This window comes from Corynebacterium sp. NML140438, from assembly GCF_001875725.1.
Taxonomy (GTDB): Bacteria; Actinomycetota; Actinomycetes; order Mycobacteriales; family Mycobacteriaceae; genus Corynebacterium.
Genome location: NZ_MLCQ01000022.1, coordinates 1 through 54666 on the forward strand (window position 1 = coordinate 1; position 54666 = coordinate 54666).

The 54666-nt window shown below is 61.6% G+C and carries 59 protein-coding genes, 2 tRNA genes and 1 pseudogene (1 of these 62 only partly in view); 37 read left to right on the top strand and 25 right to left on the bottom strand.

What is annotated here, in order from left to right; genetic code table 11:
* A pseudogene (locus BJP08_RS11420) lies at positions 1-146 on the top strand (IS481 family transposase); the annotation flags it as partial.
* A 98-nt stretch (positions 147-244) separates the two neighbouring features.
* Here the strand turns inward: BJP08_RS11420 and BJP08_RS06845 are convergent.
* From BJP08_RS06845 to BJP08_RS06865, 5 genes are all read right to left on the bottom strand, one after another.
* A tRNA-Arg gene (locus BJP08_RS06845) sits at positions 245-317 on the bottom strand.
* A gap of 80 nt (positions 318-397) precedes the next feature.
* The gene (locus BJP08_RS06850) at positions 398-679 is read right to left on the bottom strand and encodes a mycoredoxin (protein ID WP_071568899.1); all 282 of its coding nucleotides are present in this window, start codon (positions 677-679) and stop codon (positions 398-400) included.
* Positions 676-1167, bottom strand: a complete 492-nt coding sequence (locus tag BJP08_RS06855) for a dihydrofolate reductase (protein ID WP_071568900.1) — start codon at positions 1165-1167, stop codon at positions 676-678. Before BJP08_RS06855 ends, BJP08_RS06850 begins: the two co-directional genes overlap by 4 nt.
* Positions 1167-1967, bottom strand: a complete 801-nt coding sequence (locus tag BJP08_RS06860) for a thymidylate synthase (RefSeq protein ID WP_071568901.1) — start codon at positions 1965-1967, stop codon at positions 1167-1169. The genes BJP08_RS06855 and BJP08_RS06860 overlap by 1 nt, the downstream gene beginning before the upstream one ends.
* A complete protein-coding gene (locus BJP08_RS06865) occupies positions 1964-2740 on the bottom strand; it encodes a 3'(2'),5'-bisphosphate nucleotidase CysQ (protein WP_070362842.1) in 777 nt (258 codons plus the stop codon). The genes BJP08_RS06860 and BJP08_RS06865 overlap by 4 nt, the downstream gene beginning before the upstream one ends.
* A gap of 77 nt (positions 2741-2817) precedes the next feature.
* On the opposite strand from BJP08_RS06865, the gene BJP08_RS06870 reads away from it, so the two are divergent.
* The gene (locus BJP08_RS06870; protein WP_071568902.1) at positions 2818-7449 is read left to right on the top strand and encodes an ATP-dependent helicase; all 4632 of its coding nucleotides are present in this window, start codon (positions 2818-2820) and stop codon (positions 7447-7449) included.
* A gap of 15 nt (positions 7450-7464) precedes the next feature.
* On the opposite strand, the gene BJP08_RS06875 is transcribed toward BJP08_RS06870, so the two are convergent.
* Complete coding sequence (locus BJP08_RS06875) at positions 7465-8898, bottom strand: HNH endonuclease signature motif containing protein (RefSeq protein WP_071568903.1); 1434 nt, start codon at positions 8896-8898, stop codon at positions 7465-7467.
* Positions 8899-9045: 147 nt separating this feature from the next.
* Between BJP08_RS06875 and BJP08_RS06880 the strand changes: the two genes are divergently transcribed.
* A complete protein-coding gene (locus BJP08_RS06880) occupies positions 9046-9873 on the top strand; it encodes a DNA-formamidopyrimidine glycosylase family protein (protein WP_071568904.1) in 828 nt (275 codons plus the stop codon).
* Here BJP08_RS06880 and BJP08_RS06885 read toward each other — a convergent pair.
* From BJP08_RS06885 to BJP08_RS06895, 3 genes are all read right to left on the bottom strand, one after another.
* A complete protein-coding gene (locus BJP08_RS06885; protein ID WP_143110043.1) occupies positions 9818-10456 on the bottom strand; it encodes a DedA family protein in 639 nt (212 codons plus the stop codon). The genes BJP08_RS06880 and BJP08_RS06885 overlap by 56 nt on opposite strands.
* A 67-nt stretch (positions 10457-10523) precedes the next feature.
* A complete protein-coding gene (gene pgi, locus BJP08_RS06890; protein WP_071568905.1) occupies positions 10524-12164 on the bottom strand; it encodes a glucose-6-phosphate isomerase in 1641 nt (546 codons plus the stop codon).
* A gap of 72 nt (positions 12165-12236) precedes the next feature.
* Entirely contained in the window at positions 12237-12530 is a 294-nt protein-coding gene (locus BJP08_RS06895; RefSeq protein ID WP_071568906.1) for a chorismate mutase, read from the bottom strand.
* Between the two features lie 61 nt (positions 12531-12591).
* On the opposite strand from BJP08_RS06895, the gene pcrA reads away from it, so the two are divergent.
* Positions 12592-14922 (top strand): DNA helicase PcrA, encoded by a 2331-nt coding sequence (pcrA, locus tag BJP08_RS06900; protein ID WP_071568907.1) that lies wholly within the window; start codon positions 12592-12594, stop codon positions 14920-14922.
* Here pcrA and BJP08_RS06905 read toward each other — a convergent pair whose 3' ends face one another.
* Both BJP08_RS06905 and BJP08_RS06910 read right to left on the bottom strand, forming a co-directional pair.
* The gene (locus BJP08_RS06905) at positions 14923-15612 is read right to left on the bottom strand and encodes a M23 family metallopeptidase (RefSeq protein ID WP_071568908.1); all 690 of its coding nucleotides are present in this window, start codon (positions 15610-15612) and stop codon (positions 14923-14925) included.
* A gap of 310 nt (positions 15613-15922) precedes the next feature.
* Complete coding sequence (locus BJP08_RS06910) at positions 15923-16636, bottom strand: M23 family metallopeptidase (RefSeq protein ID WP_071568909.1); 714 nt, start codon at positions 16634-16636, stop codon at positions 15923-15925.
* A gap of 343 nt (positions 16637-16979) precedes the next feature.
* Here BJP08_RS06910 and BJP08_RS06915 point away from each other — a divergent pair, with 343 nt between their 5' ends.
* Genes BJP08_RS06915 through purH form a run of 3 tightly spaced genes read left to right on the top strand, consistent with a single transcriptional unit; the run spans position 16980 to position 20275 of the window.
* A complete protein-coding gene (locus BJP08_RS06915) occupies positions 16980-18143 on the top strand; it encodes a DUF6350 family protein (protein WP_143110044.1) in 1164 nt (387 codons plus the stop codon).
* Between the two features lie 15 nt (positions 18144-18158).
* Entirely contained in the window at positions 18159-18752 is a 594-nt protein-coding gene (gene purN, locus BJP08_RS06920; protein WP_071568911.1) for a phosphoribosylglycinamide formyltransferase, read from the top strand.
* A complete protein-coding gene (purH, locus tag BJP08_RS06925; RefSeq protein WP_071568912.1) occupies positions 18749-20275 on the top strand; it encodes a bifunctional phosphoribosylaminoimidazolecarboxamide formyltransferase/IMP cyclohydrolase in 1527 nt (508 codons plus the stop codon). Before purN ends, purH begins: the two co-directional genes overlap by 4 nt.
* Positions 20276-20443: 168 nt before the next feature.
* Here the strand turns inward: purH and rpsR are convergent, their stop codons facing one another.
* Genes rpsR through rpmB form a run of 4 tightly spaced genes read right to left on the bottom strand, consistent with a single transcriptional unit; the run spans position 20444 to position 21417 of the window.
* Positions 20444-20695, bottom strand: coding sequence for a 30S ribosomal protein S18 (gene rpsR, locus BJP08_RS06930; protein ID WP_070362830.1), 252 nt, complete (start codon positions 20693-20695; stop codon positions 20444-20446).
* 12 nt (positions 20696-20707) lie between these two features.
* Positions 20708-21013, bottom strand: a complete 306-nt coding sequence (rpsN, locus tag BJP08_RS06935; protein WP_070362829.1) for a 30S ribosomal protein S14 — start codon at positions 21011-21013, stop codon at positions 20708-20710.
* A 3-nt stretch (positions 21014-21016) separates the two neighbouring features.
* A complete protein-coding gene (gene rpmG, locus BJP08_RS06940; protein WP_070362828.1) occupies positions 21017-21181 on the bottom strand; it encodes a 50S ribosomal protein L33 in 165 nt (54 codons plus the stop codon).
* Complete coding sequence (rpmB, locus tag BJP08_RS06945) at positions 21181-21417, bottom strand: 50S ribosomal protein L28 (RefSeq protein WP_070362827.1); 237 nt, start codon at positions 21415-21417, stop codon at positions 21181-21183. Before rpmB ends, rpmG begins: the two co-directional genes overlap by 1 nt.
* Positions 21418-21792: 375 nt before the next feature.
* Between rpmB and BJP08_RS06950 the strand changes: the two genes are divergently transcribed.
* From BJP08_RS06950 to BJP08_RS06980, 7 genes are all read left to right on the top strand, one after another.
* Positions 21793-22065: a type B 50S ribosomal protein L31 gene (locus BJP08_RS06950; RefSeq protein WP_038589209.1), complete on the top strand. Its 273-nt coding sequence runs from the start codon at positions 21793-21795 to the stop codon at positions 22063-22065.
* 19 nt (positions 22066-22084) lie between these two features.
* Positions 22085-22258 carry a 50S ribosomal protein L32 gene (gene rpmF / locus BJP08_RS06955; RefSeq protein ID WP_070362826.1) on the top strand — a complete coding sequence of 58 codons (174 nt, stop codon included), beginning with the start codon at positions 22085-22087 and terminating at the stop codon, positions 22256-22258.
* A 102-nt stretch (positions 22259-22360) separates the two neighbouring features.
* A complete protein-coding gene (locus BJP08_RS06960; RefSeq protein ID WP_071568913.1) occupies positions 22361-23059 on the top strand; it encodes a response regulator transcription factor in 699 nt (232 codons plus the stop codon).
* Positions 23059-24639, top strand: coding sequence for a HAMP domain-containing sensor histidine kinase (locus tag BJP08_RS06965; protein ID WP_071568914.1), 1581 nt, complete (start codon positions 23059-23061; stop codon positions 24637-24639). The genes BJP08_RS06960 and BJP08_RS06965 overlap by 1 nt, the downstream gene beginning before the upstream one ends.
* A gap of 83 nt (positions 24640-24722) precedes the next feature.
* On the top strand, positions 24723-25910 hold the full coding sequence (locus BJP08_RS06970; RefSeq protein ID WP_083428456.1) for a S1C family serine protease: 1188 nt from the start codon (positions 24723-24725) through the stop codon (positions 25908-25910).
* A 58-nt stretch (positions 25911-25968) separates the two neighbouring features.
* Positions 25969-26538: a molybdenum cofactor biosynthesis protein B gene (locus BJP08_RS06975; protein ID WP_071568915.1), complete on the top strand. Its 570-nt coding sequence runs from the start codon at positions 25969-25971 to the stop codon at positions 26536-26538.
* Between the two features lie 18 nt (positions 26539-26556).
* Complete coding sequence (locus BJP08_RS06980) at positions 26557-26772, top strand: hypothetical protein (protein WP_255364791.1); 216 nt, start codon at positions 26557-26559, stop codon at positions 26770-26772.
* A gap of 5 nt (positions 26773-26777) precedes the next feature.
* On the opposite strand, the gene mscL is transcribed toward BJP08_RS06980, so the two are convergent.
* The 3 genes from mscL to BJP08_RS06995 are packed head-to-tail and all read right to left on the bottom strand — an operon-like array spanning position 26778 to position 28453.
* Complete coding sequence (gene mscL, locus BJP08_RS06985; protein ID WP_071568917.1) at positions 26778-27182, bottom strand: large-conductance mechanosensitive channel protein MscL; 405 nt, start codon at positions 27180-27182, stop codon at positions 26778-26780.
* Positions 27183-27237: 55 nt separating this feature from the next.
* Positions 27238-27843 (bottom strand): SAF domain-containing protein, encoded by a 606-nt coding sequence (locus BJP08_RS06990; protein ID WP_071568918.1) that lies wholly within the window; start codon positions 27841-27843, stop codon positions 27238-27240.
* Positions 27844-27877: 34 nt separating this feature from the next.
* Complete coding sequence (locus BJP08_RS06995; protein ID WP_071568919.1) at positions 27878-28453, bottom strand: 5-formyltetrahydrofolate cyclo-ligase; 576 nt, start codon at positions 28451-28453, stop codon at positions 27878-27880.
* A gap of 64 nt (positions 28454-28517) precedes the next feature.
* Between BJP08_RS06995 and BJP08_RS07000 the strand changes: the two genes are divergently transcribed.
* The 9 genes from BJP08_RS07000 (at position 28518) to BJP08_RS07040 (ending at position 35579) form a co-directional block, all read left to right on the top strand.
* On the top strand, positions 28518-29489 hold the full coding sequence (locus tag BJP08_RS07000; protein WP_071568920.1) for a UTP--glucose-1-phosphate uridylyltransferase: 972 nt from the start codon (positions 28518-28520) through the stop codon (positions 29487-29489).
* Positions 29490-29515: 26 nt separating this feature from the next.
* Positions 29516-30811 (top strand): gephyrin-like molybdotransferase Glp, encoded by a 1296-nt coding sequence (gene glp, locus BJP08_RS07005; RefSeq protein WP_071568921.1) that lies wholly within the window; start codon positions 29516-29518, stop codon positions 30809-30811.
* Positions 30812-30886: 75 nt separating this feature from the next.
* Positions 30887-31480 carry a GNAT family N-acetyltransferase gene (locus BJP08_RS07010; protein WP_369816409.1) on the top strand — a complete coding sequence of 198 codons (594 nt, stop codon included), beginning with the start codon at positions 30887-30889 and terminating at the stop codon, positions 31478-31480.
* A gap of 95 nt (positions 31481-31575) precedes the next feature.
* On the top strand, positions 31576-32739 hold the full coding sequence (gene glpR / locus BJP08_RS07015; RefSeq protein WP_071568922.1) for a gephyrin-like molybdotransferase receptor GlpR: 1164 nt from the start codon (positions 31576-31578) through the stop codon (positions 32737-32739).
* A gap of 63 nt (positions 32740-32802) precedes the next feature.
* Positions 32803-32875, top strand: a tRNA-Ala gene (locus tag BJP08_RS07020).
* 418 nt (positions 32876-33293) lie between these two features.
* Positions 33294-34241: a hypothetical protein gene (locus tag BJP08_RS07025; protein WP_071568923.1), complete on the top strand. Its 948-nt coding sequence runs from the start codon at positions 33294-33296 to the stop codon at positions 34239-34241.
* Positions 34242-34562, top strand: a complete 321-nt coding sequence (locus BJP08_RS07030) for a hypothetical protein (RefSeq protein ID WP_071568924.1) — start codon at positions 34242-34244, stop codon at positions 34560-34562.
* Between the two features lie 94 nt (positions 34563-34656).
* Positions 34657-35292 carry a DUF4355 domain-containing protein gene (locus BJP08_RS07035; protein WP_143110045.1) on the top strand — a complete coding sequence of 212 codons (636 nt, stop codon included), beginning with the start codon at positions 34657-34659 and terminating at the stop codon, positions 35290-35292.
* 17 nt (positions 35293-35309) lie between these two features.
* Complete coding sequence (locus tag BJP08_RS07040; RefSeq protein WP_255364792.1) at positions 35310-35579, top strand: hypothetical protein; 270 nt, start codon at positions 35310-35312, stop codon at positions 35577-35579.
* A gap of 240 nt (positions 35580-35819) precedes the next feature.
* On the opposite strand, the gene BJP08_RS11880 is transcribed toward BJP08_RS07040, so the two are convergent.
* A complete protein-coding gene (locus tag BJP08_RS11880; protein WP_255364793.1) occupies positions 35820-35945 on the bottom strand; it encodes a hypothetical protein in 126 nt (41 codons plus the stop codon).
* Positions 35946-36178: 233 nt separating this feature from the next.
* Between BJP08_RS11880 and BJP08_RS07050 the strand changes: the two genes are divergently transcribed.
* A complete protein-coding gene (locus BJP08_RS07050; RefSeq protein WP_071568926.1) occupies positions 36179-36787 on the top strand; it encodes a cation transporter in 609 nt (202 codons plus the stop codon).
* Here the strand turns inward: BJP08_RS07050 and BJP08_RS07055 are convergent.
* On the bottom strand, positions 36784-37389 hold the full coding sequence (locus BJP08_RS07055) for a DNA-3-methyladenine glycosylase I (protein WP_071568927.1): 606 nt from the start codon (positions 37387-37389) through the stop codon (positions 36784-36786). The genes BJP08_RS07050 and BJP08_RS07055 overlap by 4 nt on opposite strands.
* Before the next feature lie 53 nt (positions 37390-37442).
* Between BJP08_RS07055 and BJP08_RS07060 the strand changes: the two genes are divergently transcribed.
* Together BJP08_RS07060 and BJP08_RS07065 are read left to right on the top strand one after the other, a co-directional pair.
* Positions 37443-37850 (top strand): DoxX family protein, encoded by a 408-nt coding sequence (locus tag BJP08_RS07060; RefSeq protein WP_071568928.1) that lies wholly within the window; start codon positions 37443-37445, stop codon positions 37848-37850.
* Positions 37843-38511, top strand: coding sequence for a zf-HC2 domain-containing protein (locus BJP08_RS07065; RefSeq protein WP_071568929.1), 669 nt, complete (start codon positions 37843-37845; stop codon positions 38509-38511). Before BJP08_RS07060 ends, BJP08_RS07065 begins: the two co-directional genes overlap by 8 nt.
* Positions 38512-38515: 4 nt before the next feature.
* Here the strand turns inward: BJP08_RS07065 and BJP08_RS07070 are convergent, their stop codons facing one another.
* Positions 38516-40075: a dolichyl-phosphate-mannose--protein mannosyltransferase gene (locus BJP08_RS07070; RefSeq protein WP_071569092.1), complete on the bottom strand. Its 1560-nt coding sequence runs from the start codon at positions 40073-40075 to the stop codon at positions 38516-38518.
* A gap of 115 nt (positions 40076-40190) precedes the next feature.
* Here BJP08_RS07070 and rsmI point away from each other — a divergent pair, with 115 nt between their 5' ends.
* From rsmI to BJP08_RS07090, 4 genes are all read left to right on the top strand, one after another.
* Positions 40191-41066 (top strand): 16S rRNA (cytidine(1402)-2'-O)-methyltransferase, encoded by an 876-nt coding sequence (rsmI, locus tag BJP08_RS07075; protein WP_083428458.1) that lies wholly within the window; start codon positions 40191-40193, stop codon positions 41064-41066.
* Positions 41067-41184: 118 nt separating this feature from the next.
* A complete protein-coding gene (locus BJP08_RS07080; RefSeq protein ID WP_083428459.1) occupies positions 41185-43002 on the top strand; it encodes a BCCT family transporter in 1818 nt (605 codons plus the stop codon).
* A gap of 89 nt (positions 43003-43091) precedes the next feature.
* Positions 43092-44936: a methionine--tRNA ligase gene (gene metG / locus BJP08_RS07085; RefSeq protein WP_071569094.1), complete on the top strand. Its 1845-nt coding sequence runs from the start codon at positions 43092-43094 to the stop codon at positions 44934-44936.
* Positions 44937-44963: 27 nt separating this feature from the next.
* Positions 44964-46154 (top strand): MFS transporter, encoded by a 1191-nt coding sequence (locus BJP08_RS07090; RefSeq protein WP_143110046.1) that lies wholly within the window; start codon positions 44964-44966, stop codon positions 46152-46154.
* Here BJP08_RS07090 and BJP08_RS07095 read toward each other — a convergent pair.
* A complete protein-coding gene (locus tag BJP08_RS07095; RefSeq protein ID WP_071568932.1) occupies positions 46135-46545 on the bottom strand; it encodes a DUF3806 domain-containing protein in 411 nt (136 codons plus the stop codon). The two genes, BJP08_RS07090 and BJP08_RS07095, sit on opposite strands and share 20 nt — an antisense overlap.
* A gap of 12 nt (positions 46546-46557) precedes the next feature.
* Between BJP08_RS07095 and BJP08_RS07100 the strand changes: the two genes are divergently transcribed.
* The 5 genes from BJP08_RS07100 to BJP08_RS07120 all read left to right on the top strand — a co-directional run bounded on the left by BJP08_RS07100 (position 46558) and on the right by BJP08_RS07120 (position 52382).
* Positions 46558-47394 carry a TatD family hydrolase gene (locus tag BJP08_RS07100; RefSeq protein WP_071568933.1) on the top strand — a complete coding sequence of 279 codons (837 nt, stop codon included), beginning with the start codon at positions 46558-46560 and terminating at the stop codon, positions 47392-47394.
* Between the two features lie 191 nt (positions 47395-47585).
* Positions 47586-48704: a resuscitation-promoting factor gene (locus BJP08_RS07105; RefSeq protein WP_071568934.1), complete on the top strand. Its 1119-nt coding sequence runs from the start codon at positions 47586-47588 to the stop codon at positions 48702-48704.
* An 11-nt stretch (positions 48705-48715) separates the two neighbouring features.
* Entirely contained in the window at positions 48716-49561 is an 846-nt protein-coding gene (rsmA, locus tag BJP08_RS07110) for a 16S rRNA (adenine(1518)-N(6)/adenine(1519)-N(6))-dimethyltransferase RsmA (protein WP_071568935.1), read from the top strand.
* Positions 49558-50550, top strand: a complete 993-nt coding sequence (locus tag BJP08_RS07115; RefSeq protein ID WP_071568936.1) for a 4-(cytidine 5'-diphospho)-2-C-methyl-D-erythritol kinase — start codon at positions 49558-49560, stop codon at positions 50548-50550. The genes rsmA and BJP08_RS07115 overlap by 4 nt, the downstream gene beginning before the upstream one ends.
* 17 nt (positions 50551-50567) lie before the next feature.
* On the top strand, positions 50568-52382 hold the full coding sequence (locus tag BJP08_RS07120; protein WP_071568937.1) for an ABC-F family ATP-binding cassette domain-containing protein: 1815 nt from the start codon (positions 50568-50570) through the stop codon (positions 52380-52382).
* Here BJP08_RS07120 and BJP08_RS07125 read toward each other — a convergent pair.
* Entirely contained in the window at positions 52379-53020 is a 642-nt protein-coding gene (locus tag BJP08_RS07125) for a GntR family transcriptional regulator (RefSeq protein WP_071568938.1), read from the bottom strand. The two genes, BJP08_RS07120 and BJP08_RS07125, sit on opposite strands and share 4 nt — an antisense overlap.
* Positions 53021-53191: 171 nt before the next feature.
* Between BJP08_RS07125 and BJP08_RS07130 the strand changes: the two genes are divergently transcribed.
* Positions 53192-53515, top strand: a complete 324-nt coding sequence (locus tag BJP08_RS07130; protein WP_071568939.1) for a putative quinol monooxygenase — start codon at positions 53192-53194, stop codon at positions 53513-53515.
* 47 nt (positions 53516-53562) lie between these two features.
* Positions 53563-54432, top strand: a complete 870-nt coding sequence (gene ppk2 / locus BJP08_RS07135) for a polyphosphate kinase 2 (RefSeq protein ID WP_071568940.1) — start codon at positions 53563-53565, stop codon at positions 54430-54432.
* 74 nt (positions 54433-54506) lie between these two features.
* Here the strand turns inward: ppk2 and BJP08_RS11625 are convergent, their stop codons facing one another.
* Positions 54507-54650 carry a hypothetical protein gene (locus BJP08_RS11625; RefSeq protein WP_177221729.1) on the bottom strand — a complete coding sequence of 48 codons (144 nt, stop codon included), beginning with the start codon at positions 54648-54650 and terminating at the stop codon, positions 54507-54509.
* Positions 54647-54666: the 3' portion of an HtaA domain-containing protein gene (locus tag BJP08_RS07140; protein ID WP_071568941.1), read on the bottom strand. It continues 751 nt past the right edge of the window; 20 of the gene's 771 nt are visible here — the last part of the coding sequence; its start codon lies beyond the right edge, outside the window; it ends in the stop codon at positions 54647-54649. The genes BJP08_RS11625 and BJP08_RS07140 overlap by 4 nt, the downstream gene beginning before the upstream one ends.

A 54666-nucleotide genomic window follows, 5' to 3' on the forward strand; every position in this document is an offset into this window, starting at 1 on the left:
GCAAACACATCCTGATGGTCATCACCGATAACCACGTGACCACATCGCTAAAAGAGACCGGCGAAATCATCACCGAGCACTACATCGACACGTCTCGCAATTACCAAAAACCATACTGGCGAAAAGGCCAACCTCCACTGGCCTAAACACAAAACCGGTGCCTCGGAAAAATAAAAACCAAGGCACCGGTTTGTCCACCATGTCGCGACTGAGTTGTCAACTATGTCGCGACTGAGGACAATTGCGCCCCAGAGAGGATTCGAACCTCCGACACCGGCTTTAGGAGAGCCGTGCTCTATCCCCTGAGCTACTGGGGCAACTCGAATAACAGTACCGCAGGACAGAAGTGATGCCAAAGTCGCGGTCGCCCGCGACGGTACGTCTATTTTCCCGGGTGTTAGGCCTCTTCGCCGGTCAGTTCGCGCAGCTTCGCGCGGACGGCGGACGCGGCTGGGTTGGTCGCGTGCGTCCCGTCAGAGTAGAGGACGGTGGGGACGACGCGGTTGCCGTCGTTGACAGACTCGACCCATGCGGCGGCGTCCTCGGCGCCTTCGGCTTCGACATCAACGACGTCGTAGGGGGTTTCGGTGCGGTCGAGGCGCTCGCGAAGCTTCTTGCAGAACGGGCACCAATCGGTTACGAAGATGGTGACGTGGGAAGAGGTTTCGGGAGTGGTCATGATTTGGGGCCTAACCTTTCGAGGCGTTGGTACTTGAAACGGGTGCCATTGGCGGAGGTTTGCCACGGGCCATCAGAAACAATAGCGAAGTCATCGGTGACGCGCGGCGCGCGGACCGCGGACGCCCCAAGCTTGTCCGCGACGCGGACATCGACGATCGTGCGTTCAATGACGTCCACTTCGTCGATGGTTGCTTCGTAGACCTGGCCGCCGCCGATGATCCAGGCGGTTGTTCTCAGGTCCGGGATGTCGCGGGACACGAAGGCGCCGTCGGACCACTCGCCGGGCTCGCGCGAGGACAACACATGGTTGGTCCTCCCCGGCAGCGGCTTGATGGGGAGGTGGTCCCAGGTCTTGCGGCCCATGATGATCGGGTGCCCCAGCGTGACTTCCTTGAAGTGGCGCAGGTCCTCGGGCAGGTGCCAGGGCATGCCCACGCCGTCGCCGATGATGCCGTCAGCGCTTTCGGCCCAGATCGCGCCCAGCATTAGACGGACACCTGCGCTTTGATCGTCGGGTGCGGGTCGTAGCCGACGACTTCGATGTCGGAGAAGTCGTAGTCAAACAGTGACGCTGCCTTCCGCAGCTTGAGCTGCGGGTAGGGGCGCGGCTCCCGGGAGAGTTGCTCGCGCACCTGGTCGAAATGGTTGTTGTAAATGTGGCAGTCCCCGCCGGTCCAGATGAGTTCGCCGACCTCAAGGCCCGCTTGTTGCGCAAACATATGCGCGAGCAGCGCGTAGGAGGCGATGTTGAAGGGAACCCCAAGGAACATGTCGGCGGAGCGCTGGTAGACCTGCAGGCTCAGCTTGTCGTCGGCCACATACAGCTGAAACAGCAGGTGGCACGGCAGCAGCGCCATCTGCTCGAGCTCGGAGACGTTCCACGCTGACACCAGGTTGCGGCGCGAATCAGGGTCGTCCTTCAGCAGCTCGAGTGCCCGTGAAATCTGGTCCACGTGCTTTCCGTCAGGGGTGGGCCAAGAGCGCCATTGCACGCCGTAGACCGGGCCGAGCTCGCCGTTCTCATCGGCCCACTCGTTCCAGATGCGCACGCCGTGCTCTTGCAACCAGGTCACGTTGGAGTCGCCGCGGAGGAACCACAGTAGCTCGCCCACGACGCCCTTGAAGTACACCTTCTTGGTGGTCAGCAGGGGGAATGATTCGGACAGGTCGTAGCGCAGCTGGCGACCGAAGACGCTTCGTGTGCCGGTGCCGGTGCGGTCGCCCTTATCAGTGCCGTTTTCCAGAACGTCGCGCAGGAGGTCTTCGTATGGAGTCACCAGGCTCACTTCGCGACGACCCCTTCGAAGGAGCCGTGCTCGTCGTAGTACTTCGCGCAGGCTTCCAGGATGTCGTCGGCAAGTTCCGGACGGCAGATGAGCAGATCCGGGATGTAGGTGTCCTTGTTGTTGTACTTCAGCGGCGAGCCGTCGAGGCGCGAGCAGTGCAGGCCCGCAGCCATAGACACACCGACCGGTGCTGCCTGGTCCCACTCGTACTGGCCACCGGCGTGTACGTAGGCGTCGAAATCGCCGAGCAGGACGTGCATTGCCTTCGCACCAGCGGAACCAACGGGGCTGGTTTCAAAGCCGAGGGCATCGGCGACGAACGGGGCGATCGCCGGCGGGCGGTTGCGCGACATAGCGATCTTCTTCGCGAACGGCCCCGAGACGTGGCGCACGTCGGAAGACTTGAATACGACGCCGAGGTCCGGCAGCCCCACTGCCGCGTGGGTTGGGACGCCGTCTTCGACGAGCGCGATGTGCACGGCCCAGTCCTGGCGGCCGGTTGCGAACTCCTTCGTGCCGTCGAGTGGGTCAACGATCCAGACGCGGTTGTTGCTGAGGCGGGAGTGGTCATCGGCTGCCTCTTCGGACAAAAATGCATCGCCCGGGCGGTGCTGCTCAAGCACGCGTGCGATCCAATTCTGTGCCAGGTCATCGCCGGCTTCTCCGAGTTCACGTCCGCGGAGAAGGCCAACACCACGAATCCCCTTGAGGATTTCGCCGGTGCCTTGCGCAATCAAGTTTGTCAGCCGAGAGTCTGAATACTGAGCAGTCATGGCTTCGACTTTAGCGCGAAACCAGCCAAAGGAACCATTTCTTTTCGGCTGCCTGCAGTATCTGTATTGTGGCGCCTATGGCCAAAGGAATCCTCGAACGCTTCAAACCGCAGGTGGCGACCTGGTTCGAGGAAGTATTCGAGGCGCCCACGCCAGTGCAAGAGCAGGCGTGGGCCACGATTTCCGACGGCGGCAACGCCCTGGTTGTCGCACCTACCGGTTCCGGCAAGACGTTGGCGGCGTTTTTGTGGTCGCTGAATTCGCTCGTGGAGCGCGACGGGCAGCAGGCGCTGCCGATCGATGGGGCAAACACCAGCAGCCATGGCGGCGTGCGGACCTTATATATTTCGCCCCTGAAGGCCCTTGGTGTGGACGTCGAAAACAATTTGCGGGCCCCGCTCGGTGGCATCGGGCGCGTAGCACAGCGCATGGGGCTAGACATGCCGGACGTCTCGGTGGCGGTGCGCTCGGGCGATACCTCACAGGCGGAGCGGTCCCGCCAGGTGCGCAAGCCGCCGGATATTCTGATTACCACGCCTGAGTCGCTGTATTTGATGCTGACCTCGAAGGCCGCAGGCATCCTGCGGACGGTGGATACCGTGATCGTGGACGAGATTCACGCGCTCGCGGGCACGAAGCGCGGCGTGCACCTGGCGCTGTCGCTGGAGCGGCTCGGGCGCATCGCAGGGGACTTTCAGCGCATTGGGCTGTCGGCGACGGTGCGTCCCCTGGAGGCAGTAGCGGACTTCCTCGGGCCGCGCGCAACGATCATTCAGCCGCCAGGCGAGAAGCGTTGGGACCTCGCGGTACGGGTGCCGGTGGCTGACATGAGCGACCTGCCGGTGCCGGAGGAGGCGTCGACAATTGGGGACGCCATCGTCGACGACGTGCTGGACCTCGACGGGGAGACCACGGCGCTGATGCCGCCGGCGCCGAAGTCGATTTGGCCACACATCGCGGAGTCGGTCTACCGGGAGGTCATGGCGCACCGCTCGACGATCGTCTTCGTGAACTCGCGGCGCACCGCGGAGCGGCTCACCAGCCAGCTCAACGAGCTGTGGGCCAAAGAGCACGACCCCGAAGCGCTCAGCCCCGCTACTCGACGCCCCCCTGCACAGCTAGGCAAAGGAGTCGACCTCGCCGGGGAGGCAGTACCCGTGATCGCGCGTGCCCACCACGGTAGCGTGTCCAAAGACGAGCGGGCCACGACAGAAACGATGCTGAAAGAGGGCACGCTCAAAGCGGTCGTGTCGACGTCCTCCCTGGAGCTGGGTATCGACATGGGCGCGGTGGAGCTGGTGATCCAGGTGGAGTCCCCGCCGTCGGTTGCCTCCGGGCTGCAGCGCGTCGGGCGCGCCGGGCACACGGTGGGGGCGATCTCGCACGGCTCGTTCTACCCGAAGCACCGCTCCGACCTGGTGCAAACGGCCGTGACCGTGCCGCGAATGCGGGAGGGGCTCATCGAGGAGCTGCGTACGCCGCGCTCCCCGCTGGACGTGCTGGCCCAACAGACGGTGGCCGCGGTGGCGGTCGAGGACCTCGAGCTCGACGACTGGTATGAGACCGTCACGCGCGCCTGGCCCTATCGCAACCTGGACCGGGATGTCTTCAACGCCGTCATCGACCTGGTTACCGGGGTGTACCCCTCGACGGACTTCGCGGAGCTCAAGCCGCGCGCCTGGCTTGACGGTACTGTGCTCAAGGCGCTGCAGGGCGCGCAGCGCGTCGCTGTGACAAATGCGGGTACCATCCCGGACCGCGGCATGTTTGGCGTGTTCCTCGTCGGCGCCGAAGCAGAGGGTGGGGTGCCGCGCCGCGTCGGCGAGCTCGACGAGGAGATGGTCTACGAGTCCCGCGTCGGCGACGTGTTCACGCTCGGGGCGACGAGCTGGCGCATCGAAAACATCACGCGCGACCAGGTGCAGGTCTCTCCCGCGCCGGGGCATACCGGCAGGCTGCCGTTCTGGTCGGGGGACGGCGTCGGGCGCCCTTACGAACTCGGCAAGGCGCTCGGCGCGTTCAGGAGGGCGGTGCGTGGCGGGGCGGGCGTCGATAATTCGCTCGATGCGTACGCGCGCGACAACCTGCGAGCCTACCTCGAGGAGCAAGAGGAGGCCACCGGCGTGCTACCGGACGACACGACGCTGGTGCTCGAGCGCTTTACAGACGAGCTCGGGGACTGGCGAGTGGTCCTGCACACGCCGTTCGGCAAGGGGGTGAACGCTGCATGGGCGCTGGCCGCCGGGTGGCGGATCGCGCAGGAGACCGGGATGGACGCCCAGGCTGTGGCCGGCGACGACGGCATCGTGCTGCGCCTGCCCCAAGGCGAGCACGAACCCTCCGGGGCCCTGTTCCAATTCGACGCCGACGAGATCACCGACATCGTCACCGAGCAGGTGGGCAACTCAGCCCTGTTCGCCTCCCGGTTCCGAGAGTGCGCCGCCCGCGCTCTCTTGTTGCCGCGCCGCACCCCCGGCAAGCGCGCGCCCCTGTGGCAGCAGCGCCAGCGCGCCGAGCAGTTGTTGGACGTGGCCCGGAATTACCCGTCGTTTCCCATCATCCTGGAAACGGTGCGCGAGTGCCTCCAGGACGTCTACGATCTGCCCGCCCTGCAAGAGGTGATCCGTGACCTGCAGACGCGCCGGGTGCGCATCGCGGAGGTGACCACGCAGCAGCCGAGCCCGTTCGCCTCCTCGCTGCTGTTCAACTACACCGGCGCGTTCATGTACGAGGGGGATACCCCGCTTGCGGAGAAGCGGGCGGCGGCGCTCGCGCTGGACCCGTCGCTGCTGGCCAAACTGCTGGGCACCGTGGAGCTGCGCGAGCTGCTGGACCCGGAGGTGATCGCCGAGGTGGATGCTTCGCTGCGCCGGGTCGGCCGCGCCGAGACGCCGGAACAGTTCGCCGACACCCTGCGCCTGACCGGCCCGGTGCCTGTGGACGAGCTCGCGGTCTACACGACGGTGCCGCTCGCAGGAGTCGAGGCGTCGCTCGGGCCGCGCGTGATGCGGGTGCGCATCGGCGGCAGGGAACACGTCGCGCAGGCGCTCGACGCCCCACTGCTGCGCGATGGCCTCGGCGTGCCGGTGCCACCTGGGGTGGCAGCGCAGGTGGCCACCATCCCCGATGCGCTCGCCCAGCTCGTGCGCCGCTGGGTGCGCACCCGCGGCCCCTTCACGCTGCGCGCGCTTGCCGACGCCTTCGGGCTCGCGCTCGGCGCTGCCCACGCGGTGCTGCAACCGCTTGTCGACGCCAACTCCGTCATCGAGGGGCGCTTCCGCCAAGGCGTCGACGACCAAGAGTACGTCGCGCAAGAGGTCCTGCGCGTGATCCGGTCGCGCTCCTTGGCGGCCGCGCGGGCGCAGGCCCGACCGGTGTCTTCGTCGGCGTACGGGCGTTTCCTGCCAGCCTGGAGCAACGTCGCCGCGGCGGGCGCAACCCCGCCCTTGCGCGGCGCCGACGGGGTGTACTCCGTCATCGAGCAACTCGCGGGCGTGCGACTCCCCGCCTCGGCATGGGAGTCCCACATTTTGCCGTCACGGGTGGGGGACTACTCGCCGGTCATGCTGGACGAGCTGACTGCCTCCGGAGAGGTCATCATCGTAGGCGCCGGGTCGGCGGGGGCGAACGACCCGTGGATCATGCTGCTGCCGAGCGACTACGCCGCGCAGCTCATGCCGCAAGTCGATCCGCCGTTGCTGTCACTCACGCAGCAGCACATTATGGACACCCTTGCGGCCGGAGGTGGTTACCTGTTCGGCGACCTGCTCAACCCCGCGACGACTGCCGAAGAGCTACGAGAATCCATGTGGGACCTCGTCGAGGCCGGCCATGTTTCACCTGACTCCTTCGCGCCGCTGCGCGCACGCCTCGTCGGCGGCAAGGCCGCCCACCGCGCGAAGCGTAGGCCCTCCCGCTCCCGGATTCGCTCCGGTAGGACTTCGTTTACGCAAACCGCCCCGCCAGACATGGTGGGACGGTGGGCCGCCACCCCGCAGCCCGACACCGACCCGACCCGGCGCTCGCTCGCGCTGGGGGAGGCGTGGCTGGACCGGTACGGGGTGGTGACCAAGGGGGCCGTCGTCGCCGAAAATGTCATCGGCGGCTTCGCGCTGGCGTACAAGGTGCTCTCTGGGTTCGAGGATTCTGGGAAGGCGCTGCGCGGCTACCTCATTGAGGGGCTCGGCGCGGCGCAGTTCTCCACCCCAGCGACGATTGACCGGCTGCGTGGCCAGCAGGACAGCGATGACGTCGTCGGCTGGCCCTCGGGAGCACGCCACCCGAAGGTGTACGTGCTCGCCGCCACCGACCCTGCCAATCCCTACGGGGCAGCGTTGCCGTGGCCGGTGTCGGGCCCGACCAGGTCGGCAGGAGCCATGGTGGTGCTGGTGGACGGGCTGCTGGCGGCCCACGTCACACGGGGAGGCAAGAAGCTGACCACCTTTTTCGAGACCTTCCCGGAAGGCATCGAAGACCCGCTACCACTTGTCATCGAGGCACTTTCCGATGCCGTCGCCGCTGGGAGGATGCGCCCGCTCAACGTCGAAACTGTTAACGGTGAGTCCGCGTTTCGACTCCGTGAGCTTGGCGTGGCGGTAACACACAAGGGCGTAAGAATCGGAGGCAGGCAGGCTGCACCACCGAAGCGGCGCGGGCGCAGCATGACGGAGGCACTAGGGGATCTGGACGAGCTCTCCTTCGACGACTAGGAACTTCGGCCGCGTTTAGGGTCGCAGCGGCACGTGGGGCACCGGCCGATGGGTGATACCAGGAGGCTTCGGCACCGGCTTCGCCCGTCTCTTCCGGAGCCGGTTAACCGCCGAGTGCATGGCCGGGTCCGAGGTGTTGACGTGGCGGGTGCCGTCGGCCTTGACCAGCACTGTGGTGCCGGTGGTGGGGTCGTAATCCATGTAGCCCTTGTTGAAGGAGCCGTCCCGGTGGTCGTTGTTGCACCGGTGGTGGGTGGGACAGAGGCCGGTGAGGTTGGTGATGTCGGTGCCGCCGTGACGCAGCCACGAAATGATGTGGTGGGCTTCGCATTCGCTCATCGCGGTGGAGCATCCGGCCCAGGAGCACACGCCTTGGATGGCGAACATGGCGATGCGCTGCCCAACAGAGGCGAGCCGCTTGGACCTGCCCAGGTGCAGCGGCACACCGGTAAGACCGTCGACGGTGAGTAGAAAGTCTGACGTGCCATCTGTACCGAGGCGCACCAATTCGAAAGCGTCGAGTTCTACGCCGACGTTGGTTTGGAACAGCGTGGTGGCGTCGGCGCCGGCAAGGTCGTCGAGCGTCACCGCAACCACCACGGAGGCGGCGCCCCCGTTAGTGGCCTGCTCGCCGTGCTCGTATTGGCGCATGATGGTCATGAACTGGTCGTAGCGACGCTGGCCACGGGAGCGGGGGTCGCGTTCCTGCTGGTGTTCGAGCGGAATGTTGGAGTTTGGCGCAAGCCCCTTGTCGGTCAGCGCTTTGTAGAGGGCATAGTCGCCTGCGGTCATATCCAGGCGCACGTAGTAGGTGCCATCGGAGTTCTCCTTGCCGAGGGCGGCCTCGCGCTTCTCGAAGCCCGCGTTGGGGTTCTTCCTTGCGTGCGGCCTGTTCGCCTTATCCACGAGGCGCTTGACCGTGAGGCGTAGGTCTTTTTCGTCGCGGGTCTTTGCTTCCTCCATGGCGTGGGCGTAGATGCGCATGTGCTCGCCCTCGGCGGCTTTGAGCAGCTTGTCGGTCTCGCGTCGGATGATGTCTTGCTTGGCAGCGGAGACCGCGTCTGCGCGGCGGCGGGCATGCTCTTGGTCTTTGCGACGGCGCTCCGCCTCCTCCACATCGAACAGGTCGCCACGGTCCGGCTCCGTCACGGGAGCGAACATCGCCTTGGCGCGCGCGAGCCGGTTGTAGGCCTCACCCCTGGAGATGCCTAGCTTCTCCATGAGGTAGGCATCGGGATAGTTGGCGCCGACGAGTTTGCCGGCATCGGCGATAGCGCAGACTTGCGCGAAGGCGGCATCGATGTAGGCCTTCTTATCCATCGCGTGTTCGAGGCGTGCGATGTCCTCGGCGATGGTGGAAAGGGGGAGGGAGGAGGGGTCGTCGAAAAGCGTGCGCAACTGTGTCAGGCCGGTTATGACCTGGTCAACGAGCTTAGCTACGTCGTTCATGTCCCCTCCTTGAAGTAGTTGAGAGTAACTATAGCGACGCGTCAGACACGAAATATCAGCAGTCAAACGCCAGTTCTATGGGGTGTGGATTGTTCCTGGTGGAGTGTCAGAGTTGCAAAGGCTTCGTGGGAAGCGGAACATGGCACTATGCCCGAAGGTGATTCCGTCTATCAGCTGTCAAAGCGCCTGCAGTGGATGCAGAACCGCGTAGTAACAGCCACGAGCATCCGCGTGCCGCGCTTCGCCACCGTCGATTTCACCGGCATGACCTGCGAGCGCGTCTGGCCCTACGGCAAGCACCTCTTCATGAAGTTTTCCCGCGAAGGCCATGAATCACAGGTGCTACACACGCACCTAAAAATGGAAGGCACATGGGCGATCCATCGAGCGGGCACCCGGTGGCGCAAGCCCGGTCACACCGCCCGCGTTGTGATGCGCCTCGCGGACGCGCCGAAGCCTGATATCGAACTCGTCGGGCACTCGTTAGGCCTCGTTGAGGTGTTCCCCGCGCGCGAGTACCCGCAGCGGATGGGCTACCTAGGCCCGGACATGCTGGCACCCGACTTCGATCAGGAAGAGGTCGTGCGCAGGATCAGTGAGCACCCGCACCTTGAAATGGGGCGTGCGCTGCTCAATCAGCGATTCGTGGCAGGAATCGGCAACGAGTACCGCGCCGAAATCCACTTCATCGCTGGCACACACCCGGCGCGCGAGGTGGGCGAGGTGGACGTCGACAAGCATGTGGCGATCGCGCGGCGCCTCATGTGGGCGAACAAAGACTCCCCGGTGCGAGTGACCACGGGGATCAAACGCGCCGGGGAGACGAGCTACGTATTTGGAAGGAACAACAAGCCGTGTCGGCGGTGCGGCACGCTCATAGAGAAGGGATTCCTCGGGGGAGCTGGCGACTTAGAGCGGGTTATTTGGTGGTGCCCTCAGTGCCAGCCGCCTTCTCCTTCATGGAGCGGCGAATGAAGTACGCCAGGAAGCCGAGCATGATCAGGATCAGCAGGACGTAGACCACGTTCGAGTACGTATCCACGTAGTGGGAGACCGTCTCCCAGCTTTCACCGAGGTACATCCCGAGCGTGATCAGGATTGTGTTCCAGATTGCGGAGCCGAGCCCGGTCCACAGAGCGAACATCGCGAGGTTCATGCGGTCCAGGCCTGCTGGGATCGAGATGAGGGAGCGCACGCCCGGAATCAGGCGACCGAAGAAGACCGAGGATCGGCCGTGCTTATCAAACCACTCGAGGGACTTATCGACGTCCGACGCCTTGACCAACCACATCCAGTCGGCGATCGCGCGCAGGCGCTCGGCGCCCAGCCAGGCACCGAGGCCGTAGAGGAAGAACGCGCCCGCGACGGAACCCATCACCGACCAGATGAACACCGCCGGGTAGCTCAGCGAGCCCTGCGCGACCGTGAAGCCGGCCAGCGGCAGCACTACCTCGGAAGGGATCGGCGGGAAGACGTTTTCCAAGAAAATAGCGATCCCGACGCCGGGGGCGCCGAGAAGCTCCATCAGGTTGACGATCCAGTCGATGATGGCTTGCACGTTCACTCCTTAGTTGTAGGTAAAACAACTGCCTATATTGCCCTACTAAGGAGTGATGCACCAAGCGCTAGCGGCGATTTTCGCGGTACCAGCCGATCAGTGCGTCGGTGGAGGCATCGCCAGTTGCCGGTGTCTCCTCGCCAGCGACGGCCTTGGCCAGGTCGTTTGCCTGCTGCTTGCCGAGCTCGACGCCCCACTGATCAAACGAGTTGATGTCCCAAATCACACCCTCGGTGAACACGATGTGCTCGTAGAGCGCGATGAGCGCGCCGAGCGTGAACGGGGTCAGCTCCTCGGCCAGGATGGTCGTCGTCGGACGGTTGCCCGGCATGACCTTGTGTGGGGCCAGCGTGGCGTCGACACCCTCGGCCTCGATAGCGGCCTGGTCCTTGCCGAACGCGAGCACCTTCGTCTGCGCGAAGAAGTTGCCCATCAGCAGGTCGTGCATGGAGCCTTCGCCGGTCATGGTTGGGAAGTCTTCCTTCGGGGTGGCGAAGCCGATGAAGTCCGCCGGCACGAGCGAGGTGCCCTGGTGCAGCAGCTGGAAGAATGCGTGCTGGCCGTTCGTGCCTGGCTCGCCCCAGAAAATCTCGCCGGTGTTGTAGGTGACCGAGGTGCCGTCGTGGCGCACGGACTTGCCGTTGGACTCCATGGTCAGCTGCTGCAGGTAGGCAGGGAAGCGGGAAAGGTCCTCGGAGTATGGCAGGACGGCGTGCGTCTCGGCGTTGTAGAAGTTGCGGTACCAGACGTTGAGCAGGCCCATCAGGACCGGCACGTTCTGAGAGAACTCGGTGGTGCGGAAGTGCTCGTCCATGGCGTGGAAGCCCTCGAGCATGCGCATGAAGTCCATCGGGCCGATGACGGCCATCAGGCTCAGGCCAATCGCGGAGTCCATGGAGTAGCGGCCGCCGACCCAGTTCCAGAACGGGAACATGTTCGCGGTGTCGATGCCGAACTCGGCAACTTTTTCCGCGTTCGTGGACACCGCGACGAAGTGCTTTGCCACGGCGGAAGCGTCGCCGTCGAACTGCTCGATGAGCCAGCGCTTCGCCACGTGGGCGTTGGTGAGGGTTTCCTGGGTGGTGAACGTCTTGGAGGCGATGACGAACAGCGTTTCCTCCGGGTTGCAACGGTCGAGGACTGCAGCGATGTCCGCCGGGTCGACGTTGGAGACGAATTCGGCGGTGATGCCTGCGGTTGCGTACGCGCGCAGCGCCTTCGTTGCCATCGCGGGGCCCAGGTCAGAGCCGCCGATACCGATGTTGACGATCTTCTTGATCGTGTGGCCGGTCTGGCCCAACCACTCGCCGGAGCGCAGTGCCGATGCGAAGTCGCGCATCCGGCCGAGCACCTCGTGTACGTCCGCCGCCACGTCCTGCCCGTCGACCTCAAGGTGGGCCTCTACCGGGAGGCGCAGCGCGGTGTGGAGCACTGCGCGGTCCTCGGTGTCGTTGATGTGCTCGCCTGCGAACATTGCGTCGATCTTGGTGCGCAGCTGCGCGGTATCTGCGAGGGAGACGAGCGCGTCGACGACGTCGGCGTCGATAAGCTGCTTGGAAAGGTCGACGTGCAGCCCTGCTGCGTCGAAGGTGAGCTTCTTCGCGCGGTCTGCGTCGCGGTCGAAGAGCTCGCGCAGTGTCGTGTCGGACTTTGCAGCGTGGAGCTTCTCCAAGTTAGACCAGGCTGGCGTGGCCGTGATATCGGACATAGTTCCTCCTTGAAACGGATGGTTGTCTGCCAAGATATGGTACTACGAAAGCGGGGGAGAGGGAGATTGGGCCTAGCCCAGCTTTCCACGACCCAGGCGCAGCAAGATATTTGCCAGCGCCGGGCCTTCCTCCCCAAGCTCATCGCGGAATTGGTTAATAATCGCGACTTCCCGGGTGTGCACGAGCTTCGTGCCGCCCGACCCCATCCGCGTCTTGCCGATCGCCTTCGATACCTTGGTGCGCCGCTTGATGGCGTCCAAAATCACACAGTCGAGGCGGTCGATCTCTTTGCGGTACTGCTGGATCTCCGCATCAGAGAGTGGATCGTCCGTTCCGGACGGCATGCGGATTTCGAAGTCACTCATGGTTGCTCATTATGCCACTGCTCCAGCGGTTGTGTCCGGGGTGTGCGTTAGGGTGTGTGACATGAATGATCTGACGCTAGGACTCAACCCCCAACAGGAAGCCGCCGTGCGCCACAGCGGCTCTCCACTCTTGATTGTCGCGGGCGCTGGTTCCGGCAAAACCGCAGTGCTGACCAGGCGCATCGCATTCTTGTTGCAGGAGCGAGGCGTTGCGCCCTGGCAGGTCCTGGCGATCACATTTACCAACAAGGCTGCCGCGGAGATGAAAGAGCGCGTCGAGGCGCTCATCGGGCCGCAAACAGAGCGGATGTGGGTGGCAACCTTCCACTCGATCTGCGTGCGGATCCTTCGCCAGCAGGCCCAACTCGTCCCTGGACTGAACACGAACTTCAGTATTTATGACGCTGACGATTCCCGCCGCCTGCTCTCGATGATTGCGAAGGAGAACAATCTCGACCTGAAGAAGTTTGCTCCCCGGGTGCTTGCGAACGCGATCTCGAACCTCAAAAACGAGCTCATCGACGAGCAACAGGCGGCCGACGACGCGCAGCGCACCCACAATCCTTTCGACACCACCGTGGCCAAGGTGTTTGCCGAATACCAGCGCCGCCTGCGCGCCGCCAACGCCGTCGACTTCGACGACCTCATCGGGGAAGTCGTGCGGATCTTCAAGGAACACCCGCAGGTCGCGGATTATTATCGACGCCGCTTTCGCCACGTACTCGTGGACGAGTACCAGGACACGAACCATGCGCAATACGAGCTCATCCACACCCTGGTGGGCAAGGGGCCTGACGCCTCTGAGCTTGCCGTGGTGGGCGACTCCGACCAGTCCATCTACGCGTTCCGTGGCGCGACGATCCGCAACATCGAGGAGTTTGAGCGCGACTATCCCGACGCAACCACCATCGTGCTGGAGCAAAACTACCGCTCGACGCAAACAATCCTGGACGCCGCCAACGCGGTCATTTCCCAGAACACGGGGCGGCGCCCGAAGAAGCTGTGGACAGACCACGGCACCGGCGACCAGATTGTCGGCTACGTCGCGGACAACGAACACGACGAGGCTAAATTTATCGCGGGCGAGATCGACCGGCTCTCCGATAGCGGCGTGCCGTACTCCGACATGGCGATCATGTACCGGACCAACAATGCGTCGCGTGCGCTGGAGGACATCTTCATCCGCACCGGGATTCCGTATAAGGTGGTCGGCGGCACGCGCTTCTATGAGCGCAAAGAAGTTCGCGACATCGTGGCCTACCTCAAGGCGCTGGAAAACCCGGACGATACGGTGAGTCTGCGCCGGATCATCAATGAGCCTAAGCGAGCGATCGGCGACAAGGCGCAGTCCACGGTGGCGCTGTACGCGCAGACCTACTCGGTGAGCTTCGGCCAGGCGTTGCGGGTGGCGGCCGACGGCGGCATCGAAGCGCTTGGCACCCGAGCGAAGAACGCCATCAAGGGCTTTGTCGTCATGATGGATGAGCTACGCGAGGGAATGGCAGCGGGCCAGAATCGGGATTCGGGGAACGCTGACCTCGGCGAGCTGGTCTCCACAATTCTGGACGTCACCGGGTACAAGGCCCAGCTGGAGCAGTCGAACGACCCGCAGGATGCGACGCGCCTGGACAACCTGAACGAGTTGGTGTCCGTCGCGCGCGAGTACTCCTCGGAGTCGGCCCTGCAGCTGGCGTACTTAAGCGACGAGGAAATCTCGGAGATTTTCGACGAGGGTGAACCGTTGCCGGGGACCCTGCAGGCCTTCCTGGAGAAGGTGGCGCTCGTCGCCGATGCAGACCAGCTGCCCGAAAACGATCAGGGCGTGGTCACGTTGATGACGCTGCACACTGCGAAGGGGCTTGAGTTTCCCGTCGTGTTCGTCACCGGGTGGGAAGACGGGCAGTTCCCGCACTTGCGCGCCCTCGGTGATCCAGCGGAGCTCGCCGAAGAGCGTCGCCTTGCGTACGTCGGCATTACCCGTGCACGCAAGCGCCTATATCTGACGCGCGCGATGCTGCGCTCCTCGTGGGGGAGCCCGATGACCAACCCTGCCAGCCGGTTCCTTGGAGAGATCCCGCAGGAGCTCATCGATTGGAAGCGGGAGGAACCCGAGTATTCTTCGGGCGTGTCGCAGTCCCCGTGGTCGACTGGTGGACGCAGCCGCGGTAGCGGGTTTGGGCGTTCCCAGTCGCGTGGCGGTAGCAGCAGGGCAAAGGTGAACAAAGACCTACAGCTCGCCGTCGGGGACCGGGTCAACCATGCGAAGTACGGCCTGGGTACCGTGCTCGCCGTCGATGGCACCGGCGTGCGCGAAACAGTGACGATTGACTTCGGGTCCTCCGGGACAGTCCGCCTGATGCTGATCGGCGGAGTCCCGATGGAAAAGCTCTAACTACTGGATGCGGATACCTGCCTGCGCGAACCATGGCACAGGGTCTACTGGTGTCACACCATCTGGGTGGATCTCGAAGTGGAGGTGCGGGCCGGTGGAAAAGCCTTCGTTGCCGATCTGCGCGATCTGCTGGCCGGCCGTCACGCGCTGGCCGACGCTGACGTTGTAGACCGCCATGTGGCCGTATACGGAGACTTCGCCGCCGTCGTGCTTGATCACGACCCAGTTGCCGAAGCCCTGGGCCGGGCCGGCGTTGATGACGGTGCCGTCCATCACGGCGTAGATCGGCGAGCCAAGGTTGTTTGCGATGTCGATTCCCTGGTGGACTGTGCCCCAACGTGGGCCGAACCCGGACGTAAACGTGCCCGTTGCCGGGGTGACTACCGTGCGGCCATCGGCGGTGCGGCCGCGCTGGTAGCGCACTCCGTCGTTGGAACCTTCCTGCTGGAAGGAGAGGCCAAGCTTCTCTTGCACGACGCGGGGGTCGTAGACGAGCGAGTAGTCGCCGACGCGGAGGGTGGCACCGCTGTCAAGAATCGTGTCTGCTGCCTGGGCAACCGCTTTCGCAGCCTGGTTGTGGTCTATCGGGGCGCCATTGAGCGTGAGGCCTACAGCGTTCGCAGGGGAAGCGGTAAGGGTAAGCATGGATGCAGTCGCGACGGCAAGCGCCGAAAGTACTGTGCGATTCATACGGGGAAGCAACCTTTTCTACAAAATATCCGGGTGGCCACGCTGCAGCCACATACAGCGACACAACTTAGTCACCTCTTGGAGGCTTGGCAATGCGTTACTGCAGGTAGAGAGGGAAAAGTATGTTCGAATAGGCTTGGAACTTCCGGAAACCAGCAGGCTGCGCGCCTGTAATAGATGTGACTGATGGGAGTGATGTTGCCAATGTGGTTGGTGGTGGGGGTGGCCCTCTGTACCCCCGTTCGGTGTGTCGGAATATCAAAAACCGCCGTGGACCATGTACGGACCACGGCGGTTGGAAAGGTTGGGATTAGAGCTGAATGCCACGCTCTGCGAGCCACGTTGCAGGATCAACAGGGGTGTTGCCGTCTGGATGGATCTCGAAGTGTAGGTGGGAACCTGTCGAGAAGCCCTGGCTACCCATGCCTGCAATGAGTTCACCGGCGTGCACAACCTGGCCAACGGATGCGTAGAGGGAATCCATGTGGCCGTATACGGAAACGGATCCATCTTCGTGGCGGATGCGGATCCAATTGCCGTAGCCCTGTGCCGGACCGGAGTTGATGACGGTGCCGTCCATGACGGCCAGGATTGGGGTGCCATTCACGTTGGCAATGTCGACGCCGGAGTGGAAAGAACCCCAGCGTGGGCCAAAGCCAGAGGTGAACACGCCCTCAGCAGGCTTCACTACCAGGGGCGCACGGGCAGCTTCGTCGGCACGCGCGACCTCTTCAGAGTGTGCAACTGCTTTCACAAGCTGATCTGTCAGGTTCTCTACCGGCTTGTATTCCGCGATAGCGAGGATCTGTGGTGCGGCTTCATCGGTCAGCGCCGTGAGCTGATCGCTGTCTGCGGCGAGGGTGTAGCTGCCTGCCTGTGCTCCATCGCCCTGAAGCGCGGCTGCGGCCGCGCCCGAGAGTCCGGCGGTGGACACGGCGCCAGTGGCAACGGCAACCATTGCGACGCGCCCCTTGTTGGGGGACTGCTTACGGTGCTTGCCTGCCGATTTTGTGGAGTGGAGCATGGACCCTCTTTAGACTTCCCGTTGGTTACAGAACTGTAACGTTTGTAACCTTCCTGTTATCTACGAGAGGTAACTGTAACGAATCGATCGCGCTAAGGCAAGCTAGAATCTGAGTATTTCTTAATCGTTTTCTTTGTGTATTACGTTACAGCCCATAAAACGCCAGGCAGGCACCCGAATGCGGTAGTGTCGAACGGTAGGAAACTGTCAATCAATGGCAATATAAGGCGCAATGTCGAAGAAAACAAGACCGCAAACATCACCGGTGGCACGCCCCTCGCGAGGCAGCGGCCACGGCTTCCTGGGTAGCGCAGGGCGTGGCATGAAGTGGACGTCGAAAAGTATGCGTGGCAGCCGTCAGCCGGAACCCGATACGCCTGAGCAGCGCACATGGAAGACGCGCCTTCGGACCTACCTTCCTTATATAGGTATCCCAACGCTCGATGTCGTGCTCGGTATTGTCGCGATCTGCGCGGCAACGCTACTGATTGGGGGGTGGAAGACCGCGTACCTGCCTGCGACAATCGGGCAGACGTGGTTCGCGCTTCACGGCGTCTCCCTCACAATCGACGGGGTATATCTGTCGCAGGTGCCGTTGCTCCCCGCCATCGGGGTCGCAGCCCTCATCGCTTGGCGCGTACGCGCCGCGACGGCGAAACAAGTCAGTATCCTCGACCTCGTGGCCATTGCAGCTCTCGTGGTGGTGCTGCCCCTGTTGGTGAGCGCGATGGCGTTGTTTATGGTCACCGACGCTTCGGCAGTCTTCGCCATCGAGCCGCCGCCGGTGTGGCAGGCGCTCCTGCTGCCACCGTGTATCCACGTGATTGGGTTCCTGTTCGGCATTCGGCACGTGCTCTGGCAGGCGCTGGCCTCCACAGTGCGAGTGCCCGTGGTGGTCGTCGATACGGCTCGGGCTTCGAGCATGCTCCTGCTCTTCCTCGGTGCGGGCAGTGTATTGGTCCTGCTGGTGCTGCTCGCTGCCCGTTACCAAAACGTCGCCACCGCTTACGGCGCATACCCGAACTCGGGGTGGGGGAGCGTCTGCATGCTGACCCTCCTTAGTATTCTGTATCTTCCTAATGCCGCAATCGGGGTGCTAGCAGTGCTGCTCGGCGGTTCCTTCCACATCGGCAGTGGAGAGGTCTCGCTTTTCGACGTCCTCTCCGTCCCCCTCCCCCCATTCCCGCTCTTCGCCGCGGTCCCCGCTACGGTCGCCCCGTGGGCCGCTGCTTTGCTTGCTGCACCCGTGATCATCCTGCTTGGGTTCTTCGTGCGTAGGCCGTCGACAATGGTGGAAGTGGCCGCAATCGGCTCGTGGACTGCAGCGATGTTTGCCTGCTGCCTGCTGCTCGCGCGGGGGAGTGCCGGCGCTTACGGCATCATTGGGCCAGACGTCTCCTCGGCGGTGCTGTTCATTTTTATGTGGACCATAGGGGTTGGCGGGCTGGTGTGGCTTGTGCGATTCGCGCGAACTTTCCTGAACCGCTCACATGTGGAAGAAGAATGACTACACTGATGAACCGTGAGTGCTGAGAAAGCTTTATCTATAGCCGTCCTCGTTTCTGGTACTGGAACGCTCTTGCGGGCGATCATGAATTACCAGGATGACCACCCAGATGCGTACCGGATTGACCTTGTCGTTGCCGACCAAGTGTGTCCTGCCATCGAACGGGCGAAAAACGCGGGCATTCCGACTGCAATCGTAGAAATGGAAAAGGACCGCGATGCGTGGAATGCTCGCCTCGCGGAAACCGTCTCCAGCTGCAGCCCGGACCTTGTTGTTTCCGCAGGGTTCATGCGCATTTTGGGGCGCCCGTTCCTGGACGTCTACGAAGGTAAAACCATTAACACTCACCCCTCGCTCTTGCCTGCGTTCCCGGGGGCGCATGCGGTGCGCGACGCGCTCAACTACGGAGTGAAAGTCACCGGCTGCACCGTCCACTACGTTGACGACGGAATGGATACCGGCCGGATCATTGCGCAACGCCCTGTGCTGGTGCATCCAGGAGATACAGAATCCTCGCTGCACGAACGCATCAAGCAGGAAGAACGACTCCAAGTTACTGAACTCCTAGCTTCTGCCTCGATACATGAAGGAAAGGTCACTTTCGAATGAACAACGAACGCACACCAATTCGTCGAGCGCTCGTCAGCGTGTACGACAAGACCGATCTTGAGCCGCTGGCCCAGGCGCTCCACTCGGCCGGTGTGGAAATTGTCTCTACCGGTTCGACCGCAAAAAAGATCGCCGCAAGCGGTGTGCCCGTCACCGAAGTATCGGAAGTCACCGGATTTCCAGAGGTGCTTGAGGGGCGTGTGAAGACCCTGCACCCCCACGTCCACGCTGGCATCTTGGCCGACCTTCGTAAGGATAGCCACAAGCAGCAGCTCGAGGAGCTTGGGGTAGCACCGTTCGAACTCGTTGTGGTCAACTTGTACCCGTTTGAGGAAACGGTTGCATCCGGCGCCGAGTTCGATGAGTGCGTCGAGCAGATCGACATCGGCGGGCCCTCCATGGTCCGCGCTGCAGCAAAGAACCACCCTTCAGTGGCCATCCTGACCTCGCCGGAGCAGTACCAGCTGGCGCAAGAAGCGGTCGAGCAGGGCGGCTTCACACTCGAGCAGCGTCGCGAACTCGCCGCCGCAGCGTTCGCCCACACCGCAGAGTACGACGCCGCAGTCGCGGACTGGTTCGCAGAACAGCTCGGCGATGACGAGGACGGCGCGCTGCGCTACGGTGAGAACCCGCACCAAGCAGCAAGCGTCATCAACGAAGGCTGGGGCCTTGCCGACGCCACCCAGTACGGCGGCAAAGAAATGAGCTACAACAACTACCAGGATGCCGACGCCGCGTGGCGCGCCGCCTGGGACCACGAAGAGCCATGCGTCGCGATTATTAAGCACGCCAACCCCTGCGGCGTTGCGGTGTCCGAGGTATCCATCGCTGATGCACACCGCAAGGCGCATGCCTGCGACCCGGTGTCGGCCTACGGTGGCGTCATCGCAACCAACCGCGAGGTAACACTCGAGCTCGCGGAGCAGGTCAAGCCAATCTTCACCGAGGTCATCATCGCACCTTCCTACGCGCCGGATGCGCTCGAACTGCTGCAGACCAAGAAGAACCTGCGCATCCTCGAAGTGGAACCAGGCCAGGACACGGAAGAGATCAAGCAGATCTCCGGCGGGTTCCTCCTCCAGGAGCGCGACGCTTTCCAAGCCGAGGGTGATAACCCAGAAAACTGGAAGCTCGTGGCAGGCCAGGCCGTCGACGATGCAACCATGGCAGACCTCGTGTTCGCTTGGCGCGCTGTGCGCTGCGTGAAGTCCAACGCGATCCTGGTCGCTCACGACGGCGCGACCGTCGGCATCGGCATGGGTCAGGTCAACCGCGTCGACTCCGCGAAGCTCGCGGTCGACCGCGCCAACTCCCTTGACGAGGGCCGCAACCGCACCAACGGTGCCGTCGCCGCCTCTGACGCTTTCTTCCCATTCGCAGACGGATTCCAGATCCTGGCAGACGCTGGTGTTCGCGCCGTCGTGCAGCCTGGCGGCTCAATCCGCGACGAGGAAGTCATTCAGGCCGCGGAAGAAGCCGGCGTCGCAATGTACGTGACTGGGACGCGCCACTTTGCGCACTAGTACTTAGTACCGCGTAGCCCTGTTTCGCGGGAAGGCCTTCACGATCGTGGGGGCCTTTTTGCTATGTATGCCCTGCGCCGTGGTGAGCAGAGCATGAAAAAACTCCCGCTCCTGGAGACCAGGGCGGGAGTTCGTCGAAAACTCTACGCTGTTATCGTCAACCGGTGTTTAGCGGCTGGTGAACGGCAGAAGAGCCATCTCGCGTGCGTTCTTCACCGCGGTAGCAACTTCACGCTGCTGCTGTGGCGAAAGACCGGTAACACGACGGGAACGGATCTTGTGACGGTCAGAGATGAACAGACGAAGGGTGTCAAGGTCCTTGTAGTCGACCTTCTCGATGCCCTTTGCCTTCAACGGGTTCTTCTTCGGGCGGCGGGACTGCTCCATGCGCGCCTTGCGATGGTTGTTATTGCGCTTCATTGGTCATCCTCCTTACCACGAAGACTTACGGACGCCAGGCAGCTCACCGCGGTGAGCCATCTCGCGCATACGGACACGGGAAATACCGAACTTGCGGAGGTAACCACGTGGGCGACCATCGCGGGAGTCGCGGTTGCGCACGCGAACAGGGGAGGCGTCGCGAGGCTGGCGGTTCAGCTCAAACTGAGCGTCCAGACGGTCCTCGTCAGAGGTCTCCGGGTTGCGGATGATTGCCTTCAGCTCGTTGCGACGCTCAGCGTAGCGAGCCACAATCTCCTTGCGCTTTTCGTTCTTGGCGATCTTCGACTTTTTAGCCATAACTTATCGCTCCTCGCGGAATTCGACGTGCTTGCGAACAACCGGGTCGTACTTCTTCAGGGAGATACGGTCTGGGTTGTTGCGCTTGTTCTTACGGGTGACATAGGTGAAACCTGTGCCCGCAGTGCTCTTCAGCTTGATGATCGGGCGAATATCGTTGCGTGCCATTAGATCTTCTCACCTCGTGCACGGATCTTTGCGACGACGGACTCAATTCCGTCGCGGTCAATGACTTTCAGACCCTTCGTGGAAACGGTCAGAGTGATGGTACGGCCCTCAGAGGGCAGGTAGAACCGGCGCTTCTGTACGTTGGGGTTCCAACGACGCGAGTGGCGGCGGTGCGAGTGGGAGACGGTCTTGCCAAACTGTGGCTTCCGTCCCGTGACCTGGCAATGTGCCGACATGGGTTGACTTCTTTCTCTTCTGCCGCCCACGCACTGATCACTGAAACGTTAGATACGGAAACGCGGAGTGAGGGTCCGCTCAAAAGTATCTGAGTAATCGGTTGACGTAGGCGTATACGTGTACTTCGACAACAGCGAGAGTCAACAATACACGTCTGGTAGGGAAATGCCTAATTCCATTTCGTGCACCCACCGGTTGTATATTGATGGCATTCGCGGCTCGTGATTATGCGAAAGTGGATTCTGCCTGTAATATGTCCCAAGTTGTCCAGTGATCAGCTGGGCGTGCACGAAATCATTCGCACCCAACTCAGGCACGATCCCTCCAATGGGAACCGACCTGAAGTATCAATCCTGAGGGAGACGAACTTACATATGAAGAAGGATATCCATCCGGATTACCACCCGGTAATCTTCCAGGACGCGAACACGGGCCACAAGTTCCTGACGCGCTCCACCAAGACCTCCGACCGTACCGACACTTGGGAAGACGGCAACGAGTACCCGCTCATCGTCGTCGATGTGACCGCAGAGTCCCACCCATTCTGGACCGGCGCACAGCGTCTCATGGACACCGCTGGCCGTGTTGAGAAGTTCAACCAGCGCTTCGGTGGCATGGCTCGCCGCAAGAAGAAGACCGCAAAATAGGGCGTAAGGAGAAACAACAATGGCAACCCCTAAGTTTAAGAAGTCCCGCGCGAACACCCGTATGCGTCGTTCGCAGTGGAAGGCTGACAACGCGCCGCTGATCACCGCAAAGGTCGACGGTCAGGAAGTGCGCATCCCACGCCGTTTGCTCAAGGCAGCGCAGGCTGGCTTGATTGACGTCGAGCAGTTCTAACGCATCTCAGAAATATGCGTTTGCCGGGCCCATCGGGCCCGGCTTTTCCGTCTTTCTGTCAGTCCGGTGTTAAAAGTCTCTTAGATACGCAATAATAGGCGTATGAAGATTCTTGTTGCCGATGATGAGCAAGCCGTTCGTGACTCCTTGCGACGGTCCCTTCGTTTCAACGGATATGACGTGCTGCTCGCTTCCGACGGCGAGGAGGCTCTCGATATGATCCGTGAGGAAAAGCCTGATCTGACCATCTTGGATGTGATGATGCCGAAGCTTGATGGGTTGGGAGTGTGCCGTACGCTGCGGTCATCTGGGTATGACCGCCCGATTCTGATGCTGACCGCACGAGACGGAGTTGCCGATCGTGTTGCTGGCTTGGATGCGGGTGCCGATGACTACTTGCCGAAGCCGTTCGCGCTTGAGGAGCTGTTGGCCCGAGTTCGCTCGCTGCTGCGCCGCGCGCAGGCAGACGCTATCCAATCGCAGTCGGCGCCGAAGACCCGGTACGAGTTTGAGGACCTCTCGGTGGAGACTGACACCCGTGACGTCTTCCGCGGAGGCCGTGCCATTTCACTGACGCGAACAGAGTTCGCTCTGCTACTGGTGCTGATCGAGAATCCCCGCAAGGTGCTGTCGCGTCAGCAGATCCTTGAAGAGGTGTGGGGGTACGATTTCCCAACTTCCGGTAACGCGTTGGAGGTCTACATCGGGTACCTGCGTAAGAAGACTGAGGCGGGCGGAGAGCCACGCCTGATCCATACGGTCCGCGGGGTTGGGTATGTACTGCGGGAGACCGCGCTGTGATGTTGCGCCAGTCGGCGACTCACTTTGAACGCACCACGGGAATTTCCCTCGAAACAGAGGATGCTTCCGGAGCGACCACTCGGAAGGATCAGGAACCACCGCGCCCTAACTTGCCGACGATCCTGTTCGATACCTACATTCGGGGCGCGTACCTGGGCTCGGAGATGACGCTTCGTCAGCAGCTTGCTGTTTTGACGGGTGTGCTTGTGGCGCTCACGCTTTTGGTCACTGCTTCCGTGAGCTATTGGGCGGCGTCGACGTCGATTATTGGCATGATGGACAATGATCTGCGTACACAGGGGGCCATGCTCGCGTATGACTCGCAGGAAATGTCCAGCGATGAGGAGCTGGCCGCCGAAGTCCAGACTTTTCGACGCCGCAACCCTCATATCTTGGCTACTGCCTCACGCGCGGAGTCTAGTAGATTCGTAGGCGATGAAATCCCTGTGGGCGGGGATTTTGCGCGCATGAACTACGGGGCGGATGTTTCCGCGCGAACCCTTCACGGCAACCGCGTGCTGGTCACCCGGCTGGATGATGGTACTGTCGTGGCGCTGTCGAAGGCTATCGACCCGACGAGGCAGCTGCAGCGTAGTATCGCTGCGGCGTTGTTGGTACTGCTCAGTTTGGGGTGGATCGTGTCGACGATGGTCGCATTCCTGGTTTCGAGCTCTGGTATGCGCCCTCTGCGCAAGTTGCACCTGGCGCTGAAGGAAGTGACGAGGACGAAGGAACTGAAGCCACTGCCGGTACAGGGGCACGACGAAATGGCGCGTATTACGAACGCGTTCAACGACATGATGGCCTCGCTGCAGGATTCGCGGACGCGGCAGGCGCAGCTGGTGGCGGATGCCGGCCATGAGCTGAAGACGCCGCTGACCTCTATGCGGACCAACATCGAGTTGCTGATGATGATGTACTCCGCTGAGCGGCAGGATCAGATCAGCGCGGAGGATCGCGCCGATCTGGAGCGTGACGTGCTGGCACAGATGACAGAAATGTCGACGCTGATCGGTGACCTGGTGGACCTAGCGCGTGAGGATTCGTCGAACGTCGAGTTTGAGGAGATTCGCCTGGACGTGATCCTTGATGAAGCCGTGCACCGCGTTGAGCGTCGCCGACCTGATGTGACGTTCCAGTTCAACGCCGATCCGTGGTTGATCATGGGGGACAGGTTCGCGATGGGCCGTGCACCGTTGAATCTGATCGATAATGCGGCGAAGTGGTCGCCAGAAGGCGGCACGGTTCGGATTTCGTTGAGGGCGGCGAAGAAGTACGCGGTGTTGGTCGTTGATGATTCCGGCCCGGGTATCGCCCCGGAGGAACGGGAGCGGGTCTTCGAGCGCTTCTATCGTTCGGCGGAGTCGCGTGCCATGCCGGGCTCTGGTTTGGGGCTGGCGATCGTCAAGCAGGTGATGGATAGGCACGGTGCACGCATCTTCGTTGAGGAATCCGATGATCACGGTGCTCGCTTCCGTGTAGTTTTTCCGGGGCGGCCTCCCGCTGCGGATGAGGATATCCTCCTCGAGGATGAGGGCCTCGATATCCCGCGTTTGCCGAATAAACCCCAGCTCAGCTAACACAGCAAACGCGCAGGGAACATTGCGAGAGAACGGGTTTTCTTTTTAGTGCTACCACAGTGCCGTGGTGCATACTGCTCTACATGACAAACCCGTACTCATCACAACCAAATACGAACCCCTACGCGGCCGATGCGCTTCCCGAGACCGCGTTCGTGCAGTCGGCGCCACAGGAAAAGCAGCGTGGCGGGCGAGGGGTAGGCACCGTAGCGGTGTCCGTAGTGTTGTCGTTGCTTGCCGGCGCCGGTGCCGGATACGCAGTGCTTGCCGCGAACGATAACGGCGAGCAGCAGCACTACAACGCACTCGAGAACCCGAGCCTCGCATCGCCCGAGACAGCTCCCGAAGGTTCGGTTGAGCAGGTCGCGGCCGCTGTGCTGCCTTCGGTGGTGTCTATTACCGTGGCAACCCCGAATGGCATCGCGGAAGGGTCTGGGTCAATCATTTCTTCCGATGGGTATATCTTGACGAACCACCACGTGATCGGTGCCGCGGCGACGGCGCGATCGGAAATTCAAGTGGTGTTCAATGACGGCTCGAAGCACTCGGCTACGTTTGTGGCTTCGGACGTCAATACGGATATTGGCGTGCTGAAGGTTGATGGCGTCGAAAATCTCCCTGTGCTCAACTTCGGCAACTCTGACGAGCTGAAAGTTGGCCAGCAGGTCGTTGCCGTTGGTTCGCCCCTCGGGCTTTCTGCCACCGTGACCAGCGGTATTATCTCCGCGAAGAATCGTCCGGTGCGTGCAGCGCAGGGTGGTGGGGAGAGCTCGCTGATGGATGGGTTGCAAACCGATGCGGCGATTAACCCAGGTAACTCTGGTGGGCCGCTCGTCGATATGCAGGGGCATTTGATCGGGATGAACTCGGCGATCGCGTCGCTCTCGGCGGGAGGTTTTGGTGGTGAGCAGTCGTCGGGGTCGATCGGCCTTGGGTTTGCGATCCCGTCAAACTTCGCCAAGCGAGTCGCGCAGCAACTCATTGAGACGGGTAAGGCGTCGCAGCCAATGCTTGGCGTGCGCGTGTCGATTCGCGGTACCCGTATCGACGGCGCCGTCGTCGCGGGTGTTGAGCCCGGAAGCCCCGCAGAAAAGGCCGGTATCCGGGAGGGTGACGTGATCACCAAGTTGGATGACCGCCTGATTGATTCAGCTGATGCGCTGATCGCAGCGACGCGCTCGAAGGACTTTGGCCAGGTTGTCACCCTCGAAGTTCTCAGCGAAGGAGAAGAAACTTCTCATTCCGTGGATGTAACCCTGAGTAACGGGTAAGTTTTGTAGCAAGCAATGAAACAGCGCGATTTCACAACGACACGACAGGAGACCTGGCATGCCAACGACAGAAGTTTTGCTTGACACCGTTGGGGAACCCGACGAAGAGTCGCTGAAGGCGGCAGAGTTGGCTGAGCAGACGCCGACTCCTCCCGCAGCCATCGCTGTGTTGGTGGGGGACCGTCGCTACACTGCGGAAGGCGACACGACTGGCGACATGCTCGTGGAGCTGCTCAGCGAGTTCGGGTTTAACGTCGATGCGGTGGTGCATGTGAACTCGAGCGAAGCGGAGATCCGCAAGGCGATCGAAACCGGCGTCGTTGGCGGGGTTGACCTGGTGCTCACCGTCGGTGGCACAGGTGTTGGTCCGCGCGATACGGCGCCTGAGGCGACGAAAGCGGTCATCGACAAGAACGTGCCGGGTGTTGCGCAGGCGGTTCGCTCGTCGGGCCAGGCATGTGGCGCGGTCGACGCCTGCACCTCCCGCGGGGTGTGCGGTGTCTCTGGCTCGACCGTCGTGGTGAACCTCGCCGCAAGCCGCCAGGCGATCCGCGACGGCGTTTCGACGATCGCGCCACTAGTCCAGCACCTGATTGGTGAGCTGAACACCTACTCCGTGCAAGCGTAACCAGGAACGATGACGGACATGACAAAGCCGCGCCACCAGCGGCGACGCGTGGAGCGACGGTCGGAAGCAGAGTACGACCGTAGTCCTGAACGCACGCAACTCTTTGGTGACGCGGCCTCTGGGCAGGCGGGCTATGACGCCGGACGCAGTGTCGATTTCGACGGCGACGGCGAGCCGGAGCTCACAGGCAAAGCCTTTTACGAGCATGAACGCCCGCCCCATTACGGAGAATAGCAGTACTACTGCTGTGCAGGCTTCTCGGAGAGCAAATCGCGGATCTCGGTAAGCAGCTCGGTCTCGGTCGGAGCCGGGGTGTCCTCGGCGATGCCGCGCTTGCGCTTCTGCATCTCGTCGAGCTTGTTCATCGGCGCGACGATCACGAAGTAAACAACGGCTGCGATGAGCAGGAAGTTAATGGCTGCAGTAATCAGTGCGCCGAAGTCGAGGAAGGTTGCGTCGTTACCGGAAATGATGTGGAAGCCAAGACCGGAGTAATCAGCGCCGCCGACGGAAGCGATCAGCGGGTTGATGATGTTGTCCGAGAACGCGGTGACAACTGCGGTGAACGCAGCACCGATGACAACACCGACTGCGAGGTCAATGACGTTGCCGCGCAGAATAAAGTTCTTAAAGCCCTCAAGCATTAGGGTCTCCTTCGTTGGGTTGGAGTTTTTGGACTTTGAAACTATAGGCAACAAACTAATGTGTGGTCAATACAACTGTTAATGGATCCGTGAGGGAGGCGGCCGCAACGTTGGCTGCGTCGGCGCTTTGCAGTAGAACCAAGATGGAACCGTGCTCGTTTGTTGTCACCACCTTGCCGCCACGCGCAATTACCCTCGGACCTGGGGCGACGATATCTACTCTGGCCCCGTGGTGCAGCATCGGAAGCAGCTCGGGCTCAGCCAAGGTCACCGGGACCATAGTGAAATCGTGCGGGTTGGCATCGTTTCCAAGTAGGGAGGCTTGGAGGTCAGGGCCGACCAGGCGCGTACTGGCGATCACTTCATTCGCGGATGCGCCGGCGGCGAGGACCTGTCCCACGGCAAGCTCGGTACTGCCCAGCGCGTTCGCGGGAACCACGGATGGCGGGAGCCTGCGCAGAGCGACGTCCGCCTCTGTGAGTACAGCTCCGGCTTCGACGTCGCGTGCGAAAACCGCGACGGGCGGGTCGGCGGAGCGGGCGTCGAAAAGCAGGCTCGTACCGGCTACCAGCAGCAGGGTGACTGCGATCGTGCGCCGCACCATGACGGCGCGGTGGTAGCCGGGCATTCGGAGGTCGCGAAGTAACGAAGCAAGCTTCATGCCGTTTAGACGCAGGCGTCGGCCCAACGGTTCCCTACAACGGCAAGAAAGTCCGGTCCGTCACAATGGCATCGACGGGCACATCGTGGGGTTGCGCTGGCAGCGTATCGACGACCTCTTCGTCAAACACCACCGCAATAATGGGGACTTCATGGTCGCGGACTTGGTCGAGCGCGCGGTCGTAGTAACCGGCACCCTTGCCCAGGCGCTGCCCGCTGCGATCCACCGCAAGCGCCGGGATCACCAACGCAGCACATTCCTTGAGCACATCGCTAGCAAACCGGGAACCAACAGGCTCCGCAATGCCGAGCGCGCCGGGTTGCTGATCCTCAGAGCACGCTGCCCACTGCAGCTCACCGTGGGGAAGCGAGATCGGCAGCCACACTGTTTTTGTGCGTTGCGCGAGTTGGAGCGGGTAGTCAGCGGCTCCGGGTTCGCTGGCGAGAGGGTGATAGGCGCTGATATCTTCGCCGATGGCGCCGTAGTGCTCCAACGCGTCGAGCGTGTGCTGGAGGATCCAGGCATCGCGCTCGAGTTTTTCCTCCTGTTGGCTAACGAGGTGGCGTCGAAAAGTGGTGTGCTTGTCGCGGAAAGCTTGCTTGGTGCGCAAGTGGGGGAGCCTCCTAACGGGTCGGAAACAGTAGACGGACTATATACAGGTAAAGTAGATCTTTATGCGGAAGTCTAACGAAGAAACCTCTCAGCAGCCTGCGTCGCGCGGCGTGAAAACCGTTGTGGTGCCGGCGGCTGGCATGGGGACACGGTTTTTGCCAGCTACGAAGACTGTTCCTAAGGAACTCCTGCCTGTGGTGGACACACCCGGTATCGAGCTGATCGCCGAAGAAGCGGCAGAGCTCGGCGCGCGCCGCCTGGCGATTGTTACAGCTCCGGCAAAAGAGGAAATCATGCGCCACTTCGGTGAGTTCGAGTTGCTGCGCGAGACGCTCGCTGCACGCGGTAAGGACGACCAAGTAAAGAAAGTGGCGCGCGCCGCGGACCTCATCAGTGCCGTCGCGGTGACGCAGGAGAAACCACTCGGGCTTGGACACGCGGTCAGCTGCGCGGAATCAGCGCTTGACGACAATGAGGACGTCGTCGCCGTCATGCTTCCCGACGACCTGGTGCTGCCCACCGGTGTCATGGAGAAGATGGTGCGCACCCGCGAGAAGCTCGGCGGATCGGTACTGTGCGCCTTCAACGTGACGCCGGAGGAAGTGTTCAACTACGGCGTGTTTGATGTCGAGGACGTCGACGAGGACATTGACGGCGTTGAGGTCAAGCGCGTGAAGGGCATGGTGGAAAAGCCGGCGGTGGAAGACGCGCCGTCGACACTCGTGGCTACCGGGCGCTACTTGCTTGACCGGGCTATTTTTGACGCCCTGCGTCGCATTACGCCTGGCAAGGGTGGAGAGCTGCAGCTTACCGACGCGATCGAGCTGATGATCCAAGAAGGCCACCCTGTGCACGTCGTGGTACACCACGGGAAGCGCCACGATTTGGGCAACCCGGGCGGCTACATTCCCGCTAATGTGGACTTTGGTTTGCACGACCCGAAGTACGGGCCGGCACTGTACACGGCAATCAAACAGATCATGAACGACTTTGAGGCCGAACACCCCGAACTGACGGGTGATGGACAACGCTAACAATGGCGTAGAAAGAGGCGTGGCTGATGCGCGGTGTTGATGAGCAGCTTGCCATAATTGGCGACGCAATCCGGACCCCCGAGCCGATCCGAGTCGGGATCGACGACGCGCTGGGGCTGATGTGTGCCGAGGAAGTCGTGGCGGCGCGCGCGTTGCCTGGCTTTTCGCAAGCAGCCATCGACGGCTACGCCGTCCGCGCAGTAGATGTGGGTGGGTCCGCGGGCCTGCGGGTCAAGCCACGCCAAGGTGGGGACGATGCGGTGCAGGAACCCTTGCCACGCGCAAGTGCCGACCGTGCTCTGCCCGTGGTTGGTGAAGTTCCCGCCGGCTCGCAGAAACCACTTCGACTGCAGCCGCGTCAAGCTGTACGAGTTGCAACCGGGGCTCCGCTGCCCACGCTTGCCGACGCCGTGCTCCCCCTGGAGTGGAGTGATCGGGGGACAAAGCGCGTCACGCCACAGCGGCCCGTCGCCAGCGGTGAGTTCGTGCGGAAACCCGGGGCAGATATTCAACCCGGTGACATCGCGGTTCGTCCCCGCACAGTACTTGGGCCAGCACAGATCGGCCTGCTGGCTGCTGCGGGACGCACCAAAGTGCTGGTGTACCCGCGCCCGCGAATCACGGTCCTCAGTTACGGCATGGAACTCGTTGATCTCGACCGAGAGCCAGGCTTAGGCCAAGTTGTCGACGTCGCCTCCTACGTCGTAGGCGCTGCCGCCGAGGAGGCGGGTGCAGATGTGCACCGCGTCGGCATCATGAATGCTGAGCCGCGGAAGATGCGGGAGACGCTGGCGGGCTTTATCGGGCGCAGCGAAATGATCGTGATCACCGGCGCAGTCGGTGGATCGGGTGCGCAGACACTCCAGGAAGTGCTGCGTGACCTCGGGGACATAGACACGACTCGAGTAGCGATGCACCCCGGTTCCGTCCAGGGCTTCGGCACACTGGGCGAAGAACGCATCCCCGTGTTCCTTCTACCTTCGAACCCAGCGGCGGCGCTCGTGATCGCCGAAACTATTGTTCGTCCAGCCATCCGCCAGGCCCTTGGGAAGCAGTCATGGCAGCGCCCGGTAGTCCGCGCCCGCTCGATGCGCGCGATCTCCTCGCAGCCAGGGCGACGCGGATACGTGCGGGCACGCCTCATGCGCGACACAGCAACCGGGGACTACCTGGTTGAAGGCCTGGCAGGAGCCGGTGGCGACACGTCCCACCTGTTTGCTGGCTTCGCAGAAGCCAACGCCATGATTCGCTTGTCTGAGTCCACGGTAGAGATCCGCCCTGGGGACGTAGTGGACGTCGAATTCCTCCAGCAGCGGGGATAGCCGGTGGGTCTGCTACGAAGGCTAGAAACTTGGCTCCATGGTCCAACGCCTGGTTGGCCGGAGCGGACCCCGCTGGTGAGGCTTCCGGGCGGGGAAACAGTCACGCTGCGGCCACTACGACTGCAAGACGGCCGCGAGTGGCGTCGTACCCGTGTGCTCGACCAGCAGTGGCTCCAGCCCGTGGAACCGACAATCCGTTCCACATGGGAGGCGGCCCACACGAAAAACGCCTGGGTAGGTCAGTGGACGATGCTCAAAGAAATGGCATCCGACGGTACTGTCGTGCCGATGGTGATTGAGGTCGACGGTCGCTTCGCTGGGCAACTGACGCTCGGCGGGATTCAGCGCGGAACCGTCGACGAGTGCTGGATTGGGTACTGGGTACACAGCCCGTACCAGGGGCGCGGCATCGCCACCGCGGCGTGCGCGTTGGGCACCGACCACGCAATTAACCGCGTCGGCCTACATCGGGTCACCGCAACTTACCTTCCAGACAACCCCGCCAGTGGCCGCGTGCTCGAGGCCGTGGGCTTCCGCGAAGAAGGATTCATGCGCGGCAACATCCATATCAACGGCCGCTGGCGCGACCACTATTTCGTCGCAATGACGGAGGATGACTACCCGACTTCGGCGGTAGACAGGCTGCGGCGCTCTGGCCGAATTCGATGAACTAGCCCCGGCGTGGCTCGGGCAGAACCACCGAAATGATCGCTACCGTTAAAGGTCAGATTCGTGGGTAGTTTTTAGGAAGGTGGCTTCGCTGTATGGGTAGCCCGAGCTTGATCATTATCTTGATGATCGTCGTGTGGGTCATCGTGCTGGCACCACTCGTATTTGGCAACAACAAACCAATTCGCCGGTCCGGTGAAGGATACGACGAGACCCGGGTCCTGCACACCGGCGGCACCGAGCCTCTTGAGGTCCGCCGCCGTCCACGTGTGACCGCTGCGGACGTGCATCTGCACGACGACGATGCCGAGGACGTGGAACTCGTCGAAGCCGTCGAGCACGAGCCCGCCGCGAGCGAAGTCCTCATCGACGACAGCGCGGTCATCCGAAACTTCTTCTTGAAGAATCAGGAAGACTCCGACTCCGAAGAAGACACCGACTCGAACGTCATTGAGGGCGAGGTCATCGAAGCGGATCCAGCCGAGGACGAGTCGGTTGAGGCCGAGACCGCTGAGGCTGAGTCTGCAGATGCAGTGGAGGATGCTTTGGACGATGCTTCCGACGACGCTGAGGCTGTAGAGCTCAGCGCTGCGGAGGATTCGGCAGCCTCGGCAGCAGAAGCTGAAAGCATCCCGGATTCGTACTACTCCACAGCAGACTTCGGATACGACACCGGGGTCACGGCGGAAATGGACGTCGAAGAGATTGCCTCGGAGGACGTCGAGGACCAGCAGGGCGCTCAAGAGGAAGAGGTCGCCGTCACCGACGAAGACCTTGCGTTCGCTGAGGCCCGCCGTGGCCGTGGCGGGTGGGACCCCGACCGCGCGCGCAGAGCGCGCGAAGATCGCTTCATGCGCCGTCAGCGCACGTTCCTTGGCCTCATCATCGCCTGCGTGATCACGTTTGTGGTCGCGTTCGTTGCAGGCGGGTGGACATGGATCCTGCCAGCGGCCTCCGTCGCCCTGACCGTCTGGTTTATGGTCGTGCTGCGCAGCGTCGTCCGGCAGGAGCGCGCACTGCACCGACGCCGCATGCGCCAGCTGCGCCGCGCACGCCTTGGCGTCGCCACTGCAGATTCGACGCACCCCAGGCAGGAGTGGCCACGTCGATACGGTGAATCCGTCGCCATCGACCTTGACGACGCCCACCCCGACTTCGCCGACCTCCCCGAAGCATCCTCCGTGATCTTCGAAGACCCCACGGATACTCGCCCCTACCCATACCGCGAGGACGGCAACCGCACCCCACGAGCAAGCTAAAACGCCAGCTTACCCGTGCGATTTAGCATCAGCGGAGAAGAGGAGTAACCTCTTCTCCAGCGAGGGGCTATAGCTCAGTTGGTAGAGCGTCGCGTTCGCAATGCGAAGGTCAGGGGTTCGATTCCCCTTAGCTCCACAAGATACAAACCCCCAGGTCGTTTGTGGCCTGGGGTTTTGTCGCACCTGTGCTGGTGCAACCGCAGTCGGTACCACCGCAGAATTGTTCCCGGGAGATCGTTTGACTTCGGAACTATTTTTGTAGACAGCCGTCGCCACCTGGGGAAACGTGAGCATGGGTCGACCGAAGGAGACCTGAAACACAAAATGGTTCCCCGGGTTGGGAACTTTTTCGAGGCGCAGCTCGCCAGAGGTAGGAGCACCACTACAGCCGGGGCTCGTCCTTAGCCCCAACGCTGATGCGACCCAAGACGACACTCTACATTCGCATGGCGAACGTGCCATGTTGTGATCGCTGTGCGGTGTTGGCGGGCAAGCGTGGTTACTGGGATACACCGTTTCAGCGACACCCAGGGTGTGACTGCACACAGATTGCGGTGCCCGAGGACTTCACCGAAGGCTACAGTGGGCCTCAATTCGATGTGCAGGCGTATTGGGACTCGTTGAGCGCTAAGGACCAAGACAAGGTGTTTACCAAGTCTGGTGCTGCGGCGATTCGCGCCGGTGCTGACATCAACCAGGTGGTCAACAGTAAGCGTGGGATGTCGGATGCTGCCCAAGCGTTTACGAGGATGGGTACGACGCAGCGGTCGAAGACGATGCAGTACTACTACGGGCAGTCGAAACAGGCGGTGAAGGGCAAGCCTCGTATTGCGAGGTTGAGTGTGCCGGAGATTATCAAGCGCACGCAGGGCGACCAGCAGCGCCGGGTGGAGATGTTGTATCGGTACGGCTATATCCGGTCGGTGCGGCCGGGTGTTCTACCTGCGGAGGTACGTGATGTGGTGGCGGATACTGCCCGTGCACGGCATCAGGCGTTGTTTGAAGAGTTTTCGGAGATCGTGCCGAAGATTGACCCGACATTGCCTGTAGAGCACATCACGAAGGCAGGCAGAGTTCGCTTTGTTGAGAAAAAGCAGTTGATGTACGTCTCTGGCGGGCACACAGCAGAGTGTGCCGATGAAATAGCTGCTGCCGTGAAGCAAATTCGTGCAGAGCATGCTAACGCAGAATTGAGCGCTCCGAAGTCGTTCTTCCCTCCGCAGAATCAGAAGCAACTCCTTGAGTGGTTAGCGAACGCTAAAGATGAGGCGCAAAATGATCCGGATTTTCTAGAGCGAACCAACAACAATGGTTGGTTGCTGCAAAAGCGGGTTGTAGACCCGCAGGGTAACCGGCAATTTCTGGAAATGATTATTCAGGAGCAATCTTCGAAAGAACGAGACTCGTGGAGGTATGCCACAGTCTTTCCTCGCTATGGAGATAATGTAAGGCGTATTACAGTAGAAGGTGAACTCGTGGACGCTCCGTGGAAAGGAGATTAGATGCTGTTTCATGAAGCGATAGAGAAACTAAACGATGATCTCGGGGTAGCCGACAACAATCGTCTCACTCCTCAGCGTGAAGAGCGTCTTCTACGTGCTTACCTCGATGCAGCTCGTGCAGGGAAAATCGTTACAGATGCGGAAGCGAAAAAGGAGTTCCTTGAGATATTCGAAGAGCCGATTTATTTCGAAGAGAACTTCTACTCTGAACAAGGAGTGCTGGACGCGTTTGAATTGGCACGAGAGTTTGGCGCAATCGAACCCGTGGTTTCGCTAAACTTCCCTGCACTTGAGGACATGGATTTATATCGCAGGCACTAGTCGATCGTTGAAAACTTTCTAACCCACCACCAACGTGGTGGGTTTTTTCATACCCACCTACCGGTGGGTTTTCGTGTTTTAAGGAGAAAACAATATGAACAACCGCGTACGTCCGTGGGTACGAATGTTTGCCGCACAAGCAGACGGCGGCGAACCCACCGCCACCGGGCAGGGAAGCGCCCCAGCCCAGCAGACGACCCAAGAACCTACCAACACCGCCGAATCAGAAAGTGGCGCCGAAAAGCCTTCGGAATCCGCGACAGGCGATGACGAGGAGGACAACCCTGACGGGCGTGGCAGTAAACGCGCTGTGCTCAAAGACCTCGCAGAGGAGCGCGATAAACGCCAGGCCGCAGAAGCAGCCCGCGACGAGTACAAGGAACGACTTGATGCAATCGACCGGGAGAAGATGACCGAGCTTGAGCGCACACAATCCGACCTGGAAAAGGCCAACGAGCGAATCGCTGAACTCGAAGCGGAAAAAACTGCACGTGAGCGTGAACAGCTCGTCGGCAAAGTCTTATCTGATGCGAAACTCCCCGCCGAGATGGCGGATCGGCTGCGTGGCGAAACAGAAGAAGAACTCGCCGCCGATGCAAAGGCACTCGCAGCAGCGCTCGGCTTCGACCGCAAACCCGTCGACCCCTCCCAGGGGCGGGGAACGCAGCGAGCAACAACCCCCATGACACTGCAGCAGGCCACAGACGCCCGCTTGAACATTCAACGATAGAAAGGAAGTGATGCCACATGGCTATCACGCTTGAGCAAGCAAAGCTCAACACCCAAGACGACTACGACGCAACCGTCATCGATGAGTTCCGCAAAAGCTCCGTCATCCTCGACAACCTCATCTTCGACACCGCAGTCAACCCTGCCGGTGGCGGCGCAACACTGACCTACTCCTACCGCCGACTCGCAACCCAGCGCGAAGCAGCATTCCGCGAGTACAACACCGAGTGCATCTCGCCGATGCGTTCGGCGAGTGACGTCCTGAACTACTGCGTGATTATGCCTTAGCTGTACGGCCAGGGGATTCAGCGACGGGGCTGCCTGGCCTTTGTGCGTGCCAGGTTTTCACTGCTTCGGCATCCCAGAGGGGTGTTTGCTTTGTTAAGCGCGTTACAGGCCCGGGTACGCCGAGTTTGTTGTTTGCTCTGCTGTAGGAGCGCCATGTGGAGTCGGTGACTCCACAGTGGTTGGCGCATTGTTGCACGGTCCAGAGTTCACGCCCGGTGTCGGTATCGGTGATACGGATGTTCATGCTGATTTCCTATCGAGGAGATAGATGTAGACGGCGGTTGCAGAAAGTATGAGCAAGGTGATCGGGTGCCAGCCGATGAGCACGCCGAGGGGAACGAGGAGTAGCGGAAGATTCAGCCGCATAGCGTATTCCTTTCCGAGGTAATGGGGAGGAGTGCCTCGCGGTTCTGGTTAATTCGGGTAATCAGAACCGCGAGTTCTTTTTACTCGTCCTTATCGTGAGGCTTCCGGAAGAAGAAGCCCACGATTAGCCTAGTAGGTTGTGGTGCCCAGCTAACGCTCAGAAACGTTTTGAACGGAGTGACAAACGTCTCTAGAGTGTTACGCGCAAGACAGCCGAAGAAAAGGAGAACACCGTGGCTGCACAAAGGATCCGTCGAGCAGTCCTTGTCGTTGCGCTGTTGAATCTGGCGTACTTTTTCGTCGAGTTTATCGCCGCGCTGACGATCGGCTCTGCCTCGCTCGCGGCGGATTCCGCCGACTTTCTCGAGGACACGGCGATTAACCTGCTCGTATTCTTCGCGGTGGCGTGGCCGGCGCACCGGCGTCGCGTGGCGGGGAGCGTGCTCGCCGGGCTGATTCTCATCCCGGCTGTAGCTGCGGTAGTCATGGTGGTTACCAAGATTCTCAATCCGGTCCCGCCATCTCCCGAGGGACTGACAGGTGTGGCACTCGGCGCGTTGGCAGTCAACCTCATCTGTGCGGTGATCCTGCTCAAGCTGCGTGACCAGGGTTCGTCGTTGGCGAAGGGGGCATGGCTCGCGGCGCGCAACGACGCGCTGGCGAACGTGCTCATCATCGTCGCTGGCCTGCTCACCTTCGTTTGGCCGACTGCTTGGTTCGACATCGTCGTCGGCACGATCATCGCTGCAATCAACCTTTCGGCGGCCAAGGAAGTGTGGGAGGAGTCCCGCGAGGAGCATGCTTCGGTGGAGGAAGCATTCGCAGAGATGGACGACGACTAACTCCACACTCCGGATGCGCCACGTCGCCAAGTGCCGATCAGGTTCGTGTCGATGATGCCAGTGGACTCCATGAGCGCGTACATCGTGACGGGGCCGACAAAAGTGAAGCCACGTTTCTTCAGGTCTCGGGCGAGGCGACGTGATTCGTCGGACTGGGTTGGTACTTCCTCCATACTGCGGGGAACAGGTGTGGTTTCCGGCTGGTAGGACCAGATGAAAGACGCGAGGTCCGTGCCGGTTTCTCGTAACTCGCGGGTGGCGGCCGCGTTGGTGAGCACTGCCTGAAGTTTGCGGCGGTTGCGGATCAGGGAGGCGTCGTCAAGAAGGTGCTCGATTGAGTCCATGCGCGCTAGGGCGTCGGGGTCGAACCCGCGGAAAGCCTCGCGCAGGGCGTCGCGCTTTTGCAGGATCAGCCTCCACGACAGGCCGACCTGGAACCCCTCGAGACAGAGGCGCTCGAACATGCCTGCCTCGTCGCGAACGGGCATGCCCCACTCGGTGTCGTAGTAGTGGCGCAGGAGCGGATCGTGCGCGGCCCAGGGTGGGCGGCTGAGTCCGTCGTCGCCGGTGATTGGGAAATGTTGCTTTGTTTCATTTTCCATACGTAGTTCGACGTTTTTCTGCCTGGTTCGGTTCCTTGAGTACTCTAGTGTGCATGAACAGGCCAGCAGTTCGAGATTTTGCGCTCTTAGTCATCCGCGCGGTGCTCGGGATCGTGTTTGTTGCGCGTGGTTACCAGCGCTGGTTTGAGCTGGGCATGCGGCGCACCGCAGAGGACTTTGCGGCGATTGGGGTGCCGCAGCCGACGCTGTCTGCGTATCTTGCGGGCTTTGTTGAGTTGGTTGGGGGAGCGTTCCTCGTCATTGGCTTGCTGACGACGATTGTCGCGTCAGTGCTCGCGCTATTGGCGCTGGCTGCGACCTACTTCGTGCATCTGAGTAACGGTTTCTTCATTGCCGATGGCGGCATTGAGTACACGATGGTGCTCGCCGCGGCGTTGTTCGTGGTGATCGTGTTCGGGCCGGGCCGCGCAAGTTTGGACGGGGTGCTCACACGTGATTAGCCACGATGAGGTTCAAGCTTGCTTGTCCGCGCGGCTCGACGGGGAGCAAGCATCGCTTGACGACGCCGTCGTGGACGCCCACCTCGCGCAGTGCGAGGAATGCTCGGCGTTTTGGGAGCAGGCGCTTTCCTTGTCGGAGAGGGTGCGCTTTGCTGAGGTTGATGGGAACGTGGCACCTCCGACCGATCTTGCTGACGCCATCCTCGCCGGCGTCAATGACCCCTGGCACGCTATGATGCAGCGCCGCCAAGTCAACGTGATGATTGGCCGAGCAGCGCTGTGCGTGATCGCTGTGTGCTGGATCGTGTGGGCGGTCGCGGGGGTTGTCGGTGTCGGTGAGGCGTTGGCGCAAACTCCTGAGGCTGCTGCGGCCACGCTGATGGGAGTCGCGGTCCGTTTCGGTGTGGGCCTGTCGTTGGGGCTCGCGTCCTGGAGGCCAGCCCAGATTCCGGGCATCGTGCTGATCGTGGGGACGATGTTCACGTTTACCCTCGGGTTCGCGGTGCTGGACGCGGTGCAGCGTATCGGCGTGGTCGAACCGATGGCAGTGATTGCGCCGGGGATCGCGCTGGTGGCGCTCGCCTGGACATGGATCGCGGACAAAGGCGTGGCCATGCGCCGGGCTTGGCACCTGCTCAACGCCGACCCGAACGGCCTTTAGCGGGCTACTTCCAGCTTGGGAACCACATAAGGGAGTCGTAGTAGCCGTCGGTGACTTGCAGGCCGTACAGGATTGGGCCCCAGTAGACGAAGCTTGCGGCCACAATTGCGAGGTACACAATCACAACGATTTGACCGGTGCGAATCGGGGCCCCGGTTAGCTTCACCAGTAACGCAGACTCGCGCAGGGACCCCTTCTTCGCGATGTTGCCTAGCGCGAGCGCGAGCAGTACCGCGGTAAACGGAATGAGTGCCGTGGCGTAGAAGAAGTACATCTGGCGGTCGAACGCCGCGAGCCAGGGCAGGAAGCCTGCGGCAAAGCCGATGAATGGCACGATGACGCGGAGGTCGCGTCGAGTGATCCATACCCATGCAGCCCAGAGCAGCACCGGGATGGTGAGCCACCAGATAGCAGGGGTGCCGAATAGGGAGATCATTTCGCGGCAGGTATTGCCGTCTCCGCACTCGATGTCGGTGGAGGAGTAGTAGAGGATCGGGCGCGCCGCGACGAGCCACGCCCATGGCTTGGAGTCCCAGGGGTGCGAATGCCCGCTGGAGCTCGTCAGAGAGCCGTGGAATTCGAGCACCGAGAAGTGGTAGTACAGCCAACCGGCAGCGGCATCCGGCAGGTTGGCGAGCCAGGGCCAGTCGGAGCCAGCGATGGTGCCGTCCGCCAGGGAGTGGCGGTAGACCGAGGTTTCGGAGGCGAACCATGCGCGCCACGACCAGATGTAGAGGAGCGCGGGCAGCAGCACGATCGAGGCGAGCGCCGAAGGCACGTCACGCAGCAGCGCACCAGCCAGCGGCTTCTCGACGCCATACCGCTTGCGCAACCACAAATCCCAAAATGCGGACATCAGGCCATAGAACGCGATGTAGTACAGCCCCGACCATTTCACGCCCAGTGCGAGGCCGAGCAGCACGCCGGTAGCGAAGCGCCACCAGCGGAACCCGAGACGAGGCCCGTATGGTCCGGCTGCCTGCACTGCGCCCGACAGCCAGGCGTCGTGCCAACGCTGGTGCACCTGGCGCATGTCACCTGCGAGCGTCCACGCGGCGGCGACGATGAACAACACCTGGAAGATGTCCAGCATGCCGAATTTGGCTGCGACCAGCAGGACGCCGTCGAAAAGCGCGATGACACCCGCGATTGCTGCGATGGACGTCGACTGGCTCACGCGGCGCGCCAACAGGAACGTGAACACGATGACTGCGGTACCAAACAACGCCGTCATGATGCGCCAGCCCATCGGGGTGTAGCCGAAGATTGTCTCACCAAGCGCGAGGAGCTGCTTCCCCAGCGGCGGGTGCACGACGAGCCCGTAGCCGGGGTTGGACTCGATGCCACCAAGCACAGGGTTAAAGGAGCTGCGTACCATGTCCCAGCCCTGCGGCACGTAGTGTTTCTCGTCGAACACCGGGGTGCCGGATGACGTCGGCTGCACCAGCCCAAGGAAGCGTGTGAACAGCGCGAGGACTGTCAGTACCGCAAGCGTGATTGTGTCCCGACGGTGCCATGGCACGCTGACCGGGGCTCCCGGCTGTGGCCTGCCGGGCTTGATCAACGCGGGCGTCGGCGACGCTTTGCTCTGGACGGTATCGATGGGCGCATTGGTATTCACGTGAATGGATACTACTGTGTTCGCTGCATTATCTGTAGCTGCACCTAGTATCTATTGCATGGATAGTGCAGACACTCAACCGACGATGCAACACCAATTTCCTTCACGCGGGGTGGTGCTGGCCGCAACGCCGCTCGGCAATATTGACGACGCCTCGCCACGGCTCGCGTACGCGCTCGAACATGCGGATGTGGTTGCGGCGGAGGATACGCGACGCACGCGCGCACTGGCGGCGGCCCTTGGCGTGGAGCCACGTGGGCGGGTGGTCTCAAACTTTGACCACAACGAGGAGCAGCGGCGGGATGAGCTGCTTGCTGCTGCCCGCAACGGCGTTGTGCTCGTGGTGACGGATGCTGGCATGCCGATTGTGTCCGACCCCGGCCTCTCCCTGGTGGCCGCGGCGCACGATGCCGGTGTCCCAGTAACGTGCCTGCCTGGCCCTTCCGCGGTGACGACCGCACTTGCGCTCTCGGGGCTGCGAGTGGGCCATTTCATCTTCGACGGGTTCGCCCCACGTAAAGCAGGAGCGCGAGAAGCCTGGCTGAAGGAACTTGTGCACCAGCCTCGCGCCGTCTGCTTCTTCGAATCGCCACACCGCGTCGCACAGACACTTGACGACGCCGCTTCGATCCTCGGGCGCGATCGGCGCGCCGCGGTATGCCGCGAACTGACAAAAACTTATGAAGAAGTAAAGCGTGCGACGCTCGGTGAACTCGCCGAGTGGGCGAAGGGTGGGGTGAAGGGCGAAGTCACCGTTGTCATCGAGGGTGGCGACGCTGCAGCGACAGAGCCTGAAGACCTCGTGGAAAACGTGTTAACGCTGGTGCAAGGCGGGATGCGGATGAAGGATGCCGTGAAGACTGTCGCGAAGCAATATGGGGTGAAATCGAGCGAGTTGTACGACTTATCTCAGGAAGCGCGCAGCACGGAATGATCGCACTTTTCGGCCGAAAATGCGCACTACGTGGACGAATTGGATTAGATATAGCAGCCGAATTCAGTTAACCTGCTAAAGCTTTCTTATTTTCTATGGAATTGAGGAGATTTTTTTCATGTCTCAGGGAGACCTGACCCAGGATCCACACGATCCTGATGCAGAAACTCGGAGTACTGAACTGACAAATTCCGATGAAGTCGGCCCCGCAGCGCCATCTGCGACGAGCCAGCTCGCGGAGCTCATCGTTGCTGAGCGGCGAGGGGAGCGAAAGGAATCGGTCGACGCAGAGGAGCAAGTTGAGCTCGCTGCGGAAGACGAGAACGCAAAGATTGACTGGAGCATCGTTGTTCCGCTTCTCGTTGTGGTGACGGCCGTCGTTGCTTGGGGCTTGTTAGCAAAAGATAGTTTCTCGAGCTTTGCTGATACGTCCTTCAGCTGGGTGATTAACAACCTTGGTTGGGCGTTCGTGCTCTTCGGCACGATTTTTGTGTTCTTTGTCTTGGTAATCGCGTTTTCGAACTTCGGTACGATCCGCCTGGGCAAGTCGGACGAGCAGCCGGAATTTAGAACCTCGTCGTGGATTGCGATGATGTTCGCGGCAGGCATGGGCATTGGTCTGATGTTCTACGGCGCGTCCGAGCCACTGGCGATGTACCGCGACGGTGTTCCTGGCCACCAGCCACACGAGGTGGGCACTGCGCTCGCGCAGACAATGTTCCACTGGAGCCTGCACCCATGGGCGATTTACGCCATCCTGGGCCTTGCAATCGCCTACTCGACGTTCCGCCTCGGCCGCAAGCAACTGCTCTCCAGTGCCTTCATCCCGTTGATTGGCGAAAAGGGCGTGAATGGTTTCTGGGGCAAGCTCATTGATGGTTTGGCAATTTTTGCCACGATTTTTGGTACCGCATGTTCGCTGGGTCTGGGTGCCATGCAGATTAGCTCGGGCCTGAACGCTTCGGGCTTTGTGGATTCGCCGTCGACGAAGCTGACGATCGGCATCGTGTCCGTCCTGACTCTTGCGTTCCTGCTGTCCGCGATGTCGGGCGTCGGCAAGGGTATTCAGTGGCTGTCGAACTTCAATATGGCGATTGCCGCACTGCTGGCGATCTTCGTGTTCGTCTTCGGCCCGACCGTGAGCACCTTGAACTTCTTGCCGACGGGCGTCGGCGCGTACCTGTCGCAGTTCTTCGAGATGGCCGGGCGCACCGCTGAGAACCAGAACGGTGAGGCAGGCGACTTCCTGTCCGGTTGGACCATCTTCTACTGGGCATGGTGGATCTCCTGGTCACCATTCGTTGGTACTTTCCTGGCGCGTATTTCCCGTGGCCGCACCATCCGTGAGTTCTGCCTCGGCGTCATGCTGATCCCGGCAGGCCTGTCCACTGTATGGTTCGCAATCTTCGGCGGTACTGCGATCAAGTTCGAGCAGGAAGGCCGCTCCATCTACGGTGAGGGCACCTCTGAGGAGCAGCTGTTTAACCTACTGCACGCGCTCCCTGGTGGCTTCTACATTGGTATCTTTGCCGTGATTTTGTTGGGTACGTTCTTCATCACGTCGGCTGACTCGGCTTCGACCGTGATGGCGTCCATGTCGCAGAACGGCAAGTCGGATGCGAACCCGTGGATCGCAGCCGTCTGGGGTCTTGGTACTGCGTTCGTTGGCCTGACGCTGTTGATTGCTGGTGGCACCGATGCGCTTGGCGCGCTGCAGTCCGTGACGATTGTTGCGGCAACCCCGTTCTTGCTCATCCTGATCTTGCTGATGTTCGCGATTGTCAAGGACGTGTCGAATGACACCATTTACCTGGACAAGAAGGAGCAGGATCGCTTCAACCGCCAGCTGGCTATCGAGCGCCGTATGCACCGCGACCAGCTTGAGCTTGAGCACAAGAAGGCACAGGTCAAGCGCATGCTGCGTCCACGCAACTAAGCGTTGAGTGCCTGCAGATCGCTCTGCGTGTGGCCCCGATATGACCCGGAACATGGGTTGTGTCGGGGCCATAACTTATGCTTAAGGGCATGACTTCTGCGAAGACTCAAAAAAATATTCTTGTGTGCGTTGCATGGCCGTATGCGAACGGCCCTCGCCACATTGGCCACGTGGCTGGTTTCGGGGTGCCGTCGGACGTGTTTGCGCGCTATCAGCGCATGGCTGGCAACAACGTCCTGATGGTCTCTGGCACCGATGAGCATGGAACTCCGCTGTTGGTGCAGGCGGACAAGGAAGGCGTGAGCGTCAAGGAGCTCGCAGACCGCTACAACGAGCAGATCGTGCACGATCTGGCAGGGCTGGGCCTATCTTACGACCTGTTTACCCGTACCTCGACACGCAACCACTACGCCGTGGTGCAGCAGCTCTTCAAGGGGCTGTACGAGAATGGTTACATGATCAAGGAGACGACGCAGGGTGCGATCTCTCCTTCGAACGGCCGGACCTTGCCGGACCGCTACATCGAGGGGACGTGTCCGATCTGCGGCGCGACCGACGCGCGCGGGGACCAGTGCGATACGTGCGGCAACCAGCTCGACCCGGCAGACCTGATTAACCCGGTGTCGAAGATCAACGGCGAGACGCCGAAGTTTGTTGAGACTGAGCACTTCATGCTGGACCTTCCGGCGCTGCACGACGCGCTGAAGGAGTGGCTGAGCACCCGCGAGAAGTGGCGTCCGAACGTGCTGAAGTTCTCGCTGAATCTCCTGGAGGACATGCGTCCGCGCGCAATGACACGTGACATCGACTGGGGTATTCCGATCCCCGTCGAGGGTTGGCAGGACAACCCGTCGAAGAAGCTCTACGTGTGGTTCGACGCGGTGGTCGGGTACCTGTCTGCTTCGATTGAGTGGGCGGAGCGCAGTGGCGACCCGGATGCCTGGAAGACTTTCTGGCAGGATCCAGCTACGCCGAGCTACTACTTCATGGGCAAGGACAACATCACGTTCCACTCACAGATTTGGCCAGCGGAGCTACTCGGCTACGCGGGCAAGGGCTCCCACGGCGGCGAGGAACACGAGCTGGGCACGCTGAACCTTCCGACGGAGGTTGTGTCCTCTGAGTTCCTGACCATGTCTGGTTCGAAGTTCTCATCCTCGAAGGGCGTTGTCATCTACGTCAAGGACTTCCTGGAGGAGTTCGGACCGGACCCGCTGCGTTACTTCATCGCGGTGGCCGGCCCGGAGAACAACGACACTGACTTCACCTGGGACGAGTTCGTCCGCCGGGTGAACAACGAGTTGGCGAACGGCTGGGGCAACCTGGTCAACCGCACCGTGTCGATGGCGCACAAGAACTTCGGTGAGGTCCCCGAACCGGGTGAGCTCATGGAGGTGGACGAGAAGATTCTCGCGCTGGCGGAATCGACGTTTGCATCCGCGGGCAAAGACCTGGCTGAGGCTCACTTCAAGAACGCGATCACCAAGATCATGCACGTGGTCGGGGAGACGAACGCCTACATTGCGGATCAGGAGCCTTGGAAGCTGGCGAAGGACCCGGAGCAGCGCACTCGTTTGGCGACGGTGCTGTGGACCGCGCTGCAGATGGTCAGCGACTGCAACGCGATGCTGACCCCGTTCCTGCCACACACCGCGCAGAAGGTACATGAGACCCTTGGCCGGACCGGCGTGTGGGCTGCAACGCCGTCCATCGTTGAAGTCAGCGATGACAAGGACTTTGAGCTCGTCGGCGTCGGTCTGCCGGAGCACGGACAAACCTACCTCACGATTACTGGTGACTACTCCGATCAGCAGGCGACCTGGCAGCGGGTGCCGATGGAGCCTGGCGTCGAACTGTCGAAGCCGAAGCCGCTGGTGGCAAAGCTCGACCCAGAGCTCGGGGAGACCGGGCCGGAGTGGGCGCCTGTGCAGTAATGCTGCGGCAGCGCTAGAGTGCTTCGAGTGTTTGCTCTTGTACTTTTCGTCGCTGTCATTAGTGCCTCACTCAACTTGCGTGCGGGCATTGCCTCCGTCGGGTCAGTACTTGACCAAGTCATCGACCACTACGACGCCCCCGCTTGGGTCGGGGGCGTGGTCACGGCGGTTCCCGGCACGCTCTTCTTCCTGGTTGGTATCTGCGCGGTGCCAATCGCGCGGAGGTTTGGCCTCACACCGGTGATCTTGGCTGCCGCCGGGCTTCTGACCGCGGGGCTGGGGCTACGGCCCTTCGCACCCGATGTCGCGCTGTTCCTGCTAGCAACGGTGGGTGCTGCTGGTGCCATCGCGTTGATGAACGTGTTGCTGCCTGCATGGATTAAGCAGCATGGCGGGCGCTACATCGTTGCCCTGACCACGGTGTACTCCGTAACGCTGGGCCTTTCTTCGGCAGCCGGCCCGCTGAGTGCGCTGGTGACGCCTTCGTGGCAGTCGGCGCTCGGCCTGTGGGCAAGCACTGCGGGTGTGCAGGTAGTTGTCTGGGGCTTCGTCTTCCTCAAATTTGGGAAGGACGTTCCCGGGAGCACAGCTTCGACGCCACAAGACGACGTCACTGCGCCGGAAACGCCAGTTTGGAAGTCGCTGACTGCGGTGGCCCTGATGCTGTTCTTCGGGCTGCAGTCGACCAGCGCGTACATCCAGATGGGGTGGTTGCCCGCCATATTTATCGACGCCGGCGTCGCCCCATCAACCGCAGCAGCGGGCCTCGGACTGTTGGGCTCGGTCGGCATGGTTGGTGGGCTCGTACTGCCGACGATCATTTCTCGTGCGAGGACGCTGACGCCGCTTGTGGTGCTCTTCGCCCTTTCGACGGCGGCGGGGTATCTAGGCCTGTACTTCGCCCCGGCAGCGTCTCCACTTGGGTGGAGCCTCCTGTTGGGGTTCGGCGGGTGCTGCTTCCCGCTGGCGATTGCACTGATTCCAGCGCGAACACGCGACCCGTTGGTCACTGCGCGGTTGTCTGGTTTCGTGCAGCCGGTCGGGTACGTGCTCGCGGCGACGGGCCCGCTACTCGTGGGCGTAGCTTATGACCGAATCGGCGCGTTCCAACCGATCTTGATTGCGCTGGTGGTCATGGCGCTGGTGATGGGGGCAGTCGGTGTCGTGGCAGCGCGCCACGTCATCATTGACGACGAGCTCAGCGCTGCAAGCCGCTGAGGAACTGCTCCAAAAACGTGGTGAGTTTACCGGTTGCGTCGTCGTCGAAGCGGGCGTCGACAACCATGATGGGCGCGGTGTATTTGGGGGAGTTGCTGTCGGGGTCGCGTACGACGACGAGGTCTGTGCCGTAGTCATCCTTCAATAGCTTCCAGGCAAAGCCGTAGTCGCGTACAAAGGCGTCGCCGAGCGCGGTGCCGACAACGCGTGCAGTATCGCCGCGCGGGTAGCTGCGTTGTGCGTCACGCGGCAGTGCGAGAAAATCCTCGAGTATTCCCTCGAACCGTTCGACGATTACTCGCGCAGGGCCGTTGAGCCCCTGCGCTGCGGCTTCGGCGAGCGCGTTATTGATGCTGGTTTGGGTCTGTGCGTCAATCGCGTGGAATGTCATAGGCTCTATCGTATGAGCAAAAAGAAACCTCGCCCGACACCAGTACCCGCAAGCCCGATACCAGGGCTTATCGACGCCCACACGCACCTGGCGTCTACCGGGGCCACCACGCAGGCGGACATCGATGCGATCATGGGCCGCGCGGTGAGCGCCGGCGTGGAGCGAGTATGCACCGTGGGTGATGGGCTCGCGGAAGCAGAACAAGCGCTGGAGGCCGCGCATATGCACGAGCGTGTGTTCGCCGCGTGCGCGATTAACCCGACGCGAGCGGCGGAACTCGACGACGTGGCAAGGCAGCGGCTCACGCAGATGGCGGCGGACCCGCGCTGTGTCGCGGTGGGGGAGACCGGCATCGATACCTATTGGATCCGCCACGATGCCGAAAACACCGCTGACCTTGCTACGCAGGAGGAGGCATTCCGATGGCACATCGACCTTGCCTGTACGACAGGTAAGGCGCTGATGATCCACAACCGCGAGGGGGATGCGGACATGCTACGAATCCTTGCCGACGCGCCGAAACCGGAGCACGTTATCTTGCACTGCTTCTCCTCGCCGCTTGATGTGGCGAGGGAGGCGATTGAGCGCGGCTACGTGCTGTCTTTTGCAGGCAATGTGACGTTTAAGCGCAACGAGGAGCTGCGTGCGGCTGCGGCCTTGGCACCGGAGGGGCAGCTGCTCATTGAGACCGACGCGCCGTACATGACCCCGGAACCGTTTCGCGGTTCGCGCAACGAGCCATCACTGATTGGACATACGGCGCATGTCGTCGCGGAGGCTCGAGGGATGGACGTCGAAACGCTGGCGAGCGAGGTGTCTGCCACCTTCGATCGTGTCTATGGGCTGTGATTATTGCGTGCACGTGTCCGGGAACACAACGGAGACGTGTCTGCGTTGCCCCAGGTGGCCTGTGAGTGATGTGAACCGCGTGGCGTGAGTGACTGTGTCCACCATGGTGTGCAAACATCTGCTGGTAAAATAGCAGAAGTTACCGTATTGTTATCGAAGTATTATTTCGTGACGAAGGGGAATGACGCTTTATGGGCTCGCGCATCCAGCACACCAACACCGCAACGAAGCGAATCGCCGTTGGCGCGCTCGCGGGTGTTGTCATTGCGGCCGGCACCACAACGGCGCTCGCCGCGCAGAAGAATGTCACCGTCGACGTGAATGGCGAGGCAACCTCACTGAAGACCTTCTCGGGGGATGTTGCTGGCGCGCTGCAAGCCGCTGGCGTTGAGGTGAAGGACAGTGACGTTGTCTACCCAGCCCCTGCTGAGAAGCTCTCGAACGGCGACACGGTGACCGTCCGCACAGCGAAGCCGGTCGCCGTCGTTGTAGACGGTGTGGCGCAGGAGATCACCTCCACAGCGCTGACTGTCGGCGAGGTTATGGATGAGGTGGGGGTCTCCCCGGCATCCTCATCTGACTTGGATAAGGACACCAAGCTTGTCGACGGCCTCAACGTCGACGTGACCACCCCGAAGATCATCGCTATCAATGACGGAGGGAACGTGACCTACGCCTCCGTTGCGAAGAAGACTGTCGGCGAGCTCCTCGAGGAACGAGGCATCACGTTCGATTCCGACGACCGTCTCAACCACCCGCTTGATGCTGCGGTGTACCCGAACATGGAAATCGTGCTCGATCGCGTCAACGTGATCAAGCGTGCGGAAGTCCTCCCGATTGAGGCCCCGGTGGAGTACGTCGACGACGCGGAGCTGGAGGCCGGGAACGAAGAGGTGCTCGAGGAAGGCAAGGACGGGGAGAAGGAAGTACTCCACGAGACTGTCCTGGTCAACGGCAAGGTCGAGTCGGAAGGCGTCGCTGGGGAGCGTGAGCTTCGCGCGCCGAAGGCTGCGAAGGTGCGTCGCGGTACCAAGGAATCGGCGAACGCTCCCGCTGTTGCGGCCGGGTCCGTGTGGGACACGCTGGCGCAGTGTGAATCGGGCGGTAACTGGTCCATCAACACTGGCAACGGCTACCACGGTGGTTTGCAGTTCTCCGCGTCGACGTGGGCGGCGTACGGCGGTACCCAGTACGCACCAACCGCTGACCAGGCGACCCGCGAGCAGCAGATTGCCATTGCGCAGAAAACCCAGGCGTCCCAGGGGTGGGGCGCGTGGCCTGCATGTACCGCACGGATGGGGTTGCGCTAACCTCGTCAGGTATGAGCGAATCCCAACTGCTTGGCCCGGTAGAAATCCGTGAGCTTGCGGCTGCACTCGATGTCACCCCGACGAAACGGTTGGGGCAGAACTTCGTGCACGACCCGAACACTGTGCGGCGCATCGTTGCTGCTGCCGAACTTTCCCCCGACGACCGCGTGATCGAGGTAGGGCCGGGGCTTGGCTCGCTCACGCTTGGCCTGCTCGATGAGGCGGCGCACGTGACTGCACTCGAGATCGACGACAGGCTGGCCCAACAGTTAGGGAAGACGGTGGGGCTGCGAGCGCCTGCAGCTGCGCACAAGCTCGACATCGTGCACATGGACGCGCTGAAAACCACGCAGCGTGACGTGCCGGGGGAGCCAACGGCGCTGGTCGCAAACCTGCCGTACAACGTTTCGGTTCCGGTGCTGCTCCACCTGTTGGCGGAGTTCCCCTCCATCCGGCGTGTGCTCGTGATGGTGCAGAAAGAAGTCGCTGACCGCCTCGCCGCGAAGCCAGGCACGAAGATCTACGGCGTGCCTAGCGTGAAAGCTGCGTTCTATGGCGAGGTCTCGCAGGCGAGCACCATCGGCAAGCATGTCTTCTGGCCGGCGCCGAATATCGAGTCCGGGCTTGTGCGTATCGACGTCGATCCGGCACGAGACCGCAGCGCGCGCGACAAGGTCTTCCCGCTTATCGACGCCGCCTTCGCCCAACGCCGCAAGACGCTGCGATCAACGCTGGCGCCGGTGTATGGCTCCGCGGTGGAGGCCGAGGAAGCCCTGCGCGCGGTAGGAATCGACCCTGGTTTGCGTGGCGAGAAGCTTGGCGTGGAGGACTTCGTCAGGTTGGGAGAGGCCCGATGAGCCACAGCGCACATGAGTTTGTTGCGACCGCGCCTGGCAAAGTGAACCTGCATCTCGGCGTCGGAAACGCGCGTTCTGATGGCTACCACGAGCTGGTGACGGTCTTCCAAGCCGTCGAGCGCCGCGAACGCGTCAGCATTGTCGTCGAGGACGAGACGCAGCGTGTCCAGTCCGGTTCCGTCGTGGCCAGCATGCAGACGCGCTTTCACGTGGATGTGCCGGACGAGGACATCGATACGCCGCGCAACCTGGCGTGGCGGGCGGTCGACGCAGTCGTTGACGCCGTCCGGGCCCGCAGTGGCGCGCAAGAGCTGGCGCTGCCGGAGGCGAAGCTGGTCGTCGATAAGTATGTGTTTGTGGCAGGCGGCATGGCTGGTGGCTCCGCCGACGCCGCGGCGGGCCTCGTGGCGGCGAACGCTTATGCCGAGCATTATTGCGGCGAGCGGCTTAGTACCGAGGAACTCCACGACCTTGCCGTCGGCCTGGGCGCGGATGTGCCGTTCGCACTCCACGGCCATACCGCGCTGGGCACCGGGCGCGGCGACACGCTGGTGGAGGTCCTCGGGCGTGGTACGTACTGGTGGGTGTTTTGTAACCCGAAGGTTGGGATCTCGACGGGCAAAGCCTTCGAAACACTCGATGATCTGCGCCACGACAACCCGGCGCTCGTGCCGCATTTGGACACGGCGGCACTGTCGCAGGCACTCATGACGAGCGACCCGCGCGAGCTAGCGAAACACCTGCACAACGACCTGGAGGCAGCGGCGGTGACGATGCGCCCGCGCATCGCAGCGCTCATCCGACGCATCGAAGAAGAAACCGAACTTGTTGCCCACGCGATCGTCTCTGGCTCGGGTCCGACGATCGCCGCGCTGTGCTTCGACGAAGATGCCGCGAGGGCGCTCGAAACGGTGCTGCGCGACAACGTCGAGGGCGTCGAGGTGTTCTGTACTTCCGGCCCGTCAGCGGGAGCGCAACTCGAGGCGTAGGCTACGATGGGTTTGCTATGGCGAACCTGATCAACCTCGAAAACGTATCCAAAACCTGGGGCCTCAAAACGCTGCTCGACGGCGTTTCCCTCGGGATCCAGACCGGTGACCGCATCGGTATCGTAGGCGTCAACGGCGGCGGGAAAACCACGTTGCTTGAGGTGCTCACCGGCATCGAAACCCCGGACAGCGGGCGCGTATCGCACAATTCCGACCTGCGAATGGCGGTGGTGACCCAACGTTTCGAAATTCACGACGACGCCACCGTCGGTGATGTCGTGGTCAAGCCATTAGGCCTCGAGACGTACGAGTGGGCGTCGAACAGCAAGGTGCGCGAAGTACTCCAGGGCACGGGCGTGGCTGAGCTTGGCCTGGACACCCCCGTGGGCGAGCTCTCGGGCGGCGAGCGGCGCCGCGTGAGCCTCGCCGCGGCCCTTGTACAAGACCTCGACCTTGTGGTGCTCGACGAGCCGACAAACCACCTTGACGTCGAAGGCGTACAGTGGCTGGCTTCCCACCTCATGCAGCGCAAGCTCGCCGTCGTGGTGGTCACGCACGACCGCTGGTTCCTCGACACCGTCGCGACGCTGACCTGGGAGGTCCACGACGGCACCGTCGACGTCTACGAAGGCGGATACAATGACTGGACATTCGCCCGCGCCGAGCGCGCCCGCCAGGCCGACGCCATCGAGCAGCGCCGCCAAAATCTCGCTCGCAAGGAACTCGCCTGGCTGCGCCGAGGAGCCCCCGCGCGCACCTCGAAACCGCGCTACCGCATCGAAGCAGCGGAAGCCCTCATCGCGAACGTCCCACCACCACGCGACAAGGTCGAGCTGATGGCGTTTTCCAAGCAGCGCCAGGGAAACGTCGTCATCGAGTTCGAAGACGCGCGCATCGACGCCCCCGACGGACGCACACTCGTCGACCACCTGACGTGGCGGCTCGCGCCGGGCGAACGCATCGGCCTGGTCGGCGTGAACGGCTCCGGAAAAACAACGCTGCTGCGGGCGCTCGCCGGAGACTACCCGCTCGCTGCCGGAAAACGCATCGAGGGCCTGACCACTCGGATTGGGTGGCTGCGTCAGGAACTCGACGACCTCGACCCAGCCAGGACTGTGCTCGACTCCGTGGAGGATGTCGCGCACTACATCACGTTGGGCAAGAAGGAAGTTTCGGCGTCTCAGCTCGCGGAGCGCCTCGGGTTCAGCCCGAAACGCCAGCGCACCCCGGTGGGCGATCTTTCCGGCGGTGAGCGTCGTCGACTTCAGCTCACTCGAGTGCTCATGAGTGAACCCAACGTATTGCTTCTTGACGAGCCCACCAACGACCTTGACATCGACACACTGCAGGAACTCGAAGACTTACTCGATGGGTGGCCGGGAACGCTCGTCGTGATTTCGCACGACCGCTACCTGATTGAGCGCATCGCGGACTCTACCTACGCGCTGTTCGGTGACGGAACGCTGAGCAACCTGCCCGGCGGGATTTCGCAGTACCTTGAGCAACGTGCCGCAATGGACACCCAAACGGGTCCGCTCGATTTGGGGAAGAAGCCTGAGAACGTCGAGAGCGCTGTGCCAGCGCAGCAGCCTGGCTTATCGTCGCAGGAGCAGCGCGAGATCCGCAAGCAGATGAAAGCGCTTGAGCGCAAGATCGCGGCGGCGGAAACACGCGCCGAGGAGCTGGAGTCAGAGATCGCCACGATGTCAGGCGAGGAAGCCCCTGATTTCGAAGCTATCGGGGCGAAGACGCAGGAGCTTCAGCAGACCAACGATAGCCGCGAGGAGCTGGAGATGGAGTGGCTTGAGCTTGGCGAGAAGCTAGAGCACTAAATCGGGTACCCGTTGTTAATCTTCTCGATCAGGTCGTTGACAATGCGACCCTGCTCGAGAAGTGCTTCCTGCAGGTAGTCAGAAGCTTCGTGGCGCTTGTCCTCGCGCAGCAGTTCTACGATGTGCTCGTTGACAGAGATGAACTGGCGGTTGAACGATGGCTGCTGCTGAATAATCGGAAGCGTTGCCAAGCGCATGAAGGCGTCGAGCTGATCCATGGTGTCGCCGAGGGTCTTCGAGCCCATTGCGGAGAGCACCACGTGGTGGAACGCCTGGTTCACGGCCGTAAGTAGATCGTCGTCGTCCTGCGCGATGGCCTCGCGGGCTTCGGTGTTGAGCTCCTCAAGCCGGTCAACATCGAGTTCCTCGCCCCAAAGCAGCGCAGCAGGCTCAATAGCGGCGCGCGCACGGTAGGTGTCAGTGACAAAGTCTGCGGACGGCGTTGCGAGGAATACGCCACGGTTCGGAATGCGCTCACAGAGTCCTTCCGACGTGAGCATTGCGAATGCCTCGCGGAGGGTGTTTCTGGATACCTCGAAACGCTCAGCGAGGGCAACCTCGTTGAGCTTCTGGCCTGGGGAGAACTCACCGCGCGAAATCGCGCGACGAACCTCAGAGGCAACGTTTTGAGCAAGCATGGCATCCGTAAGTGTAGAACTATTTATTTAAGCTCGTCAGTGATGGTGGACAGAGCCTCCATCTGACAACTGCTACGAGTATAACGCATCTATTGTTGAACAATTAACCGGGCACGTCCGTGGGTGAAAGTGTCGGCTGACAATAAATCGAGATGTGCGTAGGGTGGTGGCATGATTTTGATCAACGTTCGTTTCAAGCCATTGCCCGAATATGTCGAAACATTTCGTCAGGAGGTAGAGGAGTTCACAAATGCAACCCGCTCGGAGCCGGGCTGTATCTTCTTCGACTGGTACCGCAGCGAAGAAAACAAGGATGAGTACCTACTTATTGAGTCATTCCATGACGATGCTGCCGAGGCGCACGTGAACTCTGATCACTTCCGTGCTGCGCAGGAGCTGTTCCCAAAGATCTTGAAGGAAACCCCGACGATTATCAATACCCTGATTGAGGGTAAGACGGAGTGGGATACTATGGCCGAATTTAAGGTGGACTAACCGAATTTGCGTAATTTGTCCCCACTTTATGGGTACGGTTAGTACCTATGAGTGAAGAGAAGAATTCCACCAAACCCCCGAAACTTTCCAAGAAGGCGTACGAGAAAGAGCTCGTACGCCTTCAGGCTGAGTTGGTAGCGATGCAGCAGTGGGTTGTGAAGACCGGTGCGCGCGTCGTCATCGTGATGGAAGGCCGCGACGCAGCGGGCAAGGGCTCCGCAATCAAGCGCATTACCCAATACCTGAACCCGCGTACATGCCGCATTGAGGCGCTGCCGAAGCCGACAGAGCGCGAACAGACGCAGTGGTACTTCCAGCGCTACGTTGAGAAGCTTCCCGCCGCCGGTGAAATCGTCATCTTTGACCGCTCTTGGTACAACCGTGCTGGCGTTGAGCGCGTGATGGGGTTCTGTACTACGGAAGAATACCGCCGGTTCCTGCACCAGACACCAATCTTTGAGCGCCTCCTTGTTGAGGACGGCATCATGCTGCGTAAGTACTGGTTCTCCGTGTCGGACGAAGAGCAGTACAAGCGTTTCCAATCTCGCCGGAACGATCCGTTGCGCCAGTGGAAGCTCTCGCCGATGGACCTTGAGTCCATTACGAAATGGGAGGACTACTCCCGCGCGAAGGATGAGATGTTTATTCATACCGATATACCTGCGGCGCCGTGGTACACGGTTGAATCGGAGGACAAGAAGCGCTCCCGCATCAATGTGATCTCCCACCTCTTGTCGACGATCCCCTACGAGCACGTTGACCCCGACCTGCCGGAGATTCCGGAACGCCCAGCAATCATTGACTACGAACGCCCACCGCGCGACGAGTTCCGCTACGTGCCTGATGCGGCTGCAGAGCTGGAGCGCGGCAAGGTGAACGACAAGAAAAAGAAGAAGAAGAACAAGAAGAATTCCTAGTTTGGTGGTTCGCCCAAACGAAGAAACCCAGCCACCCTGTGGGGTGGCTGGGTTTCGTGTCTTGCGTCTGGGTATTAAGGGATGGCGGGCAGTTGAATCCCGAGGATGGTCGCTGCCCCTTGGGCGAGCGCAACAACGGTCATGGCGACGCCACCGATCGCCAAGAGCGACGAAATTACGGTGGCGATATGCGAGGCGACGCTATCGGTGGTGCTCAAAAGAGCTTCCCCAGCA

Excerpts from the sequence above, each read along its gene's own strand:
- BJP08_RS07120 (WP_071568937.1), top strand. The coding sequence starts at position 50,568 with ATGGCGAACCTGATCAACCTCGAAAACGTATCCAAAACCTGGGGCCTC.
- glpR (WP_071568922.1), top strand. The coding sequence starts at position 31,576 with ATGGGTAGCCCGAGCTTGATCATTATCTTGATGATCGTCGTGTGGGTC.
- BJP08_RS06980 (WP_255364791.1), top strand. The coding sequence starts at position 26,557 with ATGACAAAGCCGCGCCACCAGCGGCGACGCGTGGAGCGACGGTCGGAA.
- BJP08_RS06905 (WP_071568908.1), bottom strand. The coding sequence starts at position 15,612 with ATGAATCGCACAGTACTTTCGGCGCTTGCCGTCGCGACTGCATCCATG.
- ppk2 (WP_071568940.1), top strand. The coding sequence starts at position 53,563 with ATGAGTGAAGAGAAGAATTCCACCAAACCCCCGAAACTTTCCAAGAAG.
- BJP08_RS06895 (WP_071568906.1), bottom strand. The coding sequence starts at position 12,530 with ATGAGTGACTTCGAAATCCGCATGCCGTCCGGAACGGACGATCCACTC.
- BJP08_RS06865 (WP_070362842.1), bottom strand. The coding sequence starts at position 2,740 with ATGACTGCTCAGTATTCAGACTCTCGGCTGACAAACTTGATTGCGCAA.
- BJP08_RS06970 (WP_083428456.1), top strand. The coding sequence starts at position 24,723 with ATGACAAACCCGTACTCATCACAACCAAATACGAACCCCTACGCGGCC.
- rpmB (WP_070362827.1), bottom strand. The coding sequence starts at position 21,417 with ATGTCGGCACATTGCCAGGTCACGGGACGGAAGCCACAGTTTGGCAAG.
- BJP08_RS07125 (WP_071568938.1), bottom strand. The coding sequence starts at position 53,020 with ATGCTTGCTCAAAACGTTGCCTCTGAGGTTCGTCGCGCGATTTCGCGC.
- rpsN (WP_070362829.1), bottom strand. The coding sequence starts at position 21,013 with ATGGCTAAAAAGTCGAAGATCGCCAAGAACGAAAAGCGCAAGGAGATT.
- BJP08_RS06910 (WP_071568909.1), bottom strand. The coding sequence starts at position 16,636 with ATGCTCCACTCCACAAAATCGGCAGGCAAGCACCGTAAGCAGTCCCCC.
- mscL (WP_071568917.1), bottom strand. The coding sequence starts at position 27,182 with ATGCTTGAGGGCTTTAAGAACTTTATTCTGCGCGGCAACGTCATTGAC.
- BJP08_RS07115 (WP_071568936.1), top strand. The coding sequence starts at position 49,558 with ATGAGCCACAGCGCACATGAGTTTGTTGCGACCGCGCCTGGCAAAGTG.
- BJP08_RS07095 (WP_071568932.1), bottom strand. The coding sequence starts at position 46,545 with ATGACATTCCACGCGATTGACGCACAGACCCAAACCAGCATCAATAAC.
- rpsR (WP_070362830.1), bottom strand. The coding sequence starts at position 20,695 with ATGAAGCGCAATAACAACCATCGCAAGGCGCGCATGGAGCAGTCCCGC.
- BJP08_RS11880 (WP_255364793.1), bottom strand. The coding sequence starts at position 35,945 with ATGCGGCTGAATCTTCCGCTACTCCTCGTTCCCCTCGGCGTGCTCATC.
- metG (WP_071569094.1), top strand. The coding sequence starts at position 43,092 with ATGACTTCTGCGAAGACTCAAAAAAATATTCTTGTGTGCGTTGCATGG.
- pcrA (WP_071568907.1), top strand. The coding sequence starts at position 12,592 with ATGAATGATCTGACGCTAGGACTCAACCCCCAACAGGAAGCCGCCGTG.
- BJP08_RS07100 (WP_071568933.1), top strand. The coding sequence starts at position 46,558 with ATGAGCAAAAAGAAACCTCGCCCGACACCAGTACCCGCAAGCCCGATA.
- BJP08_RS06880 (WP_071568904.1), top strand. The coding sequence starts at position 9,046 with ATGCCCGAAGGTGATTCCGTCTATCAGCTGTCAAAGCGCCTGCAGTGG.
- BJP08_RS06960 (WP_071568913.1), top strand. The coding sequence starts at position 22,361 with ATGAAGATTCTTGTTGCCGATGATGAGCAAGCCGTTCGTGACTCCTTG.
- BJP08_RS06875 (WP_071568903.1), bottom strand. The coding sequence starts at position 8,898 with ATGAACGACGTAGCTAAGCTCGTTGACCAGGTCATAACCGGCCTGACA.
- rpmF (WP_070362826.1), top strand. The coding sequence starts at position 22,085 with ATGGCAACCCCTAAGTTTAAGAAGTCCCGCGCGAACACCCGTATGCGT.
- BJP08_RS07055 (WP_071568927.1), bottom strand. The coding sequence starts at position 37,389 with ATGGAAAATGAAACAAAGCAACATTTCCCAATCACCGGCGACGACGGA.
- BJP08_RS07130 (WP_071568939.1), top strand. The coding sequence starts at position 53,192 with ATGATTTTGATCAACGTTCGTTTCAAGCCATTGCCCGAATATGTCGAA.
- BJP08_RS07040 (WP_255364792.1), top strand. The coding sequence starts at position 35,310 with ATGGCTATCACGCTTGAGCAAGCAAAGCTCAACACCCAAGACGACTAC.
- rsmA (WP_071568935.1), top strand. The coding sequence starts at position 48,716 with ATGAGCGAATCCCAACTGCTTGGCCCGGTAGAAATCCGTGAGCTTGCG.
- BJP08_RS07030 (WP_071568924.1), top strand. The coding sequence starts at position 34,242 with ATGCTGTTTCATGAAGCGATAGAGAAACTAAACGATGATCTCGGGGTA.
- BJP08_RS06915 (WP_143110044.1), top strand. The coding sequence starts at position 16,980 with ATGCGTGGCAGCCGTCAGCCGGAACCCGATACGCCTGAGCAGCGCACA.
- BJP08_RS06975 (WP_071568915.1), top strand. The coding sequence starts at position 25,969 with ATGCCAACGACAGAAGTTTTGCTTGACACCGTTGGGGAACCCGACGAA.
- BJP08_RS06990 (WP_071568918.1), bottom strand. The coding sequence starts at position 27,843 with ATGAAGCTTGCTTCGTTACTTCGCGACCTCCGAATGCCCGGCTACCAC.
- BJP08_RS06850 (WP_071568899.1), bottom strand. The coding sequence starts at position 679 with ATGACCACTCCCGAAACCTCTTCCCACGTCACCATCTTCGTAACCGAT.
- glp (WP_071568921.1), top strand. The coding sequence starts at position 29,516 with ATGCGCGGTGTTGATGAGCAGCTTGCCATAATTGGCGACGCAATCCGG.
- BJP08_RS06870 (WP_071568902.1), top strand. The coding sequence starts at position 2,818 with ATGGCCAAAGGAATCCTCGAACGCTTCAAACCGCAGGTGGCGACCTGG.
- pgi (WP_071568905.1), bottom strand. The coding sequence starts at position 12,164 with ATGTCCGATATCACGGCCACGCCAGCCTGGTCTAACTTGGAGAAGCTC.
- BJP08_RS07035 (WP_143110045.1), top strand. The coding sequence starts at position 34,657 with ATGAACAACCGCGTACGTCCGTGGGTACGAATGTTTGCCGCACAAGCA.
- rpmG (WP_070362828.1), bottom strand. The coding sequence starts at position 21,181 with ATGGCACGCAACGATATTCGCCCGATCATCAAGCTGAAGAGCACTGCG.
- BJP08_RS06855 (WP_071568900.1), bottom strand. The coding sequence starts at position 1,167 with ATGCTGGGCGCGATCTGGGCCGAAAGCGCTGACGGCATCATCGGCGAC.
- BJP08_RS07000 (WP_071568920.1), top strand. The coding sequence starts at position 28,518 with ATGCGGAAGTCTAACGAAGAAACCTCTCAGCAGCCTGCGTCGCGCGGC.
- BJP08_RS06965 (WP_071568914.1), top strand. The coding sequence starts at position 23,059 with ATGTTGCGCCAGTCGGCGACTCACTTTGAACGCACCACGGGAATTTCC.
- BJP08_RS07080 (WP_083428459.1), top strand. The coding sequence starts at position 41,185 with ATGTCTCAGGGAGACCTGACCCAGGATCCACACGATCCTGATGCAGAA.
- BJP08_RS06950 (WP_038589209.1), top strand. The coding sequence starts at position 21,793 with ATGAAGAAGGATATCCATCCGGATTACCACCCGGTAATCTTCCAGGAC.
- rsmI (WP_083428458.1), top strand. The coding sequence starts at position 40,191 with ATGGATAGTGCAGACACTCAACCGACGATGCAACACCAATTTCCTTCA.
- BJP08_RS07105 (WP_071568934.1), top strand. The coding sequence starts at position 47,586 with ATGGGCTCGCGCATCCAGCACACCAACACCGCAACGAAGCGAATCGCC.
- BJP08_RS07060 (WP_071568928.1), top strand. The coding sequence starts at position 37,443 with ATGAACAGGCCAGCAGTTCGAGATTTTGCGCTCTTAGTCATCCGCGCG.
- purH (WP_071568912.1), top strand. The coding sequence starts at position 18,749 with ATGAACAACGAACGCACACCAATTCGTCGAGCGCTCGTCAGCGTGTAC.